Origin of the sequence: Bosea beijingensis (assembly GCF_030758975.1) — a bacterium.
Lineage (GTDB): Bacteria > Pseudomonadota > Alphaproteobacteria > Rhizobiales > Beijerinckiaceae > Allobosea > Allobosea beijingensis.
The window spans coordinates 4,046,138-4,103,808 of record NZ_CP132359.1 but is presented as its reverse complement, the minus strand read 5'-3'; the positions used below and the strand labels follow the sequence as shown (position 1 = coordinate 4,103,808).

The window sequence follows — 57,671 nt, the reverse complement described above, 5'->3', positions numbered from 1 at the left end:
GCGTCGTTTAATGCGCGCGATCTCGGTCGGGTGCGGAACCGGGGCTAAGGAGATGCGCCTTATTCGAGAGGGCATCGTCGAGCATTTTGATCTCTACGAGATCACGGAACCACGTATCGCTATTGGGATCGCGGAAGCCGAAAAATTTGGCATCTCCGACAAGGTCACCTGGCATCGCGCTGACGCTTTCGCCGAGTGCCGGCGAACAGACTACGATCTCGTTCACTGGAACAACGCGTTGCACCACATGCTCGATACGGACGCCGCCATAGCGTGGAGCATCGAGAGGCTGAAGGAGGGCGGCATCTTTGCGATGGACGACTTCGTCGGCCCATCCCGCTTCCAGTGGAGTGATCAAGATCTCGCATACGCTACCGCGTTCAGGCGAGACCTGCCGGCAAGGCTGATGCGTGTCATCGACGGCGGCGGAGAGACATACAAGCCCGAACTGCAACGCCCGACCATCGAGGCCATGATCGCGATGGACCCAACCGAAGCAGCGGACAGCGAAGCCATTCTTCCAGCAATCCGCAAGCGAATGCCGGGCGCGACGCTCATCCCGACTGGCGGTGTGATCTATCAATTGGCAACCCGCTACATTCTCGGCAATTTCGGCGAGGAAGGCGACGATATCGCCTTTTTAAAGCTTGGCCTTACCCTCGATCGTGCCTTGAGCACTCTCGACAATACCCATTACGCCGTCGCCATCGGCGTCAAACCCTGAGACGCACTGCCTGGGGCCGCGCCCAGCGCGTCTGTTCGATGGCGTCTCCGTTTTACTTCGCGGCGGGCAGCTCCTATGCAATGAGCTGATTGATCGATGCAGCCCGAGAGCCAACGCGCATGGCAGTGATTCTGGACAACAAGGCCGCCCACCTCAAGCGGTACGAACAGTTTGCCGCCGGTCACGATGCCCGCACCGCAGCTTTCAAGATGGTTGGAGGCGGCGACGAGGAGCGTGTCGGCTTTACCGAGATGGCGCTTCTGGACAAGTATGTCCCGCTCACTGGCCGGCGGCATCTGATCGATGTCGGTTGCGGACCAGGCCGCCTGGCCCGCTACCTCACGGATCGCAAAGAACTCTCCTACCTCGGCACAGATGTTGTCCCACAGCTTCTGGAAGTCGCTCGCGTCGAATGCGCGCGGCCCGACTGGGAATTCAAGGAGGTCACGGGTTTCACGATTCCCACCGCGGACGGAATTGCGGATGCGGTCGCGATCTTCTCCGTGTTCACCAATATTTTCCCCGAGCATTCGGCACTCCTCACCAAGGAGGCCGCGCGTGTCCTGAAACCAGGGGGGCGACTTCTGATCTCATACATGGATCTCGGGCACGAGCGCCATCAACACACATTCCGGGATCTGATGCAGCACTGGGAAAGACGCATCGATCCCCTTGTTTTCCTCGACGAAACATTTCTCCGCTTCTTCGCTGCGAATGCCGGCCTCGATATCGTTGAATTCGTCGCGCCGACCACGCAGCAATGCGACGACATTCCGGGAGCCAAGCTCCTCGACGGCCGCGAGGTTTCAGGCCCGATCGGCCTGGGCCAGACGCTTTGCCTCATGGAAAAGCGCGGATGACGAGAACGCCTGTCCGCAGCAACCCGCAGGTCTGCATTCCGGTGCTCGGCATGCACCGCAGCGGGACCTCGGCAGTGACCCGTGTAATCAATCTCCTCGGCGTCGACCTGGGTAAGAACCTCATGGGTGCCACGCCTGCGAATCCACGTGGACACTGGGAGCGGCTCGATCTCTACGACTTCCATGAGGCCGTGCTGGCTGAAATTGGCAGCGCTTGGAACGACCCGGGCCCCATCGACCCGTGCAGGTTCGACATGCCCGCGGCTGCCAAGTGGCCGGACCGTCTCTCCAAGATCATCGCGTCTGAATTTGCAGAGAGCCATCTTTTTGCGGTGAAAGACCCGCGAAGCTGCCGCCTATTGCCGATCTGGTATGCTGCGGCCGAACAGCTGAACTTAGAACTCCGCCCCATCCTGATGCTGCGCCATCCTTTCGAGGTCGCGGCTTCGTTGAACCATCGACAACCGATCGAGACGGATGTGGCGCTGCGCCTGTGGCTTTCGCATGTCCTGGAAGCAGAGCGTTCGACGCGCACTCACAAACGCGCTTTTGTGCGTTATGAAGATCTGCTTCGCGATTGGCGAGGCACCTTGATCGCGGCTGGACAAGCTCTCGATATCAAATGGCCGAAGATTGACGATCCGGTGGTGAATAATGTCCTCAACCTTTTCGTCAATCGCGGCGATCGCCACCACCTGCATTCAAAAAATCAACATGACTCGCAGCTTGCAGCTTTAGCGGCAGAAATTTATACGACGCTATCGCGTGCGAATGGGACGCAAGATGATGAAGATCATGAAATTCTTCAAACCGTTGACCACCTCGCATTGAAATTCAACACGAATTCCTACCGTGAAACAATTTGATCCGGCGATTATGCGCTTTACCAGAGAATTATGGGACGACAATCAAGATGTCGTTACATTGAAGCGTATGCTTTGATTGCATCCCCCGCCCCCTTCTTTTCAATTATTGGCACGCTCCGCTCACGAGGTTAACGATCCATGGCAAATCCCTGCAATATCTGCGGAGGACTCGAGTTCGCTCCTGGGCCTGGAGGGCGCAACTCGACGACCGGCAAGCTGCCATACTGCCTGCAATGCGGGACACTGGAGAGGCACCGCACGTTCAGGCAAATTTTTCTCGAGTTGCATGATGCTGACTTCAGCGACTGGCAGGTGCTGCAATTCTCGGGAGACCGCAGCAACGACCCGACCTGGTTCGCGCATCACGAAACGTCCTGGTATGGCGCCGACAACTCGCTGGACCTAATGAAGATCGCCAGGGAAAATGACAGCTATGACTTGGTTGTCTGCAATCACGTCATGGAACATGTGCAGTACGACAATGCCGCCATGGCCGAGCTCGTTCGTGTGATCAAGCCGACAGGTATCGTCTTCCTTACGTTCCCCGATCCGACGAATCGCGAGAAAACCGTCGAATGGGCACAACCGCGCGCAGATCAGCATTATCACTGGCGGGTTTACGGCAAGGACGTCGATGAACGATTCCGTCGGTATATACCCATGTACGGCGTCTACTCGGTCATGGGATATGATCCCGTTACGGGAGCCGACGATCGGATATTCTTCCTGACCAAGACGATGGCAGGCACGACGCGCCTGCGTGCGAAGCTTCCCGATCTCAAGATCGTCAACGAGCCCGCAACGTTTCGCTCCTGACGAATTCGGCGCGGCTCTCGCGTGATCGAAAGGTATTCGGCATGTCAATTCCGTTCTCGCGCCCCAGCATCTCGGACCGGGAAGCTCGCTACCTGATGGAGTGCCTCGAGCAGCGCCATCTTTCCGGCGACGGCGCTTTCACCAAGCGCTGCCATGCTTTTCTGGAAGCACATTACGGTGCAACCGTACTCCTGACGCATTCAGCAACCGCCGCCCTTGAGATGGGGGCGATCCTGGCGGACATCCGGGAAGGCGACGAAGTCATCATGCCTTCATTCACCTTCGTGTCGACGGCGAACGCGGTCGTGAACCGCGGGGGCGTGCCCGTCTTCATCGACGTCGATCCGCTGACACTCAATATGGAGCCCGCCGAGATCGATCGCGCCGTCACATCGAAGACCAAGGCCATCTTCCCCGTCCATTATGCCGGCGTAGGCTGTGACATGACCGAGATCATGGGCCGCGCAGAAGCCCATGGGTTGATCGTCGTCGAGGACGCGGCCCAGGGTTACCTCGCGCGCCGCGGCGACCAGGCGCTCGGCACGTTCGGTGCCCTCGGCTGCCTCAGCTTCCATGCGACCAAGAACGTCGTTTCCGGAGAAGGCGGAGCATTGATCATCAACGATCCATCGCTACGCGAAAGAGCCCACATCATTCGCGAAAAGGGGACCAATCGCACCAGCTTCCTGCGCCGCGAGGTCACCAAGTACGAATGGCTCGACATCGGCTCATCTTATCTCCCGAGCGACTTGATTGCAGCCTTACTGCTTGCTCAACTTGAACGCGCAGAGGAAATCACCCATACGCGACGCCGGCTCTGGGCACGTTATGCTCAGGCGCTGCGCCCTCTGGAAACCGACGGCAAGCTCCGTCTCACGCGCGTTCCGCAGGACGCCGAGCACAACGGCCATATTTTCTTCGTGATGATGCCGACGCCGGAGAAAGCCCGCGCACTGAGAGCGGAACTCGCTCAGCACGAAATCGGCGCGACCTCGCACTATGTCCCCCTGCATTCGGCACCTGCTGGCCGCAGATTCGGACGAACGGTCGGCGATCTCGCGCAGACCGACCTAGCGGCAGCGACGCTCGTCAGGTTGCCGCTCTATTCCGATTTAGACGATGCCACGCAGGACATCGTCATCGCCAAGACGGTTGCAGCGGTCCAGGCAGCCTGAACATTCCAGCCATCAGGTTTACGCCCCTGATGGCTGCCGATACGCGCGCCATGGCGCCGGCTCGGACGAACTCCGCATGAAATCGACGACAGACGCGAGCGACGGCCGCTGCAACAGCCGGAACGGGCGCCCTTCGGCCAACCAGAACGGATTGACCGAGGGGTCGCCCACCGTGTTCCCCCATCGCCCTTCGAACAGGAGCCGTTCAGCGTCGCTGCGCTGGCGCCGCGCCTCATCGGCATGATCGGCGCCGCGACTCCGCGATTCGTGATGAGTCAACTCGATCCACGGTGTCCAGAGCACCGCAGCCCCACGCTCGCGAAGACGCATGCAAAAGTCGATATCGCCATAGGAGATCGCGAACAGGCTGGCGTCGAAGCCGTTAAGCGCCTCGAAATTCTCCCGCCGTACAGCGAGGAAGGCACCAGTGACCGCTGCAACACGGCGCGTCCTGCGCCAACGCCCAGCCGGCCCCGTATCCTCGCCGGGCGCATCCAATCCATCATGAATGACGCCGGACGGCCAGCCTTCCAGAACACCGGCATGCTGCACCGCTCCGTCGGGGTATAACAACCGCGCTCCCAGTGCTCCGATCTCCGGCCGAGACAGATGTGTTCGGACGATCGCATCCCATCCCTGGCTTCGTAACGCCATATCGTCATTGGCGAACACAAGGATGGCAGCCTCCGTCGTACCGGCGGCCCGGTTGTTCAGATAGCTCCAGTTGAAAGTCGTGTTCTCATGGAGAATGCGGGCGTGCCCCCTCGCCTCCAGGCTCGCCAGAATGACCTTGGTCTGCAGCTCGGTGCTGCCGTTATCCATGACGATCACGTCGATCAAATCCGGCCGCACAGCACCCTTCCGAAGGGACGCAACCATGGCCTCCGCATCGGCCCCGTGGTTCCGCGTCGGGATGATGACTGCAATGCGATCTGATGGCGCGGATGCACCCACGGTGGGCGCAAGCGGAAGGGGTATTTCGCCCGTACCTTCAGGAAAGGCGGCCAACGGTAACGGAATATGTCCTAGCCTGCCTTGAGCAGCCAGTGTTCGCGCTGCGGTATTGGCGAGTTCCCGGAAGGGTCGCCCTGCCGCATTCAAGGTCCCGGCGGGCAGGAAAAGTAACGGACCAACGCAATCGGCTTCCGCAAGCGCTTCCGGATCGATCCTGCCACGCAACACGGCGTCGACCGGCACCAGTCGCTGGCCGTGATGGCGCACGATCTCGAAGTCCAGCGTGAATCCCACCGTCGACGCGATCGCGGCCGCATAGAGCAGCCAGGCTGTGACATGTTCATGGAGGATGGCGCCGGCCTCCGCCAGAAGAACAGGGCCGTTCAGGGTTGCAAGGGCGGCATCGACGGTGTCTCCCATTGTGATTCTTGCTTCGGCCAGCACGAGACGCTCCAGCGCTTCACGCGCAGCGCCCTCAGCGCCAACGAAGACGGCCTTCCAGCAGTGCTCGCTCTGCCCAACGAGCGCAGCGACCTGAAGATGGATCGTGAAAGGCGTGGAGCCGCTTGCATCCAGCAGGTAGAAGACCGGCTTCCGCGCGCCAAGCTCGGGCGGTTTCGGCATGTCGAGCGTGGCCCGCAGCTCTCGCCAGCAATCCCGAGGATAGGCATTCAGGAAAAAGGAGGAGGCCAGCTGTCCAGATAGCTGCTCGATCTGTTGGCGCAAGGTGCCGATCTGAACAGCGAGCTGGGCTGCGAGCTCGATCGACGACTGCGCCGGATCCAAACGAATCGCAGTGGCTAGCGTGGTGCTGTCGCCCATCTCCAGCAGCTCGCGCTGGGCATCGGGTGAACCTCCAGGAAGCTTGACGGCTTCGAGATAGGATGCTCGTGCATCAAGGCGACGCCCCTGCAATTTCAGCACATGGCCTAGCTGCACAAAAATATCGGCATTGCTGGGATTGCCAACGAGCGCACGGCGGTAAGCGGCCTCCGCTTCGACATGCCGTCCCGTGTCCTTCAGCATATTACCTAGCTGAACACGAATATCATGACGTTGAGGGGCGAGCTTCAGCGCGGCCTCATACGCCTTGGATGCCTCGGCGAAGGAACCTGCATCGCGCAGACGGTCGGCGTTCGCAACAAGCCGGCCAAATTCTTCAGAACGATCACTGCCCCACAAGTCACTCATCCCAGACGTTCCGCCACTCCAGGCCAATCCTCCGAAGTCCTCGAAAGAACCGCGAAACCGCTTCGGACGCTAATCGACGCCATGCCAGAAGGAAACGGCCTTTCGATCGGAGGCTCCCTCGGATAGCCGCGCACCGGCAGTCTTCCCTCCTCAACGAAGTCGTTTGCGCCAACGCCAATGTTCGTGAGAGAAAGCGGCACTTCAACGCACCGCCTAGTATCGGAAACGCTTTTTCACTATCCCCAGACGCGCGAGCTGCCAAGGTTTCTTGTCGCGGTCACTGCCGGCCACATGCTCCATGATCAGCCTCATTTCCAAGCGATATCGCGCCCCGCAGACCATCGAAACGCACAGTCCGGCCGAATTCGTTCCCGCTCATCCGCAGCCTTTGCCGCGTGATCCCAATCTCGTTCAGATGATCGTCGGCGCACGCCGCAACCTCATCGCGGTCTGGCCTGCAACCTCTTATCGCGCTGGCATCGACAGCTTCCGCGTCCTGCGCCGGCAGATCGTGTTCGTGAACAGCCCCGAGCATATCCGTCACGTCGTCGTCACCCGGCACGATAATTTCGAGCGTAAAAGCCCGCAGATGCGAAGGGCGCTCGAGGCCCTGCTCGGCGACGGGCTTTTCATCAGCGATGGCGAGACCTGGAAACGGCGCCGGCCGCTGGTCGCCGATATCGTCCATAAGCGCCGCCTGCCGGAATTCGGCCAGACGATGGAGGATGCGGCGCTCGCCGTCGCCGCCGAATGGGCCGAATTGCCCGCTGGCTCCGAGGTCGAGCTCACCGAGGAAATGGGGCGCCTGACCGCCGCGATCATTTCGCGCGCCGTCTTCGGCAACACGATCGCGCGCGAAGCCGCCCAACAGGTCATCGATGGTTTCAGCAGCTATCAGCGCCATGCCGATTCCTTCAATCTCGGCTATTTCCTGGGCGCCGACGAGGGTTGGCCGGCCTTCGGCGGCAAGCGCCGGCGTCAGGCGATCGCGATGGTGCATGGCGTCGTCGAGAGCGTCATCAACGCCCATCTCGCCGGCAAGGGCGATGCAGGCTCGATGGTCGACCTGCTGATCCGCCGCAACCAGAAGAGCGGGGGCGAGCCACTCGACGTCGCGGCCTTGCGCAACGAAGCGGCGACGATCTTCATGGCCGGACACGAAACCACGGCGACGACGCTGAGCTGGGCCTGGTATCTGCTCGCCAATGCGCCCTGGGTCCGGCAGAGCGTCCATGACGAGATCGCCGAGGTCTGCGGTGATCGGGTGCCGACGTTCGCCGACCTGCCGCGATTGCGCTGGTGCCGGGCCGTCATCCAGGAAACCCTGCGGCTCTATCCGCCGGTTCCCCTCTTGCCGCGGCAGGCGCGCGAGGCCGATCGCATCGGCCATATCGATGTCGAGAAATCCGCGCTGGTGATGATCGCGCCGTGGCTGCTGCACCGCTCTCCCGATCTCTGGGACAGGCCGAACCATTTCCTGCCGGAACGCTTCCTGTCGGGCGCCCGGATCGACCCCTTCGCCTATATCCCGTTCGCAGTCGGCCCGCGCATCTGCCCGGGCATGAATTTCGGCCTGGATGAGGCGACCTTGTGCTTGGCGATCCTGGCCCAACGCTTCGAGGTGTTGCCGCGGGAGGGTTACAAGGTCGAGCCTGTCTGCCGCTTGACGCTGCGGCCCAAGGGTGGTCTGCCAGCCTGCGTGGTCGCGCGCGCGCCGCGATACGGGATCTGACGGAACGATTGCCATGCAGGCCCTGGAGAGAGTGCTGCATCGCGCCCTGCGGCGCCTGCCGATCCCGCTCGTTTCCGACATCGGCGCAAGGCTGGCCTGGCTCAAGATCCGTTTTATCGATCCGAAGGTCGCCCGGAAGGCTCGCGACAATATCCGGCACCATTTTCCGGCGATGCCCGCGGCCGAGGTCGACAGGCTCGTCTGGCGCTTCGTCGACAATGTCGGGCGCCTGATGGCCGAATTCTCGATCGTGCATCGCTTTGCCGCGTCGGGACGCCTGGAATTCGTCGGCGCCGAAGCCGCGCGCGCCCAGGTGGGCAAGGTACCGACCATCGCGCTGTGCCTCCATCTCGGCAATTGGGAGGTGCTGGCTTCGGCCATGCAGATGATCGGCGTTCCGATCGCCTCGATCTCCGAAGTGCCGGAGAATGCCGCCCATCGCGACATCGCCGATGCCACCCGCAGCGGCTTCGACGTCAAGGTGCTGCCGCCCGACCGGAACGGGGCGCTCAGGGCGCTGTCGATACTGAAGGAGAACGGCGTGCTGGCCCTCTTCCCCGACGAGAAGCGGGGCGACACGATGATGGCGCCCCTGTTCGGGCGGCCTCCGCATGCGAAAGGCAATCTCGCGCTGGCGGCGAAGCTCGCCCGGCGCACCGGGGCGCAGCTCGTGGTGGTGTATTGCGAACGGTTGGAAGGCGCGCGCTTCCGGCTTCATTTCGAGGGGCCGTTCCATATGGATGCCGGGGTGAGCGGTCCGCTTGCCGATGTCGCCTTCCTCAACAGCCGGATCGAACCTGCGATCCTGCGCCATCTCGACCAGTGGTATTATCTCGACGACTCGATCGGCCCGATCGTGTGACCGCCGCAAGCCCCGCAGCCGCCAGATCGGAGAGCGCCTTCGTGCCAGCCCCCTCCCTTCAAAAGGTCGCCGTCATCTCCGGCGGATCGAGCGGGATCGGGCTGGCCTGCGCCCGTGTGCTCCTGGCGCAGGGTTATCGCATCGCCCTTCTGGCGCGCGATCCCGATCGGCTGCGTGAGGCCGCTACTTCGATTGGTTCAGACGCTGAAGCGCGTGTCGATCTCGTGCCCGTCGATGTCACCGATGCAGCCGCCTGCCAGGCAGCCATCACCGGCATCGCGTCCCGGCATGGGCGGATCGACTGGCTGATCACCTCGGCGGGCATCGTGGAGCCCGGCCTGTTCCATGATCTCGATCTCTCCGCCCACCGGGCGCAGATGGAGACGAATTACTTCGGGACGCTTCATCTGATCCAGGCCGCCGTTCCGGTGATGCGTGGGCATGGCGGCCGGATCACGCTGGTCTCATCCGGCGCGGCCTTCATCGGGATCGCCGGCTATAGCGGCTATGCGCCGGGCAAGTTTGCGGTGCGGGCGCTGGCGGAGATCCTGCGGCTGGAGCTCGCCGAGGACGGCATTACCGTAAGCTTCGTCGCCCCGCCCGATACCGAGACGCCGCAACTGGTCGGGGAAAGGCCGAAGCGTCCGCTGGTGACCCGTCTGGTCTCCGAGCAGGGCGGTACGATGACCGCACTCCAGGTCGCCGAGCGGATGATTGCACAGGCCGAGACTGGAGCCTTCTTCCTGGCGCCCTCGCGGACGATGGCCTGGCTCGCACAGTTCCATAGCCTGTACAGACCGGTCCTCGCATGGCAGCAACGACGCATCCTCAAGCGGAATAGGATCAACGATCCCAAATCATGAGTGCCTCGACACCCTACCCCACCGCGGTGCAGACCAAGCGTTACCTGCGGGACAGCGCATGATCTATATATGCTACGGCATTACCAAATCCGCGAGCACCTTTCTCTATCAGTTGACAGAGGAGATCTTTCGCGCAGCCGGCAGGCCGATCGTTCGTCTCGGGAAGCCGTTCCGGAAGCCGGATTCGATCGAAAACTATTTCAACTTCATCGATCACGATCTTCTCGCTGCGATCGAAAGCCACGCTGACGGCAAGGACGTCGTCCTCAAGACCCATGGCCCGCCCTGCGGCAACGTCGCGCAGATGGTGGCGGACGGGAGGATTCTCGCGAATGCATCGATCCGCGATCCCCGCGAGATCGCGCTCTCGATGATCGATCACGGCGACCGCTCGCGGCGCTGGCGAGTCTTTTCGTTCTCGGAGTTCGCGACGGTAGCGGACACGTTGAACGCGATCGATATCCAGCTCGGCGTCTTCAGGGACTGGGCTGCCGCCGGTCCCGTCGAAATCTTCACCTACAACGACATCTGCTATGACAGCGCCAGCGTCGTGCAGGCCATTGCGCGCCAGATCGGTGCGACGGTGGACAGCGCCAGCGTTCTCGACCGGTTCCGCCACAAGGGCAGCATCGGGCAGTTCAGCAAAGGCAAGGCGCTGCGCTACTCGGAAATGGACGCGGCCGACCAGACAATCTTCCTGGAGCGCTACGCCGACCTCTATGCGGCCTTCTCCTTCGAGACTGAAGCAGCACGCCGGGTAGCCGCGGAACAGGCCTCGCTCACGCTGCGTCCGACCGGCGAATTCGCCCAGAGGATCACCAATATCCGGCGCCGTTTCCGCATCTGATCGATGTTGGCGGCGGGGCCATCGCCAGCCGAACCTGCCTTAGCCGAGGACGCGATCGTAAACCGCCTTTACCCGCTCGGCATGCCGCGCCGGCGAGAAGAACTCGGCGCGCTTGCGCCCTCTGCTGACCAGTTCAGCGCGCAGATCGGCATCGGCGTCGAGCGTCCGGATCGCATCGCGGATCTCCTCGATATGGTAGGGATTGACCAGCATCGCCGCATCGCCGGCCACCTCCGGCAGGGAGCTGGTATTGGAGGTGATCACCGGCGTCCCCAGCATCATGGCTTCGAGGATCGGGAGCCCGAAGCCTTCATAGAGCGAGGGGAAGAGGACGCCGCGCGCGCCACGGATCAGGGACAGGAGCGAGCCCAGCGGCACATAGGGCAGGCGCTGGACGCGCCGCTCCGGCCGGATATGCGAGCCATCGAAGCGCCAGCTCAGCAGGCGCTCGTCCTTGAGCATCTCGACATCCTGCTCGTAGAGCCAGCCGAGGCCGCCGACCAGTATGAGCGGGCGCGTCGACCCCGAAGCCGCATAGGCTTCGACCAATCGCGAGATGTTCTTCTTGGGCTCGATGGCACCCAGGAACAGGAAATACTCCTTGAAGGCCAATCCGTAGCGGTTGTCGACGTCGCGCGCCGCCTCCTCGTCCGAAACGGACAGGACCGTCTCGCTCATCGAGACCGACTGCCAGGTATTGGTGATGCGATCGTCCGGTATCCTGAAGAACTCCTGGACGTCCTTGCGCGTGAACTCCGAGACCGTGACGATATGGTCCGCCTTCTCCACGAGATGCTTGATCATCGTGTAGAAGTATTTTTTCTTGTCGAGGGTCGCATAAGGCAGGCGCAGCGGCACGATATCGTGGATCGTGTAGATATTGGCCGCGCCCTTGACGAAGGCCGGTGTCGGGCGCGTCACATGGAACAGATCGTGCCGGCCCTCGGAGCGCACTGGCATGCGGTGCCCGAAGCGGTTGAAATGCATGGAAGCGCGCTCCCAGAGCCGGACCGCGCCATAGGTCGGATGGCTTCGCTCGGCGGAACCACCGGAACCGCGGTCGACGACGATGCGCGGGTTCGGCAGGCGCTGCGCCTTGACCCCGCCGGGGACGCCGGTCACCCAGTCGATCCCGCGTGCAACCAGCTTCAGCGGGTCAATCGCCTTCGGATCGACGGCATCGTTGAGAACCACTTCCGACAGGAGCGGGTCACGCCGGTTGACGCGCTGCTCGGTGCCGAGCAGCAGTTCCACGTCGTAGCCCAGACCTGTCGCCGTGCTTGCGAGGTTGCGGGCATAGGTGGCGATGCCGGTGCCCTGCTTGAGCATCGTCGCATGTGCTTCGAGGAGGATATTCTTCGGCACCGGCTCCGGCCTTTTCTTTCACAGTCTCGTTTCAAGCGCTGCCGAGGGCAGAGTGATGCGGCGAAGGCTGTGCGATCAAGCATTGATCGGAGCAGGCCGGCCGCGCGGCGTCAGCCCCGCAGGATCTGCTTCAGGGATGCATCGCCGAGATTCCGGATTTCCCGAACCAGGCCGTCGACGGCATCGTCGATCTGAGCGTCGCCATGCGTCGCGTTGATGAAGAAGCGCAGGCGCGCAGCCTTCTCGGGCACACCTGGCGGCACGATCGGGAAGGCGTTGATGCCTTGTTCGAGCAGGCGCTGCGCCAGTATGACGGTCGGCACGGTTTCGCCGATGACGATCGGGACGACGCCAAAGCCCCAGCTTTCGCCGGTATCGAGCCCGGCCTGCCGTGCGCGCGTGCGAAAGCGCTGCGACTGGCTCTGGAGCCGCGCGACACGCTCCGGCTCGCGCCTCATCAGGTCGAGCGCGACGGTGGCGGCGACCGCGTTCGATGCGGGCATTCCGACGCTGTAGACGAAGCCCGGCGCCTGGTGCTTCAGCAGATCGACCACGGCGGCGCAGCCGGCGACATAACCTCCGCAACTGACGAGCGACTTCGACAGCGTACCGAGCCAGAGATCGACGCCATCGGGCGCGACATCCTGATGCTCGAAGATGCCGCGTCCGCTCGCGCCCAGCACGCCGAGGCCATGTGCATCGTCGATCATCAGCCAGGCCGAGAAATCCTGCTTGATCGCGATGAGGCGCGCCAGATCGGGACCGTCGCCATCCATCGAGAACAGGCCCTCGCTGACGATCAGCACGCGCTCGAAGCGGTGCCGGTCCGTCGCGAGCATGGCTTCGAGCGCATCGAGATCGTTATGGGGAAAAAGCCGCCGCGTAGCGCCGGAGAGCTGGGCGCCGACCACGATGCAATTATGAATCAGGGCGTCATGCAGGATCAGATCCTTCGGCCCGAGCAATGTCGCGATCGAGGAGACTGCGCCGGCATGGCCCGAGACGAAGGCGATGCAGTCTTCCGCCTCGTAGTTGCGCGCCAGCGCCTTTTCGAGATCGCGATGGACGCGGCGCTCGCCGGCCGTGATCCGGCTGGCCGAGACCGAGGTTCCGAACACCGCTACGGCCTTGCCCACCGCATCTGTGATCTCAAGATGACCGTTCAGGCCGAGATAGTCGTAGGACGCGAAATTGACGACCGGCTTGCCGTCTATCACCGAGGTCGCGCCAGCCTGGGCATCGTGCAGACGGTAATAGGGGTTCTGCAGCTTGGCGAAATCGGCGAAGCCGCGCTGGAATTTCATCTGCTGGTAGAGCGGATGATCCTCGAAGGCCATACTGACGCGCGGCCGCGGCCGAACGGCGCGCGCGGCCGAGGCCGGCGCGGCACGGGGCGCCGCATTCATCTGCGCCAGCAGATCGGCCAGAGCGCCATCGGACAGAGGCTTGTTGTCATCGCTCATTCGGCGGCGCCACGGCTGGGCCGGCGAACCATCGCCTCGATCTCGCTAGCCTGCTTGGGCGAGATATCCATCTTCGAATGCACATTGGCGAGCCGGATGATGGTCGCCTGCATGTTCTCCGTCGGAGCCGGGTCGGTCTCTTCCTGATCCTGCGCCTGATCGAGCTGGTCGACGATCGTGCCGGCCATGTCGAGCAGGCTGCGGTCGCCAGCACCAACCACCGCGATCTGGACGCCGATGGCATTCTCGAGCGCCATGTGGAGTTCGAGCGCCATCAGCGAGTCGAGGCCGAGATCGGCGAGCGGGCGCGTCAGGTCGACCTTGCCTTCCGCCATACGCAAGATCTCGGCGACCTCGCGGCGGAGCACACCGGTAACGATTCCGATCGCCTCCTCGCGGCTCTTATCGCGCAAGCTGGAGCCGAGGTCTTCGGCATGGGCGGCCCGCGCCTCGCCGCCCGGCTGGGCGAGATTGAGGAAAGCCGGACTCTTGAGCAAGGCGAGTTTCTCGCCCCCAGAGCCGGCCGAAAGCCCAGCATAGAACTGCACGGGATCAGCCGCTTCGCCCAGGCTGAGCAGACGGCCAAGATGCGCCAACGCCTCGAAGGCGCGCATCGGCACAACGCCCGTCGCCCGGCGCAGGCGCTGCCCGAGCTGCTTGTCGCGCGCGATCAGGCCGACATCCGCGATGGCGCCCCAGCCGATGGCGAGACCGGGCTTGCCCCGGCTGCGGCGGCCACGCATGAAGCCTTCGAGGAAGCCGTTGGCGGCGACATAGGCGCCCTGCCCCGGGCTGCCGATCAGCGTCGTCGCCGATGAATAGGCGACAAAGAGATCGAGATCCTGGTCCTCGGTCGCGTCCGAGAGGTTGATGATACCGTCGACCTTGGTCCGCAGCACCGCCTGCAGACGCTCCGGCGTCAAATTGGCGATCAGCCCGTCGTCGAGATGCACGGCGGCGTGGATGACGCCCCGCAGCGGTCCATATTCCCGCGCTAGACGGCCGAGCGTCGCGGCGACGGCAGCCTTGTCGCAGACATCGAGCGTTTCGACGACAACCTCGGTGCCGCTCCCGTGCATCTCGGCAAGCTGCGGAGCAAGTTCGTCATCGACGGCGCCGCGCCGGGAGAGCAGCGCGATCTGCGAAGCTCCCTTCCGCGCGAGCCATTGCGCCGTTGCGAAGCCGAAGCCGGTCGTGCCGCCGACGACGACGTAGAGGCCGGGGCGAGCGGCATAGTTCAGCGCGGCGAGATCAGTCCGCGCCGCGCGCGGCGGGCGGATCACGATCTTGCCGACATGCTCGGAGGCCTGCATCGTCCGGAACGCCGCGCCGACCTCATAGGCTTCGAAGCTGCGATAGGTCAGAGGCCGCAGCCCTTGGCTTGCGAAAGCCTCGGACAGCTTCGTCAGCATCGCGCGAACCAGTGCAGGGTCGGCCGCCAGCAATTCGTCGAGATCGACGCCGCTATAGGCGATGTTGCGCAGGAACGGCCGCAAGGCGAGCTGCGTGTTGTCGAGGAAGTCCCGCTTGCCGAGTTCGAGGAAGCGGCCGAAGGGCTTGAGCAGGCGGAAGCTCGCCAGCATCGCTGGTCCTGCCAGCGAGTTCAGCACGACATCAACGCTGCCGATCCGCTGGCGGATCTCGTCCGCGAAACGTTCGCGGCGGGAATCGAAGACCGCATCCGCGCCTGCCGCCGTCGCGATGGCGCGTCGCGCATCGTTGCTCGCCGTGCCAAGGACCTGCGCTCCGTGCAGCTTGGCAATCTGGATCGCGGCGAGGCCGACGCCGCCGGCTGCGCCATGCACCAGGACCGTCTCGCCGTCACGGACATGACCGCGCTCGACGAGAGCATACCAGGCGGTCGCGAAGGCCACGGGGATGGTCGCGGCAGCTTCGAGGTCGAGCCCTTCCGGAACCGGGAAGAAATGCCAGTCGGGACATGTGATGTGCGAGGCGAAGGCACCGGCAGCAAAGCCCATCACGGGATCGCCCGGCCGCAGGCGCGTCACGCCGGGGCCGACACGGCTCACCCGGCCAGCGCATTCGAAACCAAGCGCGGCGCGCGTCAGGCCGGCGCCAAGAAGATCGTCGTCGAGGAGCCCGAGGCCGACCATGACATCGCGGTAGTTCAGGCCAGCGGCAACGACCTCGACCTCGATTTCGCCCTTGCCCGGTTCCTGGCGCGATTGCCGCAGCCATTCGAAACCGTCGAGGCCGACGCCATCGGCGAAATGCAGGACGGCGCGTTCATCGCTACCGAGCAGCGCATCACGCTCCATGCCGCGCCGGATGCGACCGATTTCAATGCCGGAAGCGGCGATCCGCAGCTCCCGCTCGGCATTGTCGGCCTTCAGGATAACGGCGAGGTCCGCCGCCGGCGCCGACGAGGCGATCTCGACGAGACGGAGGTCGATCTCGGGAAACTCGTTGATTGCGACGCGGATGAAGGCGTGGATGCTGGCTTCCTCGCCAGCCCCGGCGTTGTCGCCGGCCGAAGCAGGCCCGGTCAGGACCAGCATCCGGTACGGACGTCGGGCGGCAGTGAGCAGCTTCAGTACCGTGATCAGCGCCTCGATGCGCTGGGATAGCCGGTCGAGGACGATCGTATCGGCTGCGTCGGGCGCGACGATGACGGTTGCGCGTGCGCCGTCTGGCAAGGTGTCGAGCCAGCCGGCAAGCTGCTCGACCCGGTCGCTTGCGAACAGCGTCGCCCCCAACAGGCCGTAACGGTCGCGTGGATCGACCGCGCCCTGTCCGGTCACGATGGCGATGGCGTCCGACGCATGATGCGACGCCGAGGCCGGAGCGGCGCGAGCGCTGATCAAATCCAGCGCGCCGTCCGGGCTCTGGGCCGGCTCGATCGCGGTCGCACGCATCTCCTCGACAGCACGGCGGATTCCGGCCGGCCCGCCGGGCGGCAAGCTCCTGCCATCCTGCCAGATCGCGGGCGTCGCCGCGCCGAGCAGGAACGACAGATGCACGTCGTCGCCGGGCTGGGCGAGCAGGATCGGCGCATCGCCGGCCATCAGCTTCAGCGCGCCACGCATCGCCTGTGCATTCGTCTCATGAAGCGGAGAGAGCGGTATGTCGAAGCCGATCAGCGCATCGAAGCGGCTCGGAGCGGCTTTCGCGGTACCGTCGATCACCAGCATGTCGAAGAGGCTGCCGATCCCCGGCCAGTGCCGCTGCTCGTCGGCCCGCTCGGCATTCGCCACGGCGAAAGTCGCCTGGATGCGTCCGGCCTGGACGGCCTCCGCCAGCGCCTCGGTCAGCCCGCCATTCCAGCCGCCCGCAACGAGCACGCGCAGCGGGCGCGAGGCGGACGCGGTCCAGCCGCTGAGCGCCTGTCTCGCCACGTCGCGCATCGACGCGGAAGTGCCGAGGAGGTCCCACTGGTCATGAGAAAAGCCGCTAGAGCGGGCGTCGATCTCGCCCCGGCGCAGAAACGGGGCGATCTGTACCAGCGCTTGCGCCGCCAGACGCAGTTCGCGGTTGGCGGCCGGGAAGCGCTGCTGGAGCGTGCCGAGCAGGGCCTGGGGCGACGGCATGGCGAATGTCGCGGAGAGACGCGTGCCGTCCCCGGCACTGTCCAGCCCGCCGGCCATCGCGAGAATATCCCTGGCCATGCCGAAGAGCGGTTCGGCGACGGCGGCGACCTTGCCTTCCCTCAAGACGCCTTCGAAACTGCCGCCGGCTTTGGTCGAGAGCAGATCGCGGCAGACGCTCTGCGCCAGCGAGATGGCAAAAGCCTTCAGCAGCAGCGAGAGTTGCCGCGCCTCCTCGGAGCCGTCACCGCCGCTATCGGCGAACGCGACAGCCGGCAACGCGACCGGCGCGATCGCGAGATGGTCTTCGCGAAAGGTCCGCTCGATCATGAACGGCTTGACGAGATGAACCGAGCGCAGCACCGCGGCCTCGATCGAGGCGACGCGCCCGCCGTCAGCGTCCATCAACGAGACGGAGAGCGTCTTGAAGCGATCGGTCTCGGTCTCCAGCTTCGTCACCGAATGGGTGACGCTTACCCCCGGCTTCCAGACCCGGACATGCCGGAAGCGAATCGGAAGATGCGCCTTGCGCTCGCCGTCCCGGTTGGGACGGGCCAGGAAGAGACCGTGGAAGCTGGCATCCAGCGAGACCGGATGCAGCACATGCCGGTCGTCATAAGCGCCGGTTCCGCCCTCGGGAACGAGGAGGCGGCTCTCGCCGACGGTCTCATCCCGGAGCGTCGAGATCACCGCCCGGAAACGCGGCCCGTAATCGAGTCCGGCCCGCTCGGCCGCCGCATAGATCTCCGCCGTCTCGCTCAGGATCGGGGCATGGACGGTCGGGAGCGGCGGCAAGGGCAGCGTCGCGGCGTTCGGCAAGGGGGCGAGCGCGCCGCGCGCGTGCAGTATCCAATCGCCGCTGGCGAAGCGCCGGCGGCTCCAGATCTCAACGGTGCCGGTATGCTCGAAATAGCGGGTCGAGACCTCGCGCGTCTCGTCCTCGCCGAAGGTCATCGCCTTGGTGATGTCGAATTCCGCGATCTCCAGCGCCACCTCTCCGAACAGCTCGCGGCCAGCGGCCAGTGCGAACTCGATCAGCGCCGCAGCCGGGATGACCACACCACCATCGACGCGGTGATCGTCGAGATAGGGTAGCAGGACCGGGTCGAGCAGATTCCGCCACTCCGCCGAGCCGTCCGAAACGCGCGGCCCGAGCAGCGGATGCAGCGGCGTGCTCGCGATCAGGCGGCCATGGGCGTTGATCGCCTCGGCCGTCCCCTCGAAGCGGTAGTCCTCCGGCTGGAAGGGATAGGGCGGCAGCGGCTCGACCATCGCCGGCGCGGCGCCGAAAACCGCCTCCCGCTCATGGGCGACACCGTTCGCCACCATGCGCGCGACAACCCCGCGGATCGGATCGCGCTCGGCAGGGTCGCTGGCCGCCAGCGTCGGCAGCACCGGATTCTGGGCCTCGCTCGCCCGCAGGACATCCGAAATCGGCCCGACCAGAAGCGAGCGCGGCGCAATCTCGACAAAGGCCGCATCGGGATGGGCGGCCAGCGCGGCCGCGACCGCATCGGCGAAACGAACCGGCCGGCGGATATTGTGCCACCAGTATTCCGCATCGAGATCGCCTTGAGCCAGGGCTTGCCCCGACACCGTCGAATAGAACGGCACGCGCGGCGGTTGCGCCGCGATCATGCCGAGATCGGCGACAAGCGCCTCCTGAACCTCGTCGAGCGCCCGCGAATGGAAGGGGTAGTCGACATGCACGGGAACGCCTGCGATGCGGCTCTTGCGCGCCAGTCGCGCGAGGGCATCGAGCTGGTCGGCAGGGCCGGAGACAGTCGTCGAAGTCGCGCTGTTATAGGCGGCGATGTCGACACCCTGCGCGTTGGCTTCGGCGAGCAGCTCCTCCACCCGCGATGCGGGACAGGCCAGGACCAGCATCCGGCCCTTGCCGCGCACCGTTTCCTGATGGTGACTGCGCTTGTGCATCACCCGCAACGCATCGCGCCGGGAGATCAGGCCGGAGCATTCCACCGCCGCGATTTCCCCGACGCTATGGCCGAGGATGCCGACGGGGCGGATGCCGTATTCAGCGAGAACGGCGGCGAGCGCCGACTGGACCGCGAAAATCAATGGCTGCGCGATCGAGGTCCGTTCGAGCTCCTCGTCAGACACGCCGTCGCGCAGGAACTCGGTGATCGACCAGCCAGCGATCTCTTTATAAATTCGGTCGATCTCGTCGACCTCATGCCGGAAGGCGGCATTGACGCGATAGGCCGCGCGCCCCATCCCGACGAATTGCGCGCCATTGCCGCTGAACACGAAGACCGCAGGCCGCGCGGCGCCGTGAACCACGGCCGCGGAGCTGTCCTTGCGGGAATCCGAGTTCTGCGCGAAGGCGCGTAGGCTGGCCGCCACATCCGCCGCCGCGGTTGGTTTCTCCGGGAGGGAAACGGCAAGCCGGTGCGGTAGCCATTCGCATTGATAGGCAAGCGCGCTTGCGATCCGCTCGATAGGGCGGTCGCCTGAGATCGCCTCGGCGGCCTGCAACGCACGCGCCTTCAGCGCTTCGGCCGTGCTGGCAGAAACCAGCAGCATCTCGGCCGGCCGGGAAACCCCAGCGCTTGCCCTACCCTGCTCCTCGCTACGCGCCGAGCGCAGGATCGCGTGGCCATTGGTCCCGCCGAAGCCGTAATTGCAGATTCCCGCGACGAGATCGCGGCCATCGGACGGCAAGGCGAGGGGCTCGACGAGAGGCTGCAGATTGAGATCATCGAAGGGGATCGCCGTGTTCGGCGTCTCGGAGAACAGCGACCGAGGAACGAGGCGATGCTCCAGCGCCAGGCTTGCCTTGAGCAGGCTCGCGAGCCCCGAAGCCGCCTCCAGATGGCCGAGATTCGACTTGATCGAGCCTATCGGCAGCGGCGCAGCGCGATGCCGGCCGAGCGCCTCGCCGATCGCCGCAGCCTCGATGGGATCGCCGATCTTCGTCCCAGTCCCATGCGCCTCGACGAAGGCCAGGACATCGGGGGCAAAGCCTGCGTTCCGATAGGTCATTTCGATCAGCTGCTGCTGCGTATCCTGCGACGGCAGCGAGATGCCGTTCGTCCGGCCATCGGCATTCGTCCCGGCAGCGACGACGACGCTGCGGACACGGCGGCCATCCGCGATCGCCTCGGTTTCCCGCTGAAGCACGAGCACGACCGCGCCTTCGGAGCGCACATAGCCGTCGGCGGCCTCGGAGAATGGCCGGCACAGCCCCGTCGTCGACAGCATGCGCGCCTGAGAGAAGCCGATAAAGGGCACCGGCGAGAGCAGCATGTTGACGCCGCCGACAATCGCAAGATCGACATCCCCGGCACGCAGTGCCGCCACCGCCTGCGCCAACGCGATGAAGGATGAGGAACAGGCCGCATCGACCGTGAAGCTCGGCCCCTTCAGGTCGAAGACGTAGGAAAGCCGGTTCGCCAGGATCGACAGGGCATTGCCGGTCATGAAATGGCTGCCGATCACCGCCGGATCGAAGGCGCCGGCGCTCTGGTAATCGGCGAGCGAGGCGCCGACGTAGACGCCGACATTGCGGCCGGCCAGGGTCGATGGCGGCAGGCCGGCATCCTCGAAGGCGCGCCAGGCAGTCATCAGCAGCAGGCGCTGCTGTGGATCCATCTGCTGGGCTTCGCGCGGGGAGATACTGAACGGCGTCGGATCGAACCCGAACGCATCGTCGAGATAGCCGCCGGCGAAACTATAGGAAAATCCGGGGGCAGGATCGCCCGGGCGCAGGAAGCGCTCGACGTTCCAGCGCCCGTGCGGCCGCTCCGAGACGACGTTTCGGCCTTCCAGCAGCAGCCGCCAAAGCGATTCGAGGCTATTCGCACCGGGCAAAATGCAGGAAGCGCCAATGATGGCTGCCCCTACGGCAGTTGATTGCTTGTGAAACGACATAGACTTCGGCAATCCCAGTGCTCTCACGCAATCACGGCCAGTGCTTTACGGCAGACTAGTCTCGCTCCCATCCTTCTCTGCTGATAAGGTGCCTGCCGCCAAAAAACAATCCGAGTTCAGCCCAAAGCCGTTCTATCGTCTTCGATCCTGCGAATAAAGGACGACAGCGCGGCGAAATACTCGACCCAGGTGAAATTCGCATAAGCTGGAAAGGGCGAAAGGCGCCGCGGCCCGGCCGACAGGAGCGAGGCAATGGCCGCCTCCCAGCCAAGACCGTCGATCGGATCGACGAAAACCGTCTCGGGATGACCGACTTCGCGATGCGCCGGAATGTCCGAGGCGACGACCGGGGTGCCGAGCGCCGCCGCCTCGACAACCGGCAGGCCGAAGCCCTCGATGAAGGACGGCATCAGCAAGGCGCGCGCGCCGCTGATCACCCGCTTTAGCGCCGGCGTGGAAAGGCCGTGGACGACATGGATATAGGTGCTCACATCGCCGGAGCGCCGCAAGCGGTCGAGAATCAGGTCGCCCTGCCAGCCCTTCGCGCCGGCAATGACGAGATGCGGCGTCGACGTGCCGAGCCGGCGGTGCAGCCGCTTCCAGACCTCAAGCAGCAGGAGATGGTTCTTCCGGAGTTCGATCGCGCCGCAGACCACGAAGTAAGGGATGGAGGCCAGTGTCGGATCCGGGTCCGGCGGCTCGCGAAAGATCGAGGGAACGGGCAGCGGCAGCGTGAGCGTGGGCAGCGTCCTCGCGCCACGGCGATTGAGTTCGTGCTCGATCGCCTGCTGGGCTGTGCGGGTCGTGACGATCAGCCCGGCGGCATAGCGCGCCGTCTGGTCGACCATCGTCGCGTGGGCCTTGACCGCGCCGGGCGAGACATATTCGGGCATCTCCAGCGGAATGACGTCGTGGAGCATGAAGAGTGGGCGGATGTCGGGACGCTTCTGCAGCCAGCGCAGCAGGAACGGCACGGCCAACCCGACCTGGCCGACATTGACGTAGACCGTTCCGGGCTTCAGCGTCTTGACGACGTCCCTGCCGAAGCCGATGCCGGTCGCCTTGAGCAGCGATGTCATCCGCGAGGAAATGGCAAGGCCGCCGTTCCGCGGCAGATGCCAGGACGACTTGCCCGCCTGCATGGTCGGTGCCAGTGATGCCCAGGCGCCGTCGATCGCGGGCTGCCTGTTCTCGGCCCAGAGCTCTTCCAGCCGCGCCAATCCGCGCAGGACGCGCTCTCGCGGAAACGCACGCGTACCCCATGCCGTCGGCAGGGTCGCCCAGCAATCCTCGTTCGAATGCTCGAAGAAATGGCGTGCATAGGCGAGGTCGACCCGGTCGATCCCCCGGGGCGTCAGGGACAAGGGCCCCAGAAACAAGCGTGTCGCATCATAGGCGATCGGCACAAGAAAACCCTGGCACAGTCAGCTGATATCGGTCGCCGATCGTCACGATCCCAACACAGCACAAGGAGCGGGAATGCTCAGCGCCCGCATGACATAGGCCGCACGCGCCCGCAACACTTGAAACCGGCGACGCGCTCGGCAATAGCTAGCCTGCCCATCCCGCACCAAGCAGTCGAATTCATTGATACGCATCAACAACAGCCTCGTCGGCGCAGCCGAGCGCAGGGCCCTGGCCTGGCTCGTCCGGCGGATGCCGGCACGGGTCACCCCCGACAAGCTGACCGCCTTCGGCATCTTCGGCGCCGCGCTCACGCTGGTGGGCTATGTACTGACGGCGTGGTCGCCGGCCTTCCTGTGGCTGGCCTCGCTCGGCCTCGTCTTCCACTGGCTGGGCGATTCGCTCGACGGCAGCCTGGCCCGCTTCCGCAAGATCGAACGGCCCAAATACGGCTATTTCCTCGACCAGACGATCGATGTCATCGGCAACCTGCTGATCTGCGCCGGCATGGGCCTGTCCGCCTATGTGCGCATGGACTTCGCCCTGCTGGCGCTCGCCGGCTACCACGCCCTGTCGATCTATTCGCTGGTCAAGGCCTGTGTCTCCGGCCAGTTCCATATCTCGCTGGTCGGCTGGGGGCCGACGGAGATGCGCCTGCTCATCATCCTGATGAACACGACGATCTTCTATTTCGGCGCCCCGCCCTTCACATTCGCGGGCCTGTCCATGACCTGGTGCGACGTCACCGTCCTGTTGATGGCGGCCGGCCTGTTCGCGACCTTCGTCTGCCTGCTCGCGAGCTATGCGGCCGAGCTCGCGCGCGAAGAGCCCGCTGGCCGCGAATAGGCCCGGAATCGGCTGGGCGGCGGTCGCGACTGCCCCTACCCGTAATAGGCGATGTACTTCCGGAAATAGTCTTCCCAGGTCAGCCACTCGCCGCGCACCAGATATTTGCGCCTGGCATCCGCCCACCCGATCCCCAGCGCCGCCGCGACCTTCGGGTGGATCGGGACCTGCAGGCGACGCAGCGAATCAAGCGACCCGGGCAGCCAGAAGTTCAGCGACAGCCCCAGCTCCCTGGTGACCTGCCTGACCAGCATCTTCATGATTCGGCCATTGGGATGGGCCGTTGTGTAGAAGATCTGCTTCGACCTGAAATTCTCCAGGATATAGGCCCCGATTCCCGCCGGGAATTTCCGGTCCATCCCCTCCAGACGGGTCTGCTCGAACTGGTGCAGGCGGTTGAAATCGATCACCCGCTCGATTGCCAGCGATTCATAGGTTCGGAAACGCAATTCGGGATCGGGAATCTGGCGCCGCAGCCGCCCCAGCAGCCCGTCGAAATAAGTGAACTCGAAATTGGGCAGGTCGCGATTGCGGGCGAGCCTGTCATCAGGTCCGTTGAACGCGTCGAAGGGCCAGGGCGAAGCGAAGCGCACACATGGGTAGCGCAGCGTCGGCAGGTCGCCCGGCACATCGGCGCGCAGCGGATATTGTTCCCATTCGCGGATGTCCTGGATCAGGAGCAGGTCGCATTCCTGCAGGTCACGCCGGCCCTGCTCGTGCAGGTTCGCAGGCAATTCCATGTAGTGGTGCTTGACCGCGAAATGGCGCGAGAAGCCGGAATGGTAGCGCAGCGCCTCCGCCAGGAGATTGCCCTGGCAGTTCCCGAAAATGACGATCTGCTTCTTCCGGCTGCCAGAGGACGCGACCCGCCCGGTCAGCGCCGGCGACGCAGCGGCCGGAGCATCAGCCGAGACGCGCCTCAGGTCGAACGAGCGCAACAATAAGCTCGCATTGCGGAAATGACGCAGGCGGATATCGATCGTACGCGGCACACCGGCGTCGAGGCCGATATCCTGCGGAACCGTGAATTCGAAAGAAACACGCCCCGCTTCCAGCTCACTCGCCCGGAACTGTTCCCCGCCCAGAGGAATGCCGTCCCGCGTTTCGACGGCGATGGCCAGCGCAGCTTCAGACGGACGGCGGGCCCGCTTCAACGCGCAGGCGATCTCTGCGCGATAGGTTCCGGCCGGGAGCCGCAGTATCGCCGAACTGCGCCACAGCTTCAGAGGCGTGATCGACAACGGCGACAGATGCACTGCGCCGGGGAGCGGCAAGACCCGGAGCCGGCCGAGCAATCGCCAGAGCTCGAGTTCCGCCGGAATGTTCTCAGGCACCTCGATTCCGGGCTCGCGATGCAGGGTCAGTTCGACCATGGTCAGCAAGGCATTGCCGAAATGCGTGAAGCGGAACTCAAAGGGAACGTCGGCCCCACCCTCGATGCCCAACTCGCGTGGCACCTCGAAGGCCAGACTCTGCTCGCCGCTGCGCAGTTCCGCCGCGCTATAGTCGCGCCAGGCGCGCAGGATCCGGTTCTGCGCGACGATTTCGAGGCCCATGACGGGATGATCGCCCTGGAGAGGCATGCGCACCCGGCAGCGGAAGGCCAGGCGATATCGCCCCTCCGGCAGGCGGAGGAAGGGCCCGTAGAGGAAAGCCTGGGCCGGCACCAGCAGGATGACCGAGACCGAGCCATCCGCCCAGCGCCTTGCCGGCTCGCGCACTTCCATGACGGGCAGCAAGGGGCGGGAATCGCCCTCAGGCAGTTTTGGTGCTGCTTCAGGCGCCGTCCCGGCTTGAGCTAGAGCATCCATCCCTGGTTCCACCGAATCGTCACCGGCTCTCATGCCGGCATGACGAAGCTGATCGGGCATGCTCTAGCATCACTCGCGCCAACATGCAGCCGGGGCCCTTGCAAGCTTTTGCAGGTTGATCTCGCCCGACACGCGCTCCATAGAAGGAAGCAGGCGCCCTCGATCTCGCTTCGATGCAGAAGAGGAAGCGACAGAAGCAATATACTCCCGGCCGCTGACGACGCTTGTTCCGTAGACAGATTGCGATGAGCCATTTTTCGTCACTGGCCGAGGTCTTGCAGCATCAGGCCATGTCTCGGCCGGATATCGCTGCCGTGACCGTCTATTCCGATCGTCCCGGCGAACGGCCGAGCCTGACCTTCGCCGCGCTTCATGCACAGGCCGCGCATCTGGCGCGGCAGCTCGCGGCCGAAACCTTGCCGGGTGACCGCGCCCTGCTGATCTTTCCCTCCAGCGTCGAATTCGTGGTTGCCTATTTCGCCTGTTTGATGGCGGGCGTGGTCGCGGTGCCGATAATGCAGCCGCGCCGCAATGCGAATCACGATGCCAGCGCGGCGATCATCGCGGATTGCGCGCCGCGGCTCGCGCTGAGTCCGGCTTCCGATCCTGATCCGCGCGGCCTGCTGCGCGAGCGCCTGGCCGTGCATGGCATCCGCCACCTTCCGATCGCGCTGGCACCAGAGCCCGCGCCGCTCGAGGCCTTCCGGCCCAATGCCGATGGCCTCGCCTTCCTGCAATATACCTCCGGCTCGACCTCCTCGCCCAAGGGCGTGATGGTGAGCCACCGCAACCTGATCGACAATCTCGCGATGATGCGGGAGCGGCTCGGAAATCATGCGGATTCGGCGCATGTCAGTTGGATCCCGCTCTATCATGATCTCGGTCTGATCATGAACCTGCTGCAGCCGATCTATCTCGGCGCGCCCTGCGTCCTGCTGACGCCATCCGGCTTCATGCATCGCCCGCTCAACTGGCTGCGCGCGATCCACGAGCATCGCGCCGAGGTCGGCGCCGCCCCGAACTTCGCCTTCGATCTCTGCGTCGACCGCTTCCGGCCCGAGCAGATGGAAGGCATCGACCTCAGCAGTTGGAAAATCGCCCTCAACGGCGCCGAGCCGGTCAGGGCCGCGACGCTGGAGCGGTTCGCCGCGACCTTCGCCCCCTATGGCTTCGCGCCTGGGGCGATGCGTCCAGCCTATGGCCTGGCCGAGGCCACGCTGCTCGTCACCGCCGCGAAGCGAGGTTCCCTGCCCCGCACGCTGGAGGTCAGCGCCAAGGCGCTCAAGGCCGCTCGCATCGCACCGCCCGCGGATACCGCCGACCGGCACGTCAGCGCCAGCTGCGGCGCGCCGATGACCGGGCTGACCATCACGATCGCCGATCCGGAGACGCGACGCCCGCTGCCGCAGGGCGGGATCGGCGAGATCTGGATCCAGGCGACGAGCGTCGCCGGCGGCTACTGGCAGCGCCCCGAGGAGAGCGAGCAGACCTTCCGCGCCAAGCTGGAGACAGACTTGCCGGACACCAGCGGCTCCTGGTTGCGGACCGGCGATCTCGGGCATCTCGACGCAGCGGGCGAGCTCCATGTCGTCGGCCGAATCAAGGATGTGATGATCATCCGCGGCGTCAATCATTATCCGCAGGATATCGAAGCGACGGTCGCCGCCAGCCACCCCGCGCTGCGGCGCGACCATGGCGCAGCCTTCACCATCACCGATGCCGACGATGTCGAGCGCATCATCGTCGTTCAGGAGGTCGAGCGCACGCAGCGCCATGGCATCGCAGAGGCCGAGGTCGTCGCGGCCGTACAGGCAGCGGTTGTCAACAATCACGACGTCGCCCTGCATAAGGTGGTGCTGATCCGGACGGGCTCGCTGCCCAAGACCACGAGCGGAAAGGTCCAGCGTAACCTGACCAGGCTCCGCTGGCTGGAGGGGACGCTCGAAGCCTGGAACATGGCGGGAGACATCGAGGATCGCGACTCGGCCTCCGCTTGACCCAAGCCCGCCGACGCGACAAGCGAGCCTCCCGCACCCAACCCGACGGATCATCATGCCGCCTGCACCAGACATCGAACGTTTCTGCCGGTCCAGCCTGGCCGCCATGCTCGACATCGACGAGGCCGGCATCGCGCCCGCGACGACCTTCGCCAGCCTCGGCCTCGACTCCGCCGCCGCCGTCCATTTCGTCCTGGAAGTCGAGCAGGAATATCGCGTCGAGCTTTATCCCGGCGTCACGCAGGATTATCCGACCGTCGCGCAGTTCGCGGATTATCTCTCCACCTTGAAACCGCTCTAAGATACGGGCGTTTCACATGAATTTCTGCAAGGCAACCCTGCGCGAAGCAAGCTTTGCTGCGTAATCCGACCTCGACGACACCGAGAATCGGCAGTAGGTAGGCCCGGCCGACAAAGCGATGCGGCAGGACGCTCCACCGGATGGACAAGCGCTGATGGCACATGCTTCGAACGCGGCAGGCAGCCAGCACATGGGCAATGCCGAGGACATCATCCCGCGTGATATCCGCTTCGGCATCCTCGAAAACGCCCAGCGCCACTGGCTGGAAGACGACATCATCAAGACCGTGCTGATCGACGGGTTGTCGATCTTCCTGCCCGAAGGCGAGCGCTTCTTCATCCGCTCGCTGAAGCATTACGGCCCGAAGCTGCAGGACAAGGAACTCGCCGCCGAGATCAACGGCTATTCCGTGCAGGAGGCCTATCACACGCGCGAGCACGAGGAATACAATCGCGCGATGATGTCGCTCGGCTACGATGTCGAGAAGATGGAGAAGCCGATCCGGCAGGGCTTTGAGATCGTCAAGAACCCGCTGCACCGGCTCTCGATCACCTGCGCGATCGAGCATATGACGGCAACCCTGTCGACATTGACGCTGCGCCATCCCGAACTGATGGACAAGGCCGCGCCGGCCTATCGGCGGCTGTGGATGTGGCATGCTCTCGAAGAACTGGAGCACAAGGCGGTGGCGCTCGACGTGCTCAAGGCGGCGACGCCGGGAATGTCGAGCTGGAAGCGCTATTTCGTCCGTGTCCTCGGCATGAACGGCACGCTGTTCCCCTTCCTCGTACTCTTCCTGCGTAACGTGCCGATCTACGCGAAGAACGACGGGGTCAAGACGGGCCTGCGCTTCTGGTTGCGCTTCTTCTGGGTGACCATGGTCTATCCCGGCTACTGGCGGCGCTGTCTGCCGAACACGCTGCGCTACTATCTGCCGGGCTTCGACCCGCGTAACAGCGATGACCAAGAGCTGATGCGCAAGGGGCGCGACTGGCTGGCGGCCAACCTGCCGCCGCCCGCCGCCACTACGCCAAAGCCCAGCGCCTGAGGTCTCGCGCGGATGGCGAGCCAAGCCTTCTCCCGTCTGCTGGAGGCCATCGACAGGGGCGCCTTTCCGCGGGCCCGGAAATGGCTGTGGCGCGGCCTCTACAACATCCTGTCGCGGCGCTGGCGCGACGATGACTGGCGCTTCATGAATTACGGCTTCCTGCCATCAGGGGAAGCCTTTCCGCTCGAACGCGGCGATGAAGCCGACCGCCCCTTCATCGGGCTCTATGCGCAGGCTGTGGCCGGCTTGCCCGTGCAGGGCGCGCGAGTCCTCGAAATCGGCTCGGGCCGCGGCGGCGGGGCGCGCTACATCGCCCGCTATCACGGCCCGGCCGCCGTCACCGGGCTGGATTACTCGCCCGCGACCGTGCGGCTGGCACGCCGCCTCAACCATGACACCGCGAACCTGACCTTCGCGATCGGCGATGCCGAGAAGCTGCCATTCCCGGACGGTTCGTTCGATATCGTCGTCAATATCGAATCCTCGCATTGCTATGGCGACGTGCCGGCCTTCGCGCGCGAGGTTGCGCGCGTGCTGGCGCCGGGGGGCTGGCTCACCTTCGCCGACATGCGCGGCCAGAGCGCGCTTCCGCTGCTGCGCGAGCAGCTCGCGGTGCCGGGCCTGACACTGCAGAGCGAAACCGACCTGTCGCAAGGCGTCACCGCCGCGCTCGATGCGGCCGAGCAGCGCAAGCGGACCCGCATCTCCAGGATTCGCTTCATGCGCGGCTTCATCAGCGAGTTCGCGGGCTCGAAAGGGTCCGTGCTTTATCGCGAACTGAGCGCGGGCGGGGTCGTCTATCTCGCCCAGCGCTACCGGAAGGACGGCGGCGCTTAAGGCGGCGCAGCGCAGAGCGTCTCAGGACGGTCCAATGCCCGCATCACGACCGCTCCGAGCCTGCGGCTCGGACGCCTCAGCCTCGCCCCCAGCCGGCTCGAAACTCTTCAGTGTGTTGTCGTAGCGCGGATGCAGCGTGCCCATCCAGCGGTCCCAGAGCGAGAAGGTATGGCCGTAATTGAACCGGAACGTGCCGTGATGCTGATCGTGGAACACGGTGCTGGCGAGCGGCCAGGGCGAGCGGCCGGCCGGCGAGGCGAAATGTTCGAAACCGGCATGGCCGAGCATCCCGCTGACCTGATCGTAGAGTTTCTGCAGCACGAGCATCTGCCACGGGATCGGCAGGATGAAGACGACGATCGCGTAATAGGCCTGATTGAGGAGCGCCTCGACGAAGCTCTCGTGATGGTTGCTCCAGACCGTCGGCGCCACGCTCTTATGGTGCAGCGCGTGGAAGCGGTAGAAGACGCGGCTGTGGAGGAGACGATGCACCCAGTAGAACCAGGCATCGTAGAGCACGACCGAGACGAGCAGCGTCATAGGCCCCGACCACCAGGAAAGGTCCAGCGGCACCAGCGACCAGCCCTGCTGCTGCGCAAACAGGCCGAAGGCGAAGCAGGCCGAAAGCGTGAAGATCGAGATCGGCGCCTGGCGAAGTTCTTTCCATTTGCGCCGGTTGACCCGGTCCTTCTGGATACGGCGCTCAGGATGGCGTGCGTTCATGACCTCGAAGAACAGCCCGGTCAGCAGCATGACCGCGACCACGGCCCCGATCACGAGGCCGAGCAGGCGAAGAAAATCGAGCAGCAGCGCCACCATCAATCCCTATTCTCGATCATCGGCTACCTGCAGTCTCGCCCCGTGCTGGATCGACCTATCTGCGTCGAAGCGGCAGCGGCCGAGAACCGCGCCTATGCAACTCCGTCCAGATAGAGCAGGCGATCTTCGCGATTGGTCGGATCGAGCAACTCCTGATCCGAGATCGGAGCAACCTGCGCATAGTAATCCAGGCATTTGAGCACGGGATAGAAGCGCCGCAGTCGAGCGAGCAGCCCTTGGGGATCACGACAGCGTCCGGGATTGAACTCGAGCACGATCCGGGGCCGCCAACGCTCGATAACCTGGTTCAGCCCGAGGATAATGTCCTCCTCCGCTCCCTCCGCATCGATCTTGAGAAAATCGACACGAGGAAAGTCGCGAAGCAGCATGTCGAGGCTATGGATGGGTACCGCGACCAGCGCCTTGTCCTCGTTCGGCGCAGTCCTGTTTACCAGCGCTGCATTCTTCGGTTCTCCTGCCGGCACCATGAGGCGCCCCTCGCCCTCTCCTGCCCCGGCTGCGGCGGCCACGATGCTGCTGCGACTGCCAAAACCGTTGAGATTGAGCGTCCTCCTCAAGGCATCGGCGACGGGCGGGTTGGGCTCGACGGCCAGGAGCCGGCCAGCCGGGCCGACGAGATCAGCCATCAACAGCGAATAATAGCCAAAATTGGCACCGACATCGGCGACATGCATGCCGGGGGCAACCAGACGGGCGATGAACTGCGTCAGCCACATCTCCCAATAGCCATCGAGCATGACATGCGCGCCGAAACCTTCATCCCGCGCGTCGAGAAACATCTTGTAGCGCCCAATGACACGCGACAGGATCGTATGCTCGCCAACATAGACGGCCTGGCTTGCAGCCCGGCAAACGCATTCGACACGGTAACGGTCCGGCCCGCGCAGCTCGTCCAGCGACAGAAGGTTTCCGGGTTGGATCGGCATCTGTGACGGAATAGGCGTGTTCTTCATCAACCTGTCTGCTCCGGCCGGGCACTCCGGCGCATGAATGGCTTCGACGGATGGCTTTGCCAAAGCAAGTCCGCGTTTCTCCAAATCGAGGAAATGCTTCAGCTCCTCGCTTCATCGCATGTTCTTTATGTGAACCGGAGTCTACTTTGCTCGAAAATGCCCTAGGTCGCGATGCCCTGTTCCATCAGGAAACGGACGAGGCGATCAGCCAGCTCGTCCGCCCCATATTGCCCGGCATCGAGATGAATATCCGGCGCGGCCGGCGGCTCATAAGCAGAATCCACGCCGGTGAAGTTGCGGATCTCGCCGCGCCGGGCCTTGGCGTAGAGGCCCTTGGGGTCGCGATGCTCGCAGATATCGAGCGGTGCATCGACAAAGATCTCGAAAAACGGCGTGCCCGCCAGGCGCTCGCGGACCATGGCGCGATCGGCAGCGAAGGGCGAAATGAAGCTGCACAGCACGATCAGCCCAGCATCCACCATCAAGCGCGCGACTTCCGCGACACGGCGCAGGTTCTCGACGCGGTCGCCCTCGGTGAAGCCGAGATCGCGATTCAGTCCGAGGCGGACATTGTCGCCGTCGAGCAGGATCGTCAGCTTACGCTTTGCGTGCAGCCGGCGCTCGATACCATCGGCGATAGTCGATTTCCCCGCGCCGGACAAACCGGTGAACCAGAGCACCGCCCCCTTCTGACCGAGCAGATTCTCGCGCGCCCGGCGATCGATCGTCAGATTCTGTGCGAACAGATTACTGCCACGATCAAGTGCGTTTCGGACCATGCCCGCCGCGACGGTCTCGCCCGTGACCCGGTCGATCAGCAGAAAGCCGCCGGTGGTTCGGCATCGGGCGTAGCTGTCGAAGGCGATCGTCCCGGGCGTCGCCAGGTGGCAGATCGCGATCTCGTCACGCATGATCTCGGTGGCCGCGATGCGGGCTCCGCTGATGATGTCGAGCTTGCCCCGGATTGCGGTCACCGTCACCGGACTCGTCAGAGTTCCGAGGCGCAACTCGTAGTCCCGCCCGGCGAACAGAGAGTGATCGGCAAACCAGACCACATGCGCCGAAAAATGACTGGAGCGCGCCGGAGCGTCGGCTCCTGCATACAGCAGATCGCCTCGGCCGAGATCGATCTCCGGAACCAATGTCACAGCTACGGCCGTCCCCGTCTCGCTTCGCTGAACCGGCCCTTCACTGCCGATCAGACGATGGACGGCGGCCTCAGCGCCGCTGGTCACGACCTTGACCCGATCGCCCACCGAGAGCGTTCCCGCGGCAATGGTGCCGGTGTAGAGCCGTTCGCCTTCCGGCGTGCGGCTCACGCTCTGGATCGGCACACGCAAATCCGCCCCGCCATCGCGGCCGACGATTTCGATCTGTTCGAGATGCTGTAGAAGCGAGACGCCTCGATACCAAGGCATCGCGGTGCTGACGCTCAAGACATTGTCGCCACGGCGAGCCGAAATCGGGATCGCGGCCATCTCAAGCTGCAAGTGCTTCGCCGTCGGCGCGAATTCCGCCACGATCTCGTTGAGGCGCTCTTGCGAGAAGCCGACGCCATCCATCTTGTTGACCGCCAGGACGACATGCCGGATGCCGAGGATGCTGCAGATCGCAGCATGCCTGAAGGTCTGCGGCCGGAGGCCGCGAACGGCATCGACCAATATGATCCCAACCTCGCATTGCGAGGCTCCGGTAGCCATATTGGCGGTGTATTGTTCGTGGCCCGGCGTGTCGGCGATGATGAAATCGCGTTTCGCGGTCGACATGTAGCGATAGGCGACATCGATCGTGATGTTGCGCTCGCGCTCGGCCTCAAGCCCATCCGTCAGCAGGGCGAAGTCGATCTCGCCATCGGCGGCGCCATAGCGGCGCGAATCCGCGGCAAGGGCTGCGCGCTGATCGTCCGGCACCGCACCGGCTTCATAAAGCAGGCGCCCGATCAGCGTCGATTTTCCGTCATCGACTGCCCCGCAGGCCAGGATGCGCAGGGCAGCCGGGCGGCTGGCGGGCAAGGCCTGCTCGCTCTCGCCGAAGATGGCGCGATAGGAGGCGGAAACGGGGTTCAAAAATAGCCCTCCCGCTTCTTCGCTTCCATAGAGGCAGAGCCCGTGCCGTCGATCAGCCGACCCTGGCGTTCAGAGGTCGTGGCCGCTTCCAGCTCCGAGACCACCTCGGCAACTGTCGCCGCCTGCGATTCGACGGCTCCGCAGAGCGGATAGCAGCCCAGCGAGCGGAAGCGGACCAATCGCATCTCGGGAACTTCGCCCCGCTGGAGCGGCAAGCGCTCGTCGTCCACCACGATGAGCGAGCCGCCGCGCTGCACAACGGGACGCGGGCGGGCCAGATAGAGCGGCACGATCGGGATGCCTTCGGCGAGCGTGTAGCGCCAGACGTCGCGCTCGCTCCAATTCGACAGCGGGAAGACGCGCATGGTCTCGCCCGGCCGCAGATGTGGATTGGCCAGGCGCCAGAATTCCGGGCGCTGGCTGCGCGGTTCCCAGCCATGCTGCGGGCTGCGCAGCGAGAACATGCGCTCCTTGGCGCGGCTCTTCTCCTCATCCCGCCGCGCTCCGCCGATCGCAGCATCGAAGCCCCCCTGCTCCATCGCCTGCTTCAGGGCGTCGGTCTTCATGATGCGGGTATAGGTGTTCGCATCGACGGAAAACGGCGAGATGCCGCGCGCAGCATCGTCTCGGTTGATATGCACCTGCAATTCGAAGCCGAGTGCTTGTGCGAGCCGATCGCGAAACGCGATCATCTCGCGGAACTTCCAGGTCGTATCGATGTGCAGCAAAGGAAATGGCGGCTTTGCCGGCCAGAACGCCTTGGCGGCCAGATGGGCGAGGACCGTCGAGTCCTTGCCGATCGAATAGAGCATGACAGGACGCCGAAACAGCGCGGCAGTCTCCCGCAACAGGAAGATCGCCTCTTCCTCAAGCCTTCGGAGTTGATTCACGGTCCGCTTCGTCCAAACAACCCGTTCACGCTCTCAGCCAGCGCCGCCCAGAGGCGGCGCCTGCATGATCCGCGCTGTCCCGCCTTACTTGAAGCCAGCCGCGATGCTGGCGCCCTGTACGGCCGGCGCTGTCAGGCTCTGGAAGACAGAGAAGGCCTTCTGCAGATCGGTCAGCGGCGCGTTCGAGACATAGAGGATATCGCCGCGCTGCATCCGCAGCCCCTGTGCCACGAACAGCCCGTTGGGATCGCGCAGATTGACGCGATAGACGACCGGAATCCTGCTGCCCATGCCGAGAAGCGGGCTGTCCGGCTTGATCCGGCGCAGCATTTCGGCGGATTCGAAGCGATAGAGGAAAACGCCCTCCGGATTCGCGCGGAAGTCGAGCAGACCACCCGACTTGGCGATCGCCTGGGCGAGGTTCATCGCGTCGGCGTTGAACGGAATCTCCGCATTCTGGCCGGTCGCGCCGGCGGCGATGAAGGTCCGCGGGTTGCGCACCAGCGTCAGCGTATCGCCGCCGCGCAGGTAGATGTTCTCGCGGGGATTGTTGACGATGGTGATCATCGGCACCGCGAGCGTGCGCGAGCCGCGGGTGAGCCGGACCTCGGTCTCATTAACCGGCGCGCGAATGCCGCCAGCCGCGGCGATGACCTCGAGAATGCGGTCGCCCTTGTTGGACAGGGGAATGCGCCCGCCCGCCGCCACCTCGCCCGTCACGGCGACGGCGCTGCTGATCGGCCGGCTGAGCGTCACCAGGATCTGGGGCTGTATCGCCTTGCCCGCGAGCCGCTCCTGGATCGTCGCCTCGACCTGGGCCGTCGTCTTGCCGGAGACGCTGACGCGACCGGCATAGGGAACCGAAATCGTGCCGTCGCGGGCGACGGCCTGCTCGGGAATGGTTGCGGTGCGCGACCCCGGCGTGAAGCGGTCCGTTGTCAGCGGTGCCGAGAAAAGACCGCCAGCACCAGCTTCCCAGATCGTGATGGCGATGAAGTCACCGACACCGATTCGCGTCTCGGTCGCTCCACTGTGGTCGCCGAAACTCCCGTTGAAACTGTCGATCGCGCGCCCGTTGATTGCGGTCAGCGACGCCGGCGTCAGATCGACCAATTCGAAACCGAAACTCTCTCCGGCAGCCGGTTGAGCAACGATGTCAGCCGCCGACGGGCCGCTCGCGGGCAGATTGGAGCAGCCCGTCAACGCCATGACGGACAGAATCGCAATAAGGCCAACCCGCACTGATCCAATCTCCTAAGCCACTCGGCGACTACCATCGATCGGCCCGTTTGAAAACGGAACTCCGACATCAAGACGGTTTTCGTCTTGTCAGTGTGGTCTCTCGGCATCGCCGATCGGTTACGAGCATTCCGATTTTCAGCAACATAATTACTAAAATGCAAAAGGTCTTCCAGATGAATCGAGTAACCGCATCGGGCCGACGCTTTCGAGAAAACGTCAGATTAAGCGGCCCACAACCGATTCCTGAAATCAAGGAACGCATTTTCTAAAGATCACATCTTGTCCAGACGAGCAGTCGGGACCTTATCTGAAGCAGCAGATAACCTTCATTAGCCGTAGAAATCTGCACTTTTGCCAAGCCGTCGGCTTTGCCTCGCCCGTATCGCCGGCCAACGGCCCAAGCGCGGCGTCACGCAGCAATCGAATCCGCTTGCCCAACTGCCTACCGGTAGGTAGGCTTGGCTATCGACGCTGGGGCGTCCGAGGAGGCTCTGCACGTATGCCGGTCATCGAAAGCAGGATCGGCGCGGGAGCCGAGCAGCAGCAGAAGCGGACCGCCTACGAGGCGCTGATCCAGACCTTGCGCGAGCGCCATGCGCGCGTGCTCGCCGGCGGCGGCGAGAAGCTCAGGGCGCGGCATCGCGAGCGCGGCAAGATCCCTGTGCGCGAGCGCATCGACCTCCTGGTCGACCCGCTTTCGCCCTTCCTCGAACTCTCGCCGCTCGCGGCCTGGGAGCTCTACGGCAACGAGGTGCCGGGCGCCGGCATCGTCACCGGCATCGGTGTCGTCCACGGCACGCCCTGCATGATCATCGCCAATGACGCGACGGTGAAAGGCGGCTCCTTCTTCCACGAGACGGTCAAGAAGCACCTGCGCGCGCAGGAGATCGCCTTCGAGAATCGCCTGCCGTGTATCTATCTCGTCGATTGCGGCGGCGCCTTCCTGCCGGAACAGGACCGTGTCTTCCCCGATCGCGACCATTTCGGCGGGGCCTTCCTGCAGCAATGCCGGATGTCGGCGGCTGGCCTGCCGCAAATCTCTGCCGTGTTCGGCGGCTGCACGGCCGGCGGGGCCTATATCCCGGCGCTATCCGACGAGGTCGTGATGGTGCGCGGCACCGGCCGCATCCATCTTGGCGGGCCGCCGATCGTCAAGGCCGCGATCAACGAGATTGTCGATGGGGAGACCCTGGGCGGCGCCGAGATGCATACGCAGGTCTCGGGCGTCAGCGACTATCTCGCCGAAGACGAATTCGAGGCGATCGCCAAGCTCCGCGACATCGTCGGCGCGCTCAACTGGCCAGTGCCGCCGCGTGCTCCTGCCCGCGCAACCACGGCACCGCTCTACAACCCCGCCGAGATCGAGGCGATCGTCGGCACCGACCTGAAGCAGCCCTTCGACGTGCGCGAGGTCATCGCCCGCATGGTCGACGGCAGCGTCTTCGATGCCTTCAAGCCGGATTTCGGCGCGACGCTGGTCACCGGCTTCGCGCATATCCACGGCCAGCCGGTCGGCATCATCGCCAATAACGGCGTGCTATTCTCCGACAGTGCGCTGAAGGGCGCGCATTTCATCGAGCTCTGCGACCAGCGCCGGATTCCGCTGCTGTTCCTGCAGAACATCACCGGCTTCATGGTCGGCACCGAGGCGGAGCGCGGCGGCATCGCCAAGCATTCGGCCAAGCTGGTCTATGCCGTCTCGAACGCGCGCGTGCCGCGCTACACCATCATCATCGGCGGCTCTTATGGCGCCGGCAATTACGGCATGTGCGGCCGCGGCTTCCAGCCGCGCTTCCTGTTCGCCTGGCCGAACGCGCGCATCGCGACGATGTCGCCCGATGTCGCAGCGACTGTAGTGACCGAACTCAGGCGATCGAGCCTGACGCGCGGCAACGCGAATGACGCGGATATCGAAAAGCTTGACCGCGAGACGCGCCGCCAGTTCGAAGAGCAGAGCACCCCCTATTACGCGACGGCCCGGCTCTGGGACGATGGCATCATCGAGCCGGCCCAGACCCGGGACGTGCTGGGTCTCTGCCTCTCACTTGCCGCCCGCGAGATCGACCTGCCCGGACATCGCCCCGTCTACAGGATGTGACCCCGATGATTGGCTCCCTCCTCGTCGCCAATCGCGGCGAAATCGCCGTGCGGATCATGCGGACCTGCCGGCGCCTCGGCATCCGCACCGTCGCCGTCTTCTCCGATGCCGATCGCGATGCGCAGCATGTCGCCGTTGCCGACGAGGCCGTGCGCATCGGCCCCGCAGCCGCGCGCGACAGCTATCTGCGGGCGGAAGCGATCATGGAGGCCGCAGCGCGCAGCGGCACTGATGCGATCCATCCAGGCTACGGCTTCCTTTCCGAGAAGCCGGACCTGCCGCTGCTTTGCCGGCAAGCGGGGCGCATCTTCGTCGGCCCCTCCGCCGAATGTATCACCGCGATGGGGCCGAAGATCGGCTCCAAGCTCATCGCCGAGAAGGCCGGCGTGCCGAGCGTGCCCGGCTATGCCGGCGAGGACCAGTCGAACGCGGCGCTGGCGGATGCGGCGGCGCGGATCGGCTATCCCGTGATGATCAAGGCCTCGGCCGGCGGCGGCGGCAAGGGCATGCGCCGCGTGTTCTCGGCGCAGGAACTGGTGCCGGCGCTCGACATGGCGCGGGCCGAGGCGCAGGCAGCCTTCGGCGATCCCGCCCTGCTGATCGAAAAGCTGGTGATGCGCCCGCGCCATCTCGAAGTGCAGGTGGCCGGCGACAAGCACGGCCATGTCGTGCATCTGTTCGAGCGCGACTGCTCGGTCCAGCGCAACAACCAGAAGGTGTTGGAAGAGGCCCCCGCGCCCAATCTCGCGCCTGCAATCCGGACGAAGCTGCTGGAGCGTGGCGTCGCGCTGGCCAAGGCCATCGGGTACGACAATCTCGGCACCGTCGAGTTCATCCTGGAAGACGGCTTCGACGAGCCCTGGTTCCTCGAGATGAACACGCGCCTGCAGGTCGAGCATCCCGTGACCGAGGCGATCACCGGCTACGACCTCGTCGAATGGCAGATCCGGATCGCCTCCGGCGAAAGGCTGCCGGCCCTGCAGCCCGAAATCCGCGAACGGGGACACGCGATCGAGGCCCGCATCACCGCCGAGCGTGCCGACCAGGGTTTCAGACCCGATACCGGGCTGATCACAGGTTATGCAGAGCCGGCATCCATCCGGATCGACAGCGGCATGCGGGCCGGCTCCGAAGTCACGCTGTTCTACGATTCGCTGCTGGCCAAGGCGATCGCGGCCGGGCCGGACCGTGCCACGGCTTGCGCGCGCTTAGCGGCGGGCCTGCGCGATTTCGCCATTCTCGGCCCGGCAACCACCCTGCCCTTCCTGATCGACGCGGTCGAACATCCGCTCTTCGCACAAGGCAAGGCGACGACGCGCTTCATCGAGGAGGCCTTCGCCGATGGCTGGACGGCCAGGCGGCCCCGGCAGCGGCTGGCACGCGCCGTCGCCGCCCTGCTCTGGCTGGAACAGCAAGCGAGGCTGCGACCGCGTGTCGATGCCTGGAACGCGCTCGCGGGCTTCCGCCTGCTGGCGCCCGCCGGCGGCGTCGCGACAAGCCGCCTGATCGCCGAGGAAGAAGATGGCGCGACGAAGCTGGAAGTCCGGCTGCTGCGGGATGGCCGACGCATTGTTCTCGACGCTGACGGGGAGATCGAACTGGCTCTCCGCGTCAGCCCCGCAAGCTTCGAGCTCTCCTTCGAGAACCGCGTCCTGCGCGGTAGCCATGCGACCCGCGGCGAGCGCGTTCGGCTGGTACTCGACGGCGAAACCTTCGACATCGGAATCGGCAGCGAGGCCCGGCCTGCGGCAGCGGCCGGCGGCCGCGGAGCTGGTTCCGGGGCGATCCTCGCCCCGATGCCGGGCGTCGTGGTCGAGGTCCGCGCCGCGCCGGGCGACAAGGTCGAGGCCGGGCAGGTCGTCGTGGTGCTGGAATCGATGAAGCTCTTCACCTCGCTTGCGGCCGGCGCCGCCGGCGTGGTCGCCGAGATCGCCTGCCAGCCGGGCGAGACGGTCCAGGCCGGGAAGAGGCTCGTGCTGATCGAGCCGGCTTCCTCATCGTAAGCGCGGCTGGAGCGGTAAAGCGCGCTGCACTCAAGAGCGGGCTCATGAGCAGGGTGATCGCATTTCGTCGCGTAGCGCAGCCGCGGCGCAGAAGATCGGATGAAGGTTTTTTAAAGGGCCTCGTGTCACATCATGCCCTCGACATTGACGTGCCCAGGCAGTGAAGCGACACCGATGACACGCCATTCCCAGCGTCGTTTTCACCGCCCGTTTCACTCCCAGCCGAGCTGAAGCCCATATGACGACCTCGACGATCACGCCCCTCATCATGGCCGGTGGAGCGGGGACGCGGCTTTGGCCGGTCTCGCGGGACTCCATGCCCAAACAGTTCATCCGGCTGCTGGATGACGGCCTGTCGACCTTTCAGGCGACTTTGCTGCGGGTGGCGGGAGCGCCGTTCGGGCGTCCGATCGTCGTGACGAATAACGCGTTCCGCTTTGTCGCAGCGGAACAGATGCAAGCTCTCGGCATCGCGGGCGATATCGTGATCGAGCCGGAAAGGCGGGATTCGGCAGCGGCTGTCGCGATTGGCGCGTTGCTCGCACAGGCACAGGATCCTGCTGCCGTGGCGGTCGCACTCGCCGCCGACCACGTCATCATGGATATCGCGAACTTCCGAACCGATTGCGCAGCCGCCGGGGCGATTGCCGCAACCGGCCTCATCATGACGCTGGGTATCACGCCAACGGCGCCATCTTCGGCTTACGGCTATATCGAGGCCGGCGCCTCGCTCGGCGCCCCCAAGGCCTCCCGCCTCGAGCGGTTCGTCGAGAAGCCCGACGAGGCGACCGCGCAGGGCTATCTCGATCGGGGCTTCCTGTGGAACAGCGGCAACTTCGTCTTTTCGGTCGCCACCATGCTCGGCGAACTGGAGCGCTTCGCGCCTGAAATCCTGGCCGGCGCCGGCGCGGCCATCGAGGCCGCCAAAACCGACCTGGATTTCGTTCGCCTCGACCCGGACGCTTTCGGCCGGATTCCGAAAACCTCGATCGATTATGCGGTCATGGAGAAGACCGACAAGGCCGGCGTCCTTGCCGCGAGCTTCGACTGGTCGGATATCGGCTCCTGGGATTCGATCCATGCCGTGGCGGTCAAGGACGAGGCGGAGAACGTGCTGCAAGGGCGTGTCGTCGCCATCGACACAACGAATTCGCTCCTGCGCAGCGACGACATGCTGCTCACCGCCATCGGCGTGAAGGATATCGTCGCGATCGCCACGCGCGATGCCGTGCTGATCGCACCGAAATCCGAAGCCGGCAGGGTCAAGACCCTCGTCGAGTCGCTCAAGAAGCAGAACGTTCCGGAGGCGACAGAGCATCTTCGGATGTACAGGCCGTGGGGGTGGTATCAGAGAATCGATCTCGGGGCCCGCTTCCAGGTCAAGCGCATCAACGTCAAACCCGATGGCAAGCTGAGCCTGCAGAAGCATTTCCACCGCTCCGAACACTGGATCGTCGTGCGTGGAACTGCCGAGGTGACGCTCGACGGGCAAGTGAGCCATGTCCACGAGAACGAGTCGATCTATCTTCCGATCGGCTGCACCCACCGGCTCGCCAATCCCGGCAAGATCGACCTCGAACTCATCGAAGTTCAGGTCGGGAGCTATACCGGAGAGGACGACATCATTCGGCTCGAGGATGTCTATGCCCGGAGCTGACGGAAACGCCTGAAGCGGTCCCTCGAGATGTCGCTCCATGCCCCGGCCGGCTGAGGGCGCCCGCGACCGCCCATATGCTCCTGACGCAGCCCCGCCAGCCCACCAATCCATCTCGACCGCCCGCGGCCCTTGCCGGAAGAACGTTTCCGACACTGCCGCCTCACCCTCTCGACTCAAAGAAGCGGGATGCAGGCGTGCAGCGACGGGATCGGGGGAACCGCCTTGAAGCTGCCTTTGTGGGGAAGCGCGCTCAGCGCCACTCTGCTCGTCCAGGTCATGAGCTCCTTCGCCGGGGCCGCCATTCCACTTCTCGGCCCGCTGCTGACCCTGCGCTGGGGCCTCGCGCCTGAAAGCATCGGCTATGTCTCCGCCGTGGTCTCGGTCGGCATCTGCTGGTTCCTCGCTTGCGGCAACCCGATGCTCGACCACCACGGACCGGTCCGGGCGCTGCAGATCGGGCTGGCTTTCGTCGCAGCCGGGCTTCTGCTCCTGTCGCTGCCCTTCGCGGTGATTGGTCTTGCCGGCGCCCTTCTGGTCGGCCTCGGCCTTGCCCCCAATACCCCGGCCGGCAGCCAGATCCTGATGCGCACGGCGCCGGCCGGCCACCGGACGCTGGTCTTCTCGATCAAGCAGGCCGGCGTTCCGCTCGGCGGCGCCATTGCGGGCTTCGCCATCGCGCCGATGGTGTCGGGGTTCGGCCTCGTCGGCGCGATCTGGGCCGTGGTCGCGGTCGTCCTGATCAGCGCGCTCGTGGTGCAGCCGTTCCGCAGGAGTCTCGACGCGGAAAAGGGCACCCAGAACCGGGCCTGGGCGCGGATGTTCCTGTCGCCCTCCTCGCTGTCGCGCTCGGCGCGGGTCCTGAGCTCGCATGGCTCGCTGCCGATGCTGGCGGCGCTCGGCGTCTCCTTCTCGATCACGCAGGCCTGCATCACCGCCTTCACCGCCACCTATATGGTCACCCAGCATGGCAAGACGCTGGCCCAGGCCGGGCATCTCGTCGCGACCCTGCTCGTCGCCAGCACCGTCGCGCGCATCTTCTTCGGCTGGCTGGCGGACAGGATGGGCAATGGCCTGCACCTGCTCTGCCTGCTGGCGCTCGCCGCGGGCTCGGCCATCGCCCTGCTGATCGGCTTGGGCAGCGCGAATCCCTCGCTGATATATCTCTGCATGGCGCTGGTCGGGGCGACCTCGATGGGCTGGAACGGCGTCCATATGGCGGAGCTTGCGCGGGTCTCGCCGCCCGCCCTGATCGGCGACGTGACCTCTGGCGCGAGCCTGTTCGGCTTCGTCGGCTCGATCTGCGGGCCGCTGGCCTTTGCCGTGATCGCGAACCGGACCGGCAGCTTCGACTGGCCCTTCCTGCTCGTCGCCGGCCAGCTCGCGGTCTCCGGCGCCTTCGCGCTTTGGTACTTGCGGCGGCGCCCACAAGCCTGACGCCAAAATGAGCGGAAACCGGATAACATCAGGTTATGCCTGATCCCGAATAAAGCATGAGAACAATGGAGCCAGGGCCTCTAGAGCTTGTCGAGGGAGCAGGACCCACGGCCGCTCCATCAAATGAACCCGGTCACAGGCCATACCAGGAAACTGCCGATGTCCCGCGTCATCACCGTCGCCGCCGCTCAGTTGGGTCCGATCCAGCGAGCCGACAGCCGCAAGCAGGTCGTCGACCGGATGATCGCGCTGCTGGAGAAGGCGAAGGCGCAGGGCGCGACATTCGTGGTGTTTCCCGAGCTCGCGCTCACCACCTTCTTCCCGCGCTGGTACCATGAGGATCGTGCCGAGGCGGATCACTGGTTCGAGCGCAGCATGCCCGGCCCGGATACGCAGGCGCTGTTCGATCGGGCCCGCGAACTCGGCCTCGCCATGAATTTCGGCTACGCCGAGCTCACGCCCGAGGGCCGGCATTTCAACAGCGCTATCCTGGTCGACCGCAGTGGCCGGATCGCCGCCAAATACCGCAAGGTCCATCTGCCGGGCCATGTCGAGATCGACCCGGAACGAGCGCACCAGCATCTCGAGAAGCGTTATTTCGAGCCCGGCAATCTCGGCTTCCCGGTCTGGGAATTCGAGGGCGGACTTGTCGGCATGGCGATCTGCAACGACCGGCGCTGGCCCGAGACCTATCGCGTCATGGGCCTGCAGGGCGTCGAGATGGTCGTGCTCGGCTACAATACGCCATCCGCCAACGGGCAATCACCCAACGAGACGACGGCCGACCGGTTGTTCCACCACCGGCTCTCGGTGCAGGCCGGCGCCTACCAGAACTCGACCTGGGTCGTGGCCGTCGCCAAGGCCGGCAACGAGGATGGGCACCCGCTCTTCGGGGGAACCCTGATCGCGGCACCGGACGGCAAGATCGTCGGCGAGCTCGACCATGAGGAGGACGGCGTGCTCGTCCACCCTTGCGATCTCGACGAGACCCGCTTCGGCAAGGCGACGATCTTCGATTTCGCCCGCCACCGCCGCGTCGAGCATTACGGCCTGCTCACCGAGCGGACCGGGGTCGGCGCCCCGCTCGGAAAGCCGGAGGGCGCCTGAGCGCCCTCCTTGCCGGCCTTATGCGAACGGGTCGAACGGCGTCGGGAAACGGCCCGTCGGCCTGATTTCGGTATAGGGACCGCGCGCCAGCAGTCGCCCCTGCCCCGGCTGCGCCAGCACGCGCTCGCCATCGAAGACAAGGCGGCCGCGCTGATACGTCGCCACGGGATAGCCCCGCAATTCCATGCCCTCGTAGGGCGTGTAATCGCTGCCGTGATGCTGCATGGCGTTGGTGAGAATGACGCGCCGGTTCGGATCGAACAGCACGACATCGGCGTCGGCACCCACCGCCAGAGCGCCCTTGCGCGGCGCGAGGCCAAAGCGGCGGGCCGGGTTGGTGGCTACGAGATCGACGAAGCAGCGCAAGTCGATGCGCCCCTTGGCGACGCCTTCCGAATAGAGGATGGGCAATCGGGCTGCGAGGCCGGGCACGCCGTTCGGAATTTTATTGAAGGGCGCGTTCTCGCCGTGCTGCTTCTTGCCGCGCGGATCGTCATAGCGCAGCGGCGAATGATCGGACGAGACGATATCGATGACGCCGTCGCGCAGGAACTGCCAGAGTGCCTCGCGATCGGCGGCCGAGCGCAACGCCGGCGAGATCATGAATTTCGCGCCCTCGAAGCCCGGCCGATCCATATCGGCCTCGTCGAGCACGAGATATTGCGTACAGGTCTCGGCCCAGGCCTTCTGTCCGCGCTTCTGCGCCCGCTCGACCTCCTCGCCGGATTGCCGGCCGGAGACATGGAAGACCTGGATCGGCGTATCCAGCGCTTCGGCCAATGCGAGGATGCGATGGGTCGCCTCGCGCTCGACCACCATGGGCTTGGCCCAGGCGAGATGGCGCGGCGCCGTCTGCCCGGCCGCCAGCAGCGCCTGCGTCAGCCAGGTGATCAATTCGTGATGCTCGGCATGAACGCAGACCAGCGCACCGGCCCGCCGCGCCGCCGCGAGCGTCTGCAAGATCTGCGCGTCGCCCAGCCGGTTGCTGTCATAGGTCATGAAGATCTTGACCGAGCGATGCCCGGCCTCAACCAGCGCCGGCAATTCTTTCTCCAGCACCTCCGGGGTGGGGTCGTTGACCAGCAGATGGAAGGCATGGTCGATCCGCGCCTGCTTCGCCTTCTCGGCATAAGCGGCAACCGCCCCAGCGAGCGAGCCGCCCCGGATCTGCGGGGCATGGCAGACAACGGTGGTCGTGCCGCCGGCGGCCGCAGAGGCCGTGCCGCTATCGAAGCCATCCGCGATGTCGGCGCCCGAGGAAAAGGGCTGGTCGAGATGGACGTGGGTATCGACGCCGCCCGGCAGGACGAGCAGCCCCTGCGCGTCGACTTCCTCCTTGCCGCGCGGCAATCCCGCGCCGATCGCCGTGATGGCGCCGCCCGTTACGCCGATATCGAAAGACCCGATGTCGCTGGCGGTGACGGCCGTGCCGCCGCGGATGACGAGATCGAATTCGCTCATGGTCTTTCTCTCCATGCGGCCGGGGCCGTGAAACGGCAGCAAGCAGCCCGCGCAACAGCAACGAGGTCTGGATGAAAACGGCACTGTGCGTCGCGCTCGGCGACAGGCTCTACGGTATCGAACGCCCCTGGGGCGCCCTGCCCGCGACGCCCGGCCGGATCACCGATCTCGCGGTCGGCACGGACGGACTGGTGCATGTCCTGCTGCGCCGCGACAGCGCCGTCGACCCCGACGGGCCTTGCGTCGTCACGCTCACGAGCGATGGCGGCTTCGTCCGAAGCTGGGGCGAGGCGCTCTGCGTGGATGCCCACAAGATCGCGATGACGCCCGATGGAGGCCTCGCCATCGTCGACCGCGACGCACATCGCATCTTCTTCTGCGATGACGAGGGCCGCGCTCGACAGCAGATCGGCGAGAGCCACAAGCCGGGTCAGCCCTTCAACCATCCCAGCGACATCGCCTTCGCGCCCGACGGCGGGTTCTATGTCGCCGACGGCTATGGCAACGGCCGCATCCATCGCTTCGACGCCAGTGGTAGCCTGCTCACGAGCTGGGGCTCGGTCGGCACGGCGCCCGGCGCCTTCCTGACGCCGCACGGCATCTGTGTGCTCGGCGACGGGCGCGTGATCGTCGCCGACCGCGAGAACAGCCGTGTCCAGAGCTTCACGGCCGAGGGCGAACTGCTGGCCGTGTGGGATGCCTTCCTGCGCCCGCAGGATGTCGTCGCGGATGCCGGGGACCGCATTCTCGTCTGCGATTCCATTCCGACGCTGAGTCTGCTTTCGGCGGATGGCGCCCTGCTCGGGCGCTGCAGGCCGGTGCTCAACGGGGCGCATGGCATGTGGCTCGGCCCGGCCGGCGACATCTTCCTGGCCGAGACCAACCCGAACCGCATCACGCGGCTTTTTCCCGTCGCTAGCTGACGCAACGGGCGGGACCAACCTCATGCGGCGGACATGGCCGTGCGGTTCTGCAGGCGCGAGACCAGCCGCACGAAGGGCCAGAACATCAGGAAATAGACGATCGCCGCCGCGATCAGCGGAGTCGGGTTGTAGAGCAGGCCCTGCGCGAGCTGTGCCGAACGCAGTAATTCCTGCAAGGCGACGGCCGAGGCGATCGAGGTCTGCTTCACCAGCTCGACCGTGTTGCTGATCAGGTCCGGCAGCACGTTGCGCGTGCCTTGCGGCACGACGACATGGACCATACTCTGGTACCAGCTCAGTCCGGTCGAACGGGCTGCCTCGCGCTGGCCCCTGGGCACGGATTCGATGCCGGCGCGGAAGATCTCGGCGAAATAGCTGGAACCGTTTAGCGTCAGCGCCAGCACGGCGGCGGTGAACTCGTTCAGCTTCAGGCCCAGGAAGGGCAGGCCGAAGAAGATGAAGATCAGCAGCACCAGCGGCGGGATCGCCCGCAGCACGTCGACATAGGCGATCAGCAGCAAGCGCAGCAGCTTGTTCGGCACGTCCTGTGCCATGGCAATGGCGACGCCTGCGAGCACCGAAAGCGGCACGGCGACGGCGGCCAGCGCCAGCGTCATCCAGAAGCCCTGCAGCAACAGCGGCCAGACCTGCCTGAGGACATCGAGATTGAAGAAGGTCGTGACGAGATCGTCCATCATGACCTCGGATGCGCATAGGCGCGTTCGAGCCAGCGCGTGAAGCGCACGAAGGGCAGGAACAGCACGAGGAAGAGCAAGGCGCCGACGGTCAGCGCGGTCGGGTTGGCGACGTTGGACTGGATGCTGGAGGTGACGTTGAGCAGTTCCGGCACCGCCACGACCGAGCCCAGCGTCGTGCCCTTGCTGATGCCGATGGCGCGGTTGGTCAGAGGCGGGATCGAGATGCGCACGACCTGCGGCAGGATGATGTAGGCCAGCGTCTTCGTGAAGGAGATGCCGGTCGAGCGTCCTGCTTCCCACTGGCCTTTCGGGACAGCGTTGATGCCGGCCCAGAAGATCTCCTCAGCGAAGGCCGAGAGCACGATCGCCAGCGCGAACACGGTCGCCGTGAAGGGCTCCAGCACCAGCCCGAAATAGGGCAGCGCGAAATAGGCCAGCACGATCAGCACGAGCTGCGGGATCGAGCGGAAGAAATCGATATAGAAGATGATCAGCCAGTTCAGCGGCCGGATGCCGTATAGCCTGAGGATCGCGAGCGCGAGGCCGAGCGGAATGCCGATCAGGATGGTCAGGATCGACATCTGAACGGTGATCAGGAAACCGCGCAGGATATCCGGCCAATAGGCCGACATCAGCGAGAAATCGAAGAAATAGCGGACGATCTGGTCCATGCGCCGTCAGCCGTGCGAGCGCATCACGAAGTCTCGGATGCGCTGATGCTGCGGATTGATCAGGATCTCCTGAGGCGTGCCCTCGGCCAGGATCGCGCCATGGTCCATGAAGACGACGCGGTCGGCGACATCGCGCGCGAACTTCATCTCATGGGTCACCACGATCATGGTCATGCCCATCTCCTTGGTGCGGACCATGACGTTGAGCACTTCGCCGACGAGCTCGGGATCGAGTGCCGAGGTCGGCTCGTCGAAGAGCATGACCTGCGGCTCCAGCGCCATGGCGCGGGCTATGCCGACGCGCTGCTGCTGGCCGCCGGAGAGCTCGGCCGGATAGGCGTCGGCCTTGTGGGCGAGGCCGACGACCTCGAGATGATGGCGGGCCTTCTGCTCCGCCTCCTCCTTGCTCAGGCCGACGACTTTGCGCAGCGCCAGCGAGACGTTCCCCAGCGCCGTCTTGTGCGGGTAGAGATGGATGCCCTGAAAGACCATGCCGATGCCGCGGCGCAGACGGTCGAGATCGACCTTGGGGCCGGTGACCTCCTGCCCCCCGACCCGGATCGTGCCCGCCGTCGGTTCCTCCAGCCGGTTGATGCAGCGCAGGCAGGTGCTCTTGCCCGACCCGGAGGAGCCGACGATCACGACGGCCTCGCCCTTGCCGACCTTGATATCGATGCCGCGCAAGACCTCGACCTGGCCGAAGCTCTTGCGTAAACCCTCGATCGACACGATCGTCTCAGGCGACGCGGCCGTCGCGGCGGGCGCCGATGTCACTTGCAGGCGGCCTTGTGCGGGGTCGCGTCATAGCCCTCGAAATCCGGCGCGCCGATGCCCGGGTAGACCTTGCTGCTGGAGGAATCGGCCGCCGGCTTCACGCCGAACCATTTCTCATGGATATTGGCGAGCGTGCCATCGGTCTTGATGCATTCAAGCGCTGCCTCGACCTTGGCACGGAAGGCTGCGTCCTCCTTGCGGAAGGCGATGCCGAAATTGCGGCCACCATCGATCACGAAGGCCACGTCCGCCATCGGGGTCTGCGTCGAGACATAGCGCGAGACCGGCACGTCGGCGACATTGGCGAAGGCGCGCCCGATCATGACGGCCTGCACGGCGTCGGCGTTCTTGTTGTAGCGCTGGATCGTGTAGCCGTACTTGGCCTCGTTATCGGTCAGCCACTTGTCCGAGATCGAGCCGTTATTGACGGTCAGCGCCTTGCCCTTCAGCTCCTCGAGATTGGCGATCTTGGCGCCCTTCTTGACGAGAAAGCCAAGACCCGTAGGCATATAGGGCTCGCTGAACAGCATCTGCGCGGCGCGCTCGGTCGTGATGTTGGTCGGCGCCGGGATCATCTCGTAGCGCTTGGAGAACAGGCCGGCGAAGATCGCAGAGAAGTTCGAATCCGTGACCTCGACGCCGGGGCGCCCGAGCTGCTTCGCCAGCGCGACCGACATGTCATAGGTAAAGCCGGTGGTCTCGCCGGCCGGCGTCTTGAAGCAGAAGGGTGCGAAGCCGAGATCGCAGGCGACCTTCAGATTCTCGCCCTGCGGATGATCGGCATCCTGTGCCATGGCCGGCATGGCGACCATGGCCGCGAGCATGGCGCCCGCGGTGACGGCGCGCACCAGCTTGATCGAATTCAGCTTCATGATTCCCGCTCCCGTTATGCGTGACGGCTGCGCCGTGATCGCTGCACCCCTTCTTGCAACAATCCGGCCATGTCCAAGGGGGGAGCCTAACAGGGCAAAATCATGCCCAGCCAATCATTTGTTGTCGGGTGGCCATAACCTGATGTTAAGCGTCGTCCTCCCCACCGCCCCCCGGCTTGGGGGGCGGAGACGGCACCAGCCCGCGCAGAATCTCGACGAAGGCATTCGCCGTACGCGACAACGGCTCGAAGCGCGGCGTCAGCAAATGAGCGCGCACCCGCGTCTTCGGAGCGAGCGGGCGCGAGACCAGTTCCGGCCAGGTCCGCCCGCGCAGCACGAACTCGTCGACGACGGCGACGCCGGCGCCGGCGCGCACCATGGCGCAGGCGACCGGCGTGAAGCGGACGACGGTGCTGATCCTGAGCGGCGCGGATTTCAACGCCAGCGCCCGGCCGACCACGTCGCCATAAGGCGTCTGCGGCCCGAAGCCGATCAGCGGATAGGGCGCGAGGTCGGCCGGGCGGATCACGCGCAAGCGCGCAAGCGCATGATCGCGCGGCATGATCACCATCAGGCGCCCTTCGGTCAGGATCTCCGTGTTGAGCGTCGGCTCGTCGACGGGAATGATCGAGACGCCGAGATCGGCGCGGCCGGCGACGACCTTGGCGACGACCTCCAGCAGGGTCAGTACCTCGAATTCGACGCGCAGATCGGGAAAGCGCTCGCGCAAACGGGCGATGGCATCCGGCACCAGTACCTGGCCGACGCTGGGGCTCGCGACGATCCTGACCGAGCCGGTGCCGCGCTCGCGCAACTCGTCGGCGAGCTCGTTGACCCTGACCACGCCCTGATGGACCTGATCGACCTCCTGGAACAGGCGGCGCGCCTCCGGCGTCGGCTGGACGCGACCGCGCACGCGCTCGAACAGACGCAGCGCCAAGCGGTCCTCGGTATAGGCCAGCAGGCGGCTGATGGCGGGCTGGGAGACCGAGAGCAGACGGGCCGCGCCGCTGATCGAGCCAGTGATCATGATCGCCCGGAAGACTTCGATCTGCCGTAGATTGAGGCGCATGAGGATAACATCCGATTATGATCGGCCGCATAATAAGCATGATTCATTTCGCGCCTAGCGCTCTAAGCTCGGCTCCACCGGCAACGACCGGAGGCATGAGGGACGAGGCCGGCCGATGAGACGCTTTCTGACGAGCAGGGATGTCGAGGCTGCGGTTGCCGGCGGTTCGGTCTTCGCGGCGGGTGGTGGCGGCTGGGCCGATCACGGCCGCATGCTCGGCACCGCCGCGGTCAATACCGGCAGGCCCGAGCTCGTCACGATGGACGAGATTCCCGACGACGCGATCATCGCAACGGCCGCCGCGATCGGTGCGCCCGGCGGCACGACCGAGTGGGAGATGTGGGGTATCGACTACGTCAAGGCCGTACAGCTCCTGCAGGACGCGCTGGGCAAGCCGATCTACGGCCTGATCATCGGCCAGAACGGTATGTCGAGCACGCTGAACGCCTGGCTGCCGAGCGCGATCCTCGGCGTGAAGGTGGTCGATGCGGTCGGCGATATCCGCGCCCATCCCACCGGCGACATGGGCTCGATCGGCCTCGCCAACAGCCCGGAGGCGACGCTCCAGGTCGCGGTCGGCGGCAACCGCTCCAAGAACCAGTATATCGAGCTGGTGACGCGCGGCGCGACGGCCAAGGTCTCGCCGATCCTGCGCACGGCCTCGGACATGTCGGGCGGCTTCATCGCTTCCTGCCGCAACCCGGTTTCGGCGGCCTATGTCCGCAAGAACGCCGCACTCGGCGGCATCTCGATGGCGCTGGCGCTGGGCGAGCGCATCCTCGCCGCCAAGCCGAAGGGCGGCAGCGCGGTGATCGACGCGATCTGCGACGAGACCGGCGGTTCCATCATCGCCCGCGGCATCGTCGCCAAGAAGGACGTGCGCTACACCAACGAGGCTTTCGATATCGGCACGATCCAGGTCGGCACCGGAGCCGCCGCCCGGGTCATCCATGTCATGAACGAATACATGGCGGTGACCGATCCCGACGGCGCCCGCCATGCCTGCTTCCCCGACGTGATCACCACGCTCGACACCGACGGCCAGCCGGTCAGCTCCGGCCATGTCCGCGAGGGCATGGAGCTTTCGGTGCTGCGCGTGCCCAAGAGCAAGATTCCGCTGAGCTCCAGCGTCACCGACCCGAGTGTCTATCCGATCGTCGAGAAGGCGCTCGGCATGAACTTCACCGACTACGCGCTCGGCCGCGAAGGCTGAGCGCGTTCTCTCGCCGACCCCGCAGGATCACCGGATACCCCGACATGAGCGATTTCGATCTCGTCATACGCGGCAATATCGTGCTGTCCGACAGGATCATCGAGGATGGCTATGTCGCCGTCAGCGGTGGCAAGGTCGGCAAGGTCGGTCAGGGCACGCCCCCCGCGGCCCGCGAGACGCAGGATTTCCGGGGACAGTGGATCATGCCGGGCGTGATCGACGGGCAGGTCCATTCCGGCAGCCAGGCCAATCACGAAGGCATCGGCATGTGCTCGCGCGCGGCGGCGGCCGGCGGCGTCACCGTGATGGTCGACATGCCCTATGACGAGCCGGAGCCGGTCACTAACGCAAAACTCTTCAACGAGAAGGTCGTGGTGGTCGAGCGCGACGCCCATGTCGATGTCGCGCTCTATGCCACGATCACCATCGAGAACGGCCTGCATGCCATTCCCGGCCTCGTCGATGCGGGCGCCTGCGCCTTCAAGTTCTCGACCTTCGAGGCCAATCCGACGCGCTTCCCCCGCATCGGCGACGACACGCTCTACGAGGCCTTCAAGCTGATCGAGCCGACCGGCCTGCTCTGCGGCGTCCATAACCAGGACCAGGAGATGACGAGGCGCAACATCGCCAGGTTGATCGAGGCCGGCGATACCGGCCCGGACGCCTTCCTGCGCGCCCATACGCCATTGGTTGAGAACCTCGCCACCGCGCGCATCTACGAGATCGGCGCCGAGACGGGCGCCCGGGCACATGCCGTCCACGTCTCGACCTCGCGCGGCTTCGAGATCTGCAACATGTACAAGCAGGCCGGCTACAAGGCGACGGTCGAGAGCTGCGTGCAATATTTCATGCTCAATGCCGAGGAGCACGGCCCGCGCTTCGGCGCCAGGATCAAGCATTACCCGCCGATCCGCCCGAAGGCCGAGAGCGACCTGCTCTGGAGCCATCTCGCTGCCGGCCATTGCGATTTCATCTCGTCGGACCATGTCTCCTGGGGGCTGGAAAAGAAGGGGGACCCGATGATCTTCAAGAACACCTCGGGCGGGCCGGGCATCGAGACCCTGCTGCCGGCGCTCTGGACCGGCTGCGAGGAGCACGGCCTCTCCCCGACCATCGTGGTGAAGCAGCTCTGCGAGGGGCCGGCAAAAGCCTTCCTGCTCGCCGACAAGGGCCGGCTCGAAGCCGGCGCCGATGCCGACATCACCGTGCTGGAGCCCGGCCGCTTCATCCATGACCCCAGCAAGAGCCTCTCGGCGGTGAAGTGGAGCTCGATGGAGGGTCGCGAGTTCCGCGTCCGCGTCGCCGCGACCTATGTCCGTGGGCAACTTGCCTGGGACGGCAAGGAAATCCGCAACAAGGCCGGCGACGGCCGCTTCCTGCGCCCGGCGGCTTGAACCCATGTCGATCGATCAGGACCGGCTCTGGCGCCGTATCGAAGCGCTTTCCGCCATCACCGACCCGGAGCGCCCCTGGACGCGCCGCTCCTTCACGCCGCGCTTCCTCGAAGGGCGCGAGTGGCTCGCAGCGGAATTCCGCGAGGCCGGGCTGGAGACGGAGCTCGATGCCGCCGGCAACCTGATCGGCCGGCTCACTGGGGCCGATCCGACGCTGAAGCCGATCCTGATCGGCTCGCATTCCGACACGGTGCCCTCCGGCGGGCGCTATGACGGCATTTTGGGCGTGCTCGCCGCGCTGGAAGTCGCGCAGAGCTTCAGCGAGCGCGGCGACCGCCTGCGCCATACGCTGGAGGTGGTCGACTTCCTCGCCGAAGAACCGAGCGAATTCGGCCTCTCCTGCATCGGCAGCCGCGCGCTCGCCGGCACGTTGAGTGAAGAGCATCTGGCAATGACCCGCCCGGACGGCATGACCTTGCGCGAAGGCATCGCCTTCGTCGGCGGGCGGCCGGCGGAACTGGCTTCCGTCCAGCGGCCGGCGGATGGTATCGCGGCCTATGTCGAGGTCCATATCGAGCAGGGCCGTGTGCTGGAGAACGAGCGCATCCCGATAGGCATCGTCACCGATATCGTCGGCATCCGCCGCGAGCGCATCATCGTCACCGGCCGGGCCGACCATGCCGGCGCGACGCCGATGCCGCTCCGGGCCGATGCGCTGGTCGGCGCCGCGAAACTGATCGAGGCTGCCTACATGCGTGCGCTGGCGACGGCGCGCGACAACCAGCCGCTGGTCGCCACCTTCGGGCGCATCGAGGTCAGCCCCAACGCGTCCAATGCCGTGCCGGGCGAGGCCGTGATGACGCTGGAGGTCCGCTCCGGCAACGAGGCGGCGGTGAAGGCCTTCGGCGAAGTGCTGGTGCGCGATCTGCGCCCTGCCCTTGAAGACTTGCGTCTCACCATCGCGGTCGAGCCGATCAGCCATGTCGCGCCGACCGCCTGCGCTCGGCAAGTCCGTTCAGCGATTGCCAACGCCTCCGCCTCGCTCGGGCTCGCGACGCGCGACCTGCCGAGCGGGGCCGGCCATGACGGCGTCCATATCGCCCATATCGGCCCGGTCGGCATGCTCTTCGTGCCCTGCCTCGAAGGGCGCAGCCATGCGCCGGAGGAATCGATCACGCCGGACCAGGCCGGTGACGGCGCCCGCGTACTCGCCGAGACGGTGCGCCTGCTCGACGCACAACTGGGCTGAGGCGATGGACTGGGCCGCGAGCGACCTCGGGGAGCGCGATCTCTACAAGCTCCTCGTCAACACGGTGCTGCCGCGGCCGATCGCACTCGTCACCACGGTCGACAAGGCGGGCCGCGCCAATGCCGCGCCCTTCAGCTTCTTCAACGTGTTCAGCCATGCGCCGCCATTGGTCGTGCTCGGCATCGAGGGCCGTGGCGGCACCGAACCGCTGAAGGACACGATGCGCAATATCCGCGAGACCGGCAGCTTCGTCGTCAATCTCGTCGACAGGGCGATGGTCGCGGCGATGCAGGTATGCGCCATCGACTTCCCCTCCGAGGTCAACGAAATCGCGGCGGCCGGGCTCGATACCGTGGCGAGCGCCAAGGTCGCGTCGCCTCGGCTCGCGGCCTCGCCGGTCCAGCTCGAATGCCGCGAAACGGTCTCGCTCTCTCTCGGCACGCGGCATCGCAATCTCGTGGTCGGCGAGATCGTCCATCTCCATATCCGCGACGGCCTCGTCGACGAACGACTGCATGTCGATATCGACAAGCTCGACCTGGTCGGCCGGCTGCACGGCGCCGACTGGTATCTCGGCCTCGGCGATCGCTTCCAGGAGCCGCGCCAGACGCTGGATGGCTGGCGCGAGCGGACGCAAGCCACCAATCCCGAAGGAGATGCATCGTGAGCGGCACGATCTACGTCATCAATCCGAATTCGACGGAGCGCGTGACCCGGGAGATCGACGTCGCCGTCGCGCCGCTACGCATGGCAGGCGGGCCGGCGATCGAATGCCTGACGCTGCCCGACGGACCGCCCGGCATCCAGTCGCAACGCGATGTCGACGGCTTGATTCCGGCGCTGCTGAAACGCGCTGCCGGCCTTGAGAACGAAGCCGCCGCCTTCGTCGTCGCCTGCTTCTCCGATCCCGGCATGCATTCCCTGCGTGAGCAGAGTGCCAAGCCGGTGCTCGGCATCGCCGAATGCGGCGTGCTGACGGCGCTGACGCTGGGCCAGCGCTTCGGCATCGTCGCCATGCTGGAGAATTCGATCCCGCGCCATCTGCGCTATCTCGGCGCCATGGGCATGACGGATCGCTTCGCAGGCGACCTCCCGGTCAATCTCACCATCGCCGAAATGGCCGATGACGAGCTCACGCTCGGCCGCATGATCGCCGTCGGCAAAACCTTGCGCGACACGCATCATGCCGATGTACTGGTGATGGGCTGCGCCGGCATGGCGCGCTTCCGCGATGCGCTGGAGGAGGAGCTCGGCGTGCCCGTCGTCGAGCCGACGCAAGCGGCGGTGACGATGGCGCTCGGGCGCGTCAGGCTTGGCTGGGGCGGACGCCCTCTCGGCACGCGCTGAAGCATATCCGATAGGGCATCATGACTGGCTGACATCGCCGATGTCGAGCGGGCGCGCTATGTCACCGGCGCGAAGCTCCGCGTCGATGGCGGATTGATCCGCAGTGTGTGAGCTCTCAACGGAATGTGCGGCAACTCAGTGCGACCAGCGCTTTCGCCGAGGCACCGCTACAGCCGCGGTCCAGCGATACGCTGTTCCGGCAGAACCGAATGCCCGGCATGGACCGGGTAGGGTCCGGTCCCCTGCTGCTTCAGCCCCTCCAGCACGCGTTCAACGACCCGTCGACGGGTCACACTATTCTGGCGAGGCACGGTGACATTCCGCAGCGATACGACGCCCTGATTAGCGGTATAGCCATAGGCAACCGCGATATTGCGGCTGACTTCACTGTTGCGAGAATTCTGCAGCCGAATTGTGCTGTTATAAATCGATGCTACGGAATCGAGGACCATATTGTCCGTTATCGAGGCATTGATCGCATAGCTCAGGGTGATGCCGTGCGGAGATCCGGCGACGATGATGTTCTTTGACACATCGACATTCTCGTAAGGCCGCTTGTCCTCGTTTGCGAGAAAGATGCCGCTAATCGGCTCACCTTCCATCTGGGTCATGACGTTGCGCGAGATGCGAATGTTCCGGGATGGCGCAGTCGTCTGACGCGTCGACGCCATCACGAAGTGGCGGGGGCCGGTGGTTTCCGGCCGGAAGGCGTCGAGCCGGTTGCTGTCGAAGGTGACACCGTCGGACTGCACGATGGCGAGGCCGTCAAGATTGAGCCGGCGAAACTGATTATGCTCGATGACAACAGCCGTGCTGCGGTCGACCACGATGCCGCGGTTCAGGTTCTCGATCACCGTATCGGCAAGATGCAGTGTCGTGACCTCGACCGCACGAATAGCGCTGGCGTTACCTGGCACTTGCGCCTGGGGTGCGCTGAACTCGGATTTCCGGATCCGGATATTCTGGCTTTGCCGGATCTCCGCGACGAAGGTATCGGGAGCTTCCTTGCCCGTTCCGACGAAACGCAGGCCCTCGAACATGACGTTGCGCGAGTCGGAAACCGACAGCTTGTGGATCACAGGACGATTGGCCGGCTCAGCCGCGACGACCGTCACGGCCGTTCCCGCGGACACGCCCCGGATCGTCAGCTCGTCATAGACGCCGGGCTTCAGCGCGATGACCGTGGATTCGCCGGCCGCGGCGAGTGCCTGCTCGAATTCCGCGACCGAACCCACCGTCACGCGGTCGGCCGGGCGGCTTGCGGTCTGGGCCATGGCGGGAGCGGACGACGCGACCCCAAGCGACAGCATGCAGGTCAGGAGCAAAAATCGAATCGACACACTCACAGTCCTCGGACGCCGGGCGCGCTGCTCGCGCATGTCGGGAGTATTCGGCTGAATTCCGCAGCATGTCCAGTTAGGTGATGCGTCCAGAATAAACACCGACGCAGCCGAGCCCCACCGTCCGGACGGCCAGCTTCATCTCAGCACGCCACAGCCGGCCTGGATCGGCACGGCAAGGGCGCCTCCAGCCATGACCTAGCGTTCCAACCAGAATTCTTCTCGACAAAGCGCATGACGGAAAGGTTTTTTACACCATGTTCCAGCATGTTGCGCGGCGGCGGGGCGTCGTCGAGATCGTCCGGTATCCGGTGTTGAGTTATGGTTCACGACGATTCCGTCTCAAGCAACGTCGTCTCTGCAGCGCTGCGCGGAACCTCGCGGGCCTGGATTCACGTCGCGATCTTCTCGACCATCGTCAATCTCCTGATGCTGACAGGCTCGATCTACATGATGCAGGTCTATGACCGCGTCCTGGCGAGCCGGTCGGTCGCGACGCTGATCGGCGTGTCGATCATCGCGCTGGCGGCCTATGCCCTGCAGGGCTGGCTCGATCACATCCGGCTCCAGATGCTCGGCCGCATCGGTGCCGCGGTCGATGCCCGCCTCGCGCCGCTGACCGTGCGCGCCGCCATGAGCGCCCCCGTCAACGGCGCCACCCCTGCCGACGCGCTCCAGCCCTTCCGGGACCTCGCGGCGCTCAGGACATTCCTGGGCAGCCTGGGGCCGACCGCGCTGATCGACATCCCCTTCGCGCCGGTCTTCCTGTTCGTCTGCTTCATGCTGCATCCCTGGCTCGGCTGGCTGGCGATCGGCGGCATGGCGATGATCGTCGGATTGACGGTGCTGACGGAGCGCTTCTCGATCGCCCCCGGCAAACGGGTCTCGCAGAGCGGCTCCGCCCAGTTCGCGATGCTGGAAACCGGCCGGCGCAATGCGGAAGCGATATCGGCGCTGGGCATGGCCGGC

At 65.1% G+C, this 57,671-nt stretch carries 44 protein-coding genes (2 of these 44 running past the window's edge); 26 read left to right on the top strand and 18 right to left on the bottom strand.

Annotation, left to right across the window (positions count from 1 at the left end; translation table 11 throughout):
• From Q9235_RS19520 to rffA, 5 genes are all read left to right on the top strand, one after another.
• Window positions 1-724, top strand: the 3' portion of a protein-coding gene (locus Q9235_RS19520) for a class I SAM-dependent methyltransferase (RefSeq protein ID WP_306223454.1). Its footprint begins 188 nt before the window's first position; the window shows 724 of its 912 coding nt (coding positions 189-912); the start codon falls outside the window, past its left edge; it ends in the stop codon at window positions 722-724.
• Window positions 725-843: 119 nt separating this feature from the next.
• The gene (locus Q9235_RS19515) at window positions 844-1,584 is read left to right on the top strand and encodes a class I SAM-dependent methyltransferase (protein WP_306223453.1); all 741 of its coding nucleotides are present in this window, start codon (window positions 844-846) and stop codon (window positions 1,582-1,584) included.
• The gene (locus Q9235_RS19510; protein ID WP_306223452.1) at window positions 1,581-2,450 is read left to right on the top strand and encodes a sulfotransferase family protein; all 870 of its coding nucleotides are present in this window, start codon (window positions 1,581-1,583) and stop codon (window positions 2,448-2,450) included. The genes Q9235_RS19515 and Q9235_RS19510 overlap by 4 nt, the downstream gene beginning before the upstream one ends.
• 138 nt (window positions 2,451-2,588) lie before the next feature.
• Entirely contained in the window at window positions 2,589-3,266 is a 678-nt protein-coding gene (locus Q9235_RS19505; RefSeq protein ID WP_306223451.1) for a class I SAM-dependent methyltransferase, read from the top strand.
• A 41-nt stretch (window positions 3,267-3,307) separates the two neighbouring features.
• Window positions 3,308-4,441 carry a dTDP-4-amino-4,6-dideoxygalactose transaminase gene (gene rffA, locus Q9235_RS19500; RefSeq protein ID WP_306223450.1) on the top strand — a complete coding sequence of 378 codons (1,134 nt, stop codon included), beginning with the start codon at window positions 3,308-3,310 and terminating at the stop codon, window positions 4,439-4,441.
• An 18-nt stretch (window positions 4,442-4,459) separates the two neighbouring features.
• On the opposite strand, the gene Q9235_RS19495 is transcribed toward rffA, so the two are convergent.
• Entirely contained in the window at window positions 4,460-6,586 is a 2,127-nt protein-coding gene (locus tag Q9235_RS19495; protein ID WP_306223449.1) for a tetratricopeptide repeat protein, read from the bottom strand.
• A 298-nt stretch (window positions 6,587-6,884) separates the two neighbouring features.
• Between Q9235_RS19495 and Q9235_RS19490 the strand changes: the two genes are divergently transcribed.
• From Q9235_RS19490 to Q9235_RS19475, 4 genes are read left to right on the top strand one after another with little or no spacing between them, the layout of a single operon-like run.
• Window positions 6,885-8,318: a cytochrome P450 gene (locus Q9235_RS19490; RefSeq protein WP_306223448.1), complete on the top strand. Its 1,434-nt coding sequence runs from the start codon at window positions 6,885-6,887 to the stop codon at window positions 8,316-8,318.
• 13 nt (window positions 8,319-8,331) lie between these two features.
• On the top strand, window positions 8,332-9,180 hold the full coding sequence (locus Q9235_RS19485) for a lysophospholipid acyltransferase family protein (RefSeq protein WP_306223447.1): 849 nt from the start codon (window positions 8,332-8,334) through the stop codon (window positions 9,178-9,180).
• A 41-nt stretch (window positions 9,181-9,221) separates the two neighbouring features.
• The gene (locus Q9235_RS19480; protein ID WP_306223446.1) at window positions 9,222-10,043 is read left to right on the top strand and encodes an SDR family NAD(P)-dependent oxidoreductase; all 822 of its coding nucleotides are present in this window, start codon (window positions 9,222-9,224) and stop codon (window positions 10,041-10,043) included.
• A gap of 58 nt (window positions 10,044-10,101) precedes the next feature.
• Window positions 10,102-10,890 (top strand): hypothetical protein, encoded by a 789-nt coding sequence (locus Q9235_RS19475; RefSeq protein WP_306223445.1) that lies wholly within the window; start codon window positions 10,102-10,104, stop codon window positions 10,888-10,890.
• A 39-nt stretch (window positions 10,891-10,929) separates the two neighbouring features.
• Here Q9235_RS19475 and Q9235_RS19470 read toward each other — a convergent pair whose 3' ends face one another.
• The 4 genes from Q9235_RS19470 to Q9235_RS19455 all read right to left on the bottom strand — a co-directional run bounded on the left by Q9235_RS19470 (window position 10,930) and on the right by Q9235_RS19455 (window position 22,518).
• On the bottom strand, window positions 10,930-12,255 hold the full coding sequence (locus Q9235_RS19470) for a glycosyltransferase family 4 protein (protein ID WP_306223444.1): 1,326 nt from the start codon (window positions 12,253-12,255) through the stop codon (window positions 10,930-10,932).
• Window positions 12,256-12,365: 110 nt separating this feature from the next.
• Entirely contained in the window at window positions 12,366-13,718 is a 1,353-nt protein-coding gene (locus Q9235_RS19465) for an aminotransferase class I/II-fold pyridoxal phosphate-dependent enzyme (RefSeq protein ID WP_306223443.1), read from the bottom strand.
• Window positions 13,715-21,094 (bottom strand): SDR family NAD(P)-dependent oxidoreductase, encoded by a 7,380-nt coding sequence (locus Q9235_RS19460; RefSeq protein ID WP_422678216.1) that lies wholly within the window; start codon window positions 21,092-21,094, stop codon window positions 13,715-13,717. The genes Q9235_RS19465 and Q9235_RS19460 overlap by 4 nt, the downstream gene beginning before the upstream one ends.
• 176 nt (window positions 21,095-21,270) lie before the next feature.
• Complete coding sequence (locus Q9235_RS19455) at window positions 21,271-22,518, bottom strand: glycosyltransferase family 4 protein (RefSeq protein WP_306223441.1); 1,248 nt, start codon at window positions 22,516-22,518, stop codon at window positions 21,271-21,273.
• 223 nt (window positions 22,519-22,741) lie between these two features.
• Here Q9235_RS19455 and Q9235_RS19450 point away from each other — a divergent pair, with 223 nt between their 5' ends.
• Entirely contained in the window at window positions 22,742-23,404 is a 663-nt protein-coding gene (locus tag Q9235_RS19450; protein ID WP_306223440.1) for a CDP-alcohol phosphatidyltransferase family protein, read from the top strand.
• A 35-nt stretch (window positions 23,405-23,439) separates the two neighbouring features.
• Here the strand turns inward: Q9235_RS19450 and Q9235_RS19445 are convergent, their stop codons facing one another.
• Window positions 23,440-25,215, bottom strand: a complete 1,776-nt coding sequence (locus Q9235_RS19445) for a WcbI family polysaccharide biosynthesis putative acetyltransferase (RefSeq protein WP_306223439.1) — start codon at window positions 25,213-25,215, stop codon at window positions 23,440-23,442.
• Between the two features lie 314 nt (window positions 25,216-25,529).
• Between Q9235_RS19445 and Q9235_RS19440 the strand changes: the two genes are divergently transcribed.
• The 4 genes from Q9235_RS19440 to Q9235_RS19425 all read left to right on the top strand — a co-directional run bounded on the left by Q9235_RS19440 (window position 25,530) and on the right by Q9235_RS19425 (window position 29,398).
• Complete coding sequence (locus tag Q9235_RS19440) at window positions 25,530-27,212, top strand: fatty acyl-AMP ligase (protein ID WP_422678215.1); 1,683 nt, start codon at window positions 25,530-25,532, stop codon at window positions 27,210-27,212.
• A 55-nt stretch (window positions 27,213-27,267) separates the two neighbouring features.
• Window positions 27,268-27,513 carry an acyl carrier protein gene (locus tag Q9235_RS19435; RefSeq protein ID WP_306223437.1) on the top strand — a complete coding sequence of 82 codons (246 nt, stop codon included), beginning with the start codon at window positions 27,268-27,270 and terminating at the stop codon, window positions 27,511-27,513.
• Between the two features lie 154 nt (window positions 27,514-27,667).
• Entirely contained in the window at window positions 27,668-28,561 is an 894-nt protein-coding gene (locus Q9235_RS19430; RefSeq protein ID WP_306223436.1) for a metal-dependent hydrolase, read from the top strand.
• 12 nt (window positions 28,562-28,573) lie between these two features.
• On the top strand, window positions 28,574-29,398 hold the full coding sequence (locus Q9235_RS19425; protein ID WP_306223435.1) for a class I SAM-dependent methyltransferase: 825 nt from the start codon (window positions 28,574-28,576) through the stop codon (window positions 29,396-29,398).
• Between the two features lie 21 nt (window positions 29,399-29,419).
• Here the strand turns inward: Q9235_RS19425 and Q9235_RS19420 are convergent, their stop codons facing one another.
• From Q9235_RS19420 to Q9235_RS19400, 5 genes are all read right to left on the bottom strand, one after another.
• Complete coding sequence (locus Q9235_RS19420) at window positions 29,420-30,217, bottom strand: sterol desaturase family protein (RefSeq protein WP_306223434.1); 798 nt, start codon at window positions 30,215-30,217, stop codon at window positions 29,420-29,422.
• 92 nt (window positions 30,218-30,309) lie between these two features.
• Window positions 30,310-31,191, bottom strand: coding sequence for an FkbM family methyltransferase (locus Q9235_RS19415; RefSeq protein WP_306223433.1), 882 nt, complete (start codon window positions 31,189-31,191; stop codon window positions 30,310-30,312).
• A 161-nt stretch (window positions 31,192-31,352) separates the two neighbouring features.
• Window positions 31,353-33,203, bottom strand: a complete 1,851-nt coding sequence (cysC, locus tag Q9235_RS19410) for an adenylyl-sulfate kinase (protein WP_306228364.1) — start codon at window positions 33,201-33,203, stop codon at window positions 31,353-31,355.
• 50 nt (window positions 33,204-33,253) lie between these two features.
• Window positions 33,254-34,147, bottom strand: a complete 894-nt coding sequence (gene cysD / locus Q9235_RS19405) for a sulfate adenylyltransferase subunit CysD (protein WP_306223432.1) — start codon at window positions 34,145-34,147, stop codon at window positions 33,254-33,256.
• 84 nt (window positions 34,148-34,231) lie between these two features.
• A complete protein-coding gene (locus Q9235_RS19400) occupies window positions 34,232-35,356 on the bottom strand; it encodes a polysaccharide biosynthesis/export family protein (RefSeq protein ID WP_306223431.1) in 1,125 nt (374 codons plus the stop codon).
• A 532-nt stretch (window positions 35,357-35,888) separates the two neighbouring features.
• Here Q9235_RS19400 and Q9235_RS19395 point away from each other — a divergent pair.
• The 5 genes from Q9235_RS19395 to Q9235_RS19375 all read left to right on the top strand — a co-directional run bounded on the left by Q9235_RS19395 (window position 35,889) and on the right by Q9235_RS19375 (window position 43,688).
• Window positions 35,889-37,487, top strand: a complete 1,599-nt coding sequence (locus tag Q9235_RS19395; protein WP_306223430.1) for an acyl-CoA carboxylase subunit beta — start codon at window positions 35,889-35,891, stop codon at window positions 37,485-37,487.
• A gap of 5 nt (window positions 37,488-37,492) precedes the next feature.
• Window positions 37,493-39,490 carry an acetyl/propionyl/methylcrotonyl-CoA carboxylase subunit alpha gene (locus tag Q9235_RS19390; protein WP_306223429.1) on the top strand — a complete coding sequence of 666 codons (1,998 nt, stop codon included), beginning with the start codon at window positions 37,493-37,495 and terminating at the stop codon, window positions 39,488-39,490.
• A 238-nt stretch (window positions 39,491-39,728) separates the two neighbouring features.
• Window positions 39,729-41,147: a mannose-1-phosphate guanylyltransferase/mannose-6-phosphate isomerase gene (locus Q9235_RS19385; RefSeq protein ID WP_306223428.1), complete on the top strand. Its 1,419-nt coding sequence runs from the start codon at window positions 39,729-39,731 to the stop codon at window positions 41,145-41,147.
• A 222-nt stretch (window positions 41,148-41,369) separates the two neighbouring features.
• Window positions 41,370-42,581 (top strand): MFS transporter, encoded by a 1,212-nt coding sequence (locus Q9235_RS19380; RefSeq protein ID WP_306223427.1) that lies wholly within the window; start codon window positions 41,370-41,372, stop codon window positions 42,579-42,581.
• A 159-nt stretch (window positions 42,582-42,740) separates the two neighbouring features.
• On the top strand, window positions 42,741-43,688 hold the full coding sequence (locus tag Q9235_RS19375; RefSeq protein ID WP_306223426.1) for an N-carbamoyl-D-amino-acid hydrolase: 948 nt from the start codon (window positions 42,741-42,743) through the stop codon (window positions 43,686-43,688).
• An 18-nt stretch (window positions 43,689-43,706) separates the two neighbouring features.
• Here Q9235_RS19375 and hydA read toward each other — a convergent pair whose 3' ends face one another.
• The gene (gene hydA, locus Q9235_RS19370; protein WP_306223425.1) at window positions 43,707-45,149 is read right to left on the bottom strand and encodes a dihydropyrimidinase; all 1,443 of its coding nucleotides are present in this window, start codon (window positions 45,147-45,149) and stop codon (window positions 43,707-43,709) included.
• A gap of 71 nt (window positions 45,150-45,220) precedes the next feature.
• Here hydA and Q9235_RS19365 point away from each other — a divergent pair, with 71 nt between their 5' ends.
• The gene (locus tag Q9235_RS19365; protein WP_306223424.1) at window positions 45,221-46,072 is read left to right on the top strand and encodes an NHL repeat-containing protein; all 852 of its coding nucleotides are present in this window, start codon (window positions 45,221-45,223) and stop codon (window positions 46,070-46,072) included.
• 20 nt (window positions 46,073-46,092) lie between these two features.
• On the opposite strand, the gene Q9235_RS19360 is transcribed toward Q9235_RS19365, so the two are convergent.
• The 5 genes from Q9235_RS19360 to Q9235_RS19340 all read right to left on the bottom strand — a co-directional run bounded on the left by Q9235_RS19360 (window position 46,093) and on the right by Q9235_RS19340 (window position 50,159).
• On the bottom strand, window positions 46,093-46,770 hold the full coding sequence (locus Q9235_RS19360) for an amino acid ABC transporter permease (protein WP_306223423.1): 678 nt from the start codon (window positions 46,768-46,770) through the stop codon (window positions 46,093-46,095).
• Window positions 46,767-47,441 (bottom strand): amino acid ABC transporter permease, encoded by a 675-nt coding sequence (locus tag Q9235_RS19355; protein ID WP_306223422.1) that lies wholly within the window; start codon window positions 47,439-47,441, stop codon window positions 46,767-46,769. Before Q9235_RS19355 ends, Q9235_RS19360 begins: the two co-directional genes overlap by 4 nt.
• Window positions 47,442-47,447: 6 nt before the next feature.
• Window positions 47,448-48,170, bottom strand: coding sequence for an amino acid ABC transporter ATP-binding protein (locus tag Q9235_RS19350; protein WP_306223421.1), 723 nt, complete (start codon window positions 48,168-48,170; stop codon window positions 47,448-47,450).
• A gap of 41 nt (window positions 48,171-48,211) precedes the next feature.
• Window positions 48,212-49,087, bottom strand: coding sequence for a substrate-binding periplasmic protein (locus Q9235_RS19345; protein WP_306223420.1), 876 nt, complete (start codon window positions 49,085-49,087; stop codon window positions 48,212-48,214).
• A 145-nt stretch (window positions 49,088-49,232) separates the two neighbouring features.
• A complete protein-coding gene (locus Q9235_RS19340; RefSeq protein WP_306223419.1) occupies window positions 49,233-50,159 on the bottom strand; it encodes a LysR family transcriptional regulator in 927 nt (308 codons plus the stop codon).
• Between the two features lie 115 nt (window positions 50,160-50,274).
• Here Q9235_RS19340 and Q9235_RS19335 point away from each other — a divergent pair, with 115 nt between their 5' ends.
• From Q9235_RS19335 to Q9235_RS19315, 5 genes are read left to right on the top strand one after another with little or no spacing between them, the layout of a single operon-like run.
• Window positions 50,275-51,372 (top strand): DUF917 domain-containing protein, encoded by a 1,098-nt coding sequence (locus Q9235_RS19335; protein ID WP_306223418.1) that lies wholly within the window; start codon window positions 50,275-50,277, stop codon window positions 51,370-51,372.
• A gap of 44 nt (window positions 51,373-51,416) precedes the next feature.
• Window positions 51,417-52,766, top strand: a complete 1,350-nt coding sequence (locus Q9235_RS19330) for a dihydroorotase (protein ID WP_306223417.1) — start codon at window positions 51,417-51,419, stop codon at window positions 52,764-52,766.
• 4 nt (window positions 52,767-52,770) lie between these two features.
• Entirely contained in the window at window positions 52,771-54,015 is a 1,245-nt protein-coding gene (locus Q9235_RS19325; RefSeq protein ID WP_306223416.1) for a Zn-dependent hydrolase, read from the top strand.
• Window positions 54,016-54,019: 4 nt separating this feature from the next.
• On the top strand, window positions 54,020-54,682 hold the full coding sequence (locus Q9235_RS19320) for a flavin reductase family protein (protein ID WP_306223415.1): 663 nt from the start codon (window positions 54,020-54,022) through the stop codon (window positions 54,680-54,682).
• Window positions 54,679-55,362 (top strand): aspartate/glutamate racemase family protein, encoded by a 684-nt coding sequence (locus tag Q9235_RS19315; protein ID WP_306223414.1) that lies wholly within the window; start codon window positions 54,679-54,681, stop codon window positions 55,360-55,362. Before Q9235_RS19320 ends, Q9235_RS19315 begins: the two co-directional genes overlap by 4 nt.
• Window positions 55,363-55,529: 167 nt before the next feature.
• Here the strand turns inward: Q9235_RS19315 and Q9235_RS19310 are convergent, their stop codons facing one another.
• Complete coding sequence (locus Q9235_RS19310) at window positions 55,530-56,741, bottom strand: right-handed parallel beta-helix repeat-containing protein (RefSeq protein WP_306223413.1); 1,212 nt, start codon at window positions 56,739-56,741, stop codon at window positions 55,530-55,532.
• A gap of 282 nt (window positions 56,742-57,023) precedes the next feature.
• Between Q9235_RS19310 and Q9235_RS19305 the strand changes: the two genes are divergently transcribed.
• On the top strand, window positions 57,024-57,671 hold the 5' portion of the coding sequence (locus Q9235_RS19305; RefSeq protein WP_306223412.1) for a type I secretion system permease/ATPase. 1,209 nt of this gene lie beyond the right edge of the window; 648 of the gene's 1,857 nt are visible here — the first part of the coding sequence; the start codon lies at window positions 57,024-57,026; its stop codon lies beyond the right edge, outside the window.

Coding starts and splice junctions, on each gene's coding strand:
- Q9235_RS19435 (WP_306223437.1), top strand. CDS start 27,268: ATGCCGCCTGCACCAGACATCGAACGTTTCTGCCGGTCCAGCCTGGCC.
- Q9235_RS19335 (WP_306223418.1), top strand. CDS start 50,275: ATGAGACGCTTTCTGACGAGCAGGGATGTCGAGGCTGCGGTTGCCGGC.
- Q9235_RS19490 (WP_306223448.1), top strand. CDS start 6,885: ATGATCAGCCTCATTTCCAAGCGATATCGCGCCCCGCAGACCATCGAA.
- rffA (WP_306223450.1), top strand. CDS start 3,308: ATGTCAATTCCGTTCTCGCGCCCCAGCATCTCGGACCGGGAAGCTCGC.
- Q9235_RS19430 (WP_306223436.1), top strand. CDS start 27,668: ATGGCACATGCTTCGAACGCGGCAGGCAGCCAGCACATGGGCAATGCC.
- Q9235_RS19320 (WP_306223415.1), top strand. CDS start 54,020: ATGGACTGGGCCGCGAGCGACCTCGGGGAGCGCGATCTCTACAAGCTC.
- Q9235_RS19395 (WP_306223430.1), top strand. CDS start 35,889: ATGCCGGTCATCGAAAGCAGGATCGGCGCGGGAGCCGAGCAGCAGCAG.
- Q9235_RS19385 (WP_306223428.1), top strand. CDS start 39,729: ATGACGACCTCGACGATCACGCCCCTCATCATGGCCGGTGGAGCGGGG.
- Q9235_RS19465 (WP_306223443.1), bottom strand. CDS start 13,718: ATGAGCGATGACAACAAGCCTCTGTCCGATGGCGCTCTGGCCGATCTG.
- Q9235_RS19365 (WP_306223424.1), top strand. CDS start 45,221: ATGAAAACGGCACTGTGCGTCGCGCTCGGCGACAGGCTCTACGGTATC.
- Q9235_RS19360 (WP_306223423.1), bottom strand. CDS start 46,770: ATGATGGACGATCTCGTCACGACCTTCTTCAATCTCGATGTCCTCAGG.
- Q9235_RS19415 (WP_306223433.1), bottom strand. CDS start 31,191: ATGAAGAACACGCCTATTCCGTCACAGATGCCGATCCAACCCGGAAAC.
- Q9235_RS19340 (WP_306223419.1), bottom strand. CDS start 50,159: ATGCGCCTCAATCTACGGCAGATCGAAGTCTTCCGGGCGATCATGATC.
- Q9235_RS19345 (WP_306223420.1), bottom strand. CDS start 49,087: ATGAAGCTGAATTCGATCAAGCTGGTGCGCGCCGTCACCGCGGGCGCC.
- Q9235_RS19375 (WP_306223426.1), top strand. CDS start 42,741: ATGTCCCGCGTCATCACCGTCGCCGCCGCTCAGTTGGGTCCGATCCAG.
- Q9235_RS19325 (WP_306223416.1), top strand. CDS start 52,771: ATGTCGATCGATCAGGACCGGCTCTGGCGCCGTATCGAAGCGCTTTCC.
- Q9235_RS19420 (WP_306223434.1), bottom strand. CDS start 30,217: ATGGTGGCGCTGCTGCTCGATTTTCTTCGCCTGCTCGGCCTCGTGATC.
- Q9235_RS19355 (WP_306223422.1), bottom strand. CDS start 47,441: ATGGACCAGATCGTCCGCTATTTCTTCGATTTCTCGCTGATGTCGGCC.
- Q9235_RS19400 (WP_306223431.1), bottom strand. CDS start 35,356: ATGGCGTTGACGGGCTGCTCCAATCTGCCCGCGAGCGGCCCGTCGGCG.
- Q9235_RS19310 (WP_306223413.1), bottom strand. CDS start 56,741: ATGCGCGAGCAGCGCGCCCGGCGTCCGAGGACTGTGAGTGTGTCGATT.
- Q9235_RS19475 (WP_306223445.1), top strand. CDS start 10,102: ATGATCTATATATGCTACGGCATTACCAAATCCGCGAGCACCTTTCTC.
- Q9235_RS19390 (WP_306223429.1), top strand. CDS start 37,493: ATGATTGGCTCCCTCCTCGTCGCCAATCGCGGCGAAATCGCCGTGCGG.
- hydA (WP_306223425.1), bottom strand. CDS start 45,149: ATGAGCGAATTCGATCTCGTCATCCGCGGCGGCACGGCCGTCACCGCC.
- Q9235_RS19515 (WP_306223453.1), top strand. CDS start 844: ATGGCAGTGATTCTGGACAACAAGGCCGCCCACCTCAAGCGGTACGAA.
- Q9235_RS19425 (WP_306223435.1), top strand. CDS start 28,574: ATGGCGAGCCAAGCCTTCTCCCGTCTGCTGGAGGCCATCGACAGGGGC.
- Q9235_RS19330 (WP_306223417.1), top strand. CDS start 51,417: ATGAGCGATTTCGATCTCGTCATACGCGGCAATATCGTGCTGTCCGAC.
- Q9235_RS19445 (WP_306223439.1), bottom strand. CDS start 25,215: ATGGATGCTCTAGCTCAAGCCGGGACGGCGCCTGAAGCAGCACCAAAA.
- Q9235_RS19505 (WP_306223451.1), top strand. CDS start 2,589: ATGGCAAATCCCTGCAATATCTGCGGAGGACTCGAGTTCGCTCCTGGG.
- Q9235_RS19510 (WP_306223452.1), top strand. CDS start 1,581: ATGACGAGAACGCCTGTCCGCAGCAACCCGCAGGTCTGCATTCCGGTG.
- Q9235_RS19495 (WP_306223449.1), bottom strand. CDS start 6,586: ATGAGTGACTTGTGGGGCAGTGATCGTTCTGAAGAATTTGGCCGGCTT.
- Q9235_RS19485 (WP_306223447.1), top strand. CDS start 8,332: ATGCAGGCCCTGGAGAGAGTGCTGCATCGCGCCCTGCGGCGCCTGCCG.